Source organism: Labilibaculum euxinicum (assembly GCF_963678175.1).
Classification (GTDB): domain Bacteria; phylum Bacteroidota; class Bacteroidia; order Bacteroidales; family Marinifilaceae; genus Labilibaculum; species Labilibaculum euxinus.
Window position 1 is genome coordinate 519,042 of the sequence record NZ_OY782756.1, and the last position, 57,671, is coordinate 576,712.

A 57,671-nucleotide genomic window follows, 5' to 3' on the forward strand; every position below is an offset into this window, starting at 1 on the left:
ATCAGATTAAAGATAAAGCTGGCAGTAAGTGAGGCTGCGGCTGCACCAACAATTCCCCAAACTGGTATCATAATCAAATTAGTAACAACTACCAAAGCACCAAAAATAAGCATAAACAGTGTTTGTATCCGATATTTAGGCGAAGCTTGAATTACCACACCACTAATACCCGACAGCATCTGTATAACATGCGAAATCCCAATGAAAAACATTACATATTTTCCTGCAATGTATTTATCCGGAACTATCTCAAATACATTTTCAACGTTCACCCAGACTCCAATAAACAGCAAACAACCTGTCATAAATTGATGCAAACCGCTTTGCGAATAAACTTTCCCAATGGTTGCAAGATCATCGCGTTTCCAAGCCTCAGCAATTACGGTACTTGCTATCTTCTTTAATGTGCGTGAAGGCATTGAAATTAGCATCCCAAAATTTGCCATTGTTGCATAAATACCATTTGCACCTAAACCAATAAAACTTACAATCATTATTCTGTCGATATTAGCCGTTAACTTATCGCTTAAACCATTCAGAATTCCAAATAAGGAAACATTAACCATAGATTTTCGAAGTTTGGGTGTTACGAACTTCAGATTAGATGCAAAAGAAATCTGACCTCGCTTTAGAAGAAGCAGAAATAGTAAAACAGTTGGTAAACAAAAAGCCACTACATATAAAAATACGAACTGCGAAAACTCCAATATATCTTTCCAGAAAAGGAGAATGATACAAAAGTTGATAAGTTTAAATACAATATCCCGATAAATTGTTCCCGAAACTGCATCGTACATCACTCTATTGTATCCTTCGAATAAATTAAAAAAGAGTGTGAAAAATACCAAAGGAATCAAATAAATCAGGTAATTTAAATAAAGTGGTGATTCGTTTGAATATAAACTGACAGCAACAGGATGCAAAAGAAAATAAGCAATCAAAGAAAGAATGAAGCCAATCATCCCAACCCAAAACAGAATGAACAAATATCCATTATGATTTCGATTTTCATTTCGAAAATAAGGGAACAATCTTGCTGTAACATTATTGAACCCGAAAGAAGAAAACTGCGTTGCAATTGTTGCAATTGCTACCAACCAATTCAACAAACCTATTTGGTCTGCTCCCAAAATCCTCGGAAACAAAATCCCAGTATTTATAAATCCTAAAATGGCTCCAAAATAGGAAACCACAGTTCCTTTAATGGTTTGTTGACGAATGATTCCCACCTTGCTTTTTTGTGTTAGGTTCTGATTTAATCACAAATTTAACAAAATTGATTTCTTGTGAAAGCATTTCAAATTCATATAAGTATGATACATTTTGATTGAAAAATTGTATTTTCGCATGTCATCCGGTCAAATCCGGATTAACATCTGATTAAATATATCGGGTAGAATTCTTTAATATTCATTTCAAATGGCATACAAAGAAAAAGGTACAAAACGAAGACTTCGCTCCTCTTACATTACTTCAGTAATTAGCATTTCATTGGTTCTATTCATGTTAGGATTAATGGGCTTACTAATTTTAAATGCCAATCAGATTTCCAATTACGTAAAAGAAAATATTGGAGTCACAGTGGTTTTAAAAGACAATATCAAAGAAGTTGAAATTCGTCGTTTGCAAAAAATATTGGATGCCAGTGATTATGTGAAAGCCACAAAATATGTAGATAAAGAAACTGCTGCCAAAGAATTCGAGAAAGAGTTAGGCGAAGATTTTATCTCATTTTTAGGCTACAACCCACTTCGTGCCTCGATAGATGTAAAATTATATGCTGGATATGCAAATACAGATAGTATTGCGGTAATTGAAAAGCATTTATTAAAGCAATCGCAGGTTCAGGAGGTTGATTATCAAAAGTCATTGGTGCATTTGGTAAACGAAAATGTGAAAAGAATCAGCTTAATTATATTAGCGTTTAGTGCTCTGCTTTTCACAATATCATTTACTCTAATCAACAACACCATACGCTTATCCATTTACTCTCAACGCTTTATAATTAACACAATGCAATTGGTTGGTGCTACAAGAGGATTTATACGCCGGCCATTTATGGCTAAAACCCTACTGCATGGCGTAATAGGAGCACTAATCGCCAACGCAATGCTTTCGGGTGTCATTTACTTGTCACAAAAAGAATTAAGTCAGGTAATCAATTTTAGTCATGTTGAAATGATTGGTGTCTTGTTCTTACTGATTCTATTAATCGGACTTTTCATTACCTGGATATCAACCTTATTTGCTGTAAACAAATACTTAAGGCTTGAGTCGCGTTCGTTGTATTAAGAAAAACGTTAACGTGTTAAAAAATCATAACACGAGACACTTCAGGAACTTTAGGCACGTTTACCTCTAGGCACTTTAATTAGTTTATTGTAAATTTGGCATCTAATTGTCAAAACCGACAAAATTTGAGAACATGAACAAACAAGATAAAAAACTGGATTTTGCTCTTTCAAAAGAAAACTACAAACTTATCGTTATTGGGTTTGTTATTATTATAGTAGGATTCTTACTCATGATGGGCGGTGGATCGGATGATCCAAACGTATTCGATGAAAGTATCTTTAGTTTTCGAAGAATTACCTTAGCTCCAATGGTGGTGTTATTTGGTTTCGCTTTCGAAATCTACGCCATCATGAAAAAGCCGAAAGAACAATAAATATCTCCTTTTATGTATTTTTTCGGTTAACTAACCGAAAATTTTTCTTTTTAATAATATGAACTGGATTGAAGCCTTACTTTTAGGCTTACTGCAAGGATTAACTGAATTTTTGCCGGTAAGCAGCAGTGGTCATTTAGAAATCGGCAAAGCCTTGTTAGGCATTCATGCCGAAAATAATTTAGTATTTACAGTGGTTGTGCACGGTGCAACAGTTTTAAGTACCATAATTGTATTTCGAAAAGATATTCTTGAACTTTTAAAAGGTCTTTTTAGTTTTCAGTGGAATGAATCGACACAGTATATTGCTAAAATTGCAGTCTCTATGATTCCAATCGGAATTGTAGGCGTGTTTTTTAAAGATCAGGTGGAAGAAATTTTCAATACTGATAAAATCTTGCTGATGGTAGGCTTTATGCTTTTAGTAACGGCTGCGTTTCTTGCATTTACATACTATGCAAAACAAAAAGAAAAAGAAATTTCATTCAAAGATGCCTTTATTATAGGTATTGCTCAAACAGTTGCTGTACTTCCCGGAATTTCGAGATCGGGAGCAACCATTGCAACCGGACTGCTTTTAAAAAACAAAAAAGCTGAAGTAGCCAAATTCTCGTTTTTAATGGTTTTAGTTCCCATAATTGGGGAAAACATTCTAAGTGTTTTTAAAGGAACATATACTTCACAAGGATCGGTTGAATTAATGCCGTTACTAGTCGGTTTTATTGCCGCTTTCCTTTCGGGATTACTGGCTTGCAGCTGGATGATTAAATTGGTGAAAAGAGGGAAATTAATCTATTTTGCAATTTATTGCCTGATTATCGGACTAATTGCTATTTTTGCAGCCTAATTACAAAATAAGGCATTCCCGTTAAATCCGATTCTAAATGATTCAATTTGAAACCGATAATGATTTTCAAGAAGGCGCTTTACTTCTTTTTAATAAGCCTTACGAATGGACTTCGTTTGATTTAGTAAACAAGATAAAGCATAAAATCAAGCACAAGTTTCATTACAAAAAAGTAAAAGTCGGACATGCAGGAACACTTGATCCTTTAGCCACAGGATTGTTGATTGTTTGCGTTGGGAAATACACAAAAAAAATAGACAGCTATCAATCGCAGGTTAAAGAGTACATTGCCACACTAAAATTAGGAGAAACCACTCCTTCTTTTGATTTGGAGACAGAAATTGATCAGATTTACCCTACCGAACACATCACTAAAGATCTGATTGATGACATCTTAAAAAGTTTTATTGGCGAAATACAACAAAGACCACCTGACTATTCTGCAGTAAAAGTAAACGGGAAAAGAGCTTACGAATATGCCCGAAAAGGACAGGAAATTGAGATAAAAAAGAAAACGCTGGCAATTGATGAAATAGAAGTTCTTGAGTTTGAAAAGGACATCTTAAAAATAAGAGTTGTTTGCAGTAAAGGAACCTACATTAGAGCTCTTGCCCGCGATATTGGCCAAAAACTAAATAGCGGCGCACATTTAACTGCTCTTGAAAGAACTAGAATCGGCGATTTTCATATCAACGATGCCCTTGAAATTGAAGATTTTATAAAATTCTTAGAAAATTTATAACTATCTTGCGGTCTTTTCGTAAAAGGGAAAGCTTTGCTATCGCCTATCAACAAAAATCCAATATAAAAGTCATTCAGCATTATGAAGTTATCGAAGTTTAAGTACAAATTACCAACCGAACTTATTGCTTTACATCCAGCCTACAATAGAGATGAATCTCGCTTATTGGTGCTTCACAAAGATACAGGTAAAATCGAGCATAAAATCTTCAAAGATCTTATTGATTATTTTGATAATGAAGACGTTATGGTTTTCAACAACACAAAAGTTTTTCCTGCTCGTTTGTATGGCAACAAAGAAAAAACAGGCGCTGAAATCGAAGTATTTTTGCTAAGAGAATTAAATCGCGAGCAAAGATTATGGGATGTTTTAGTTGATCCTGCCCGTAAAATCAGAATCGGTAACAAATTGTATTTTGGCGATGATGATTTATTGGTTGCTGAGGTAATCGACAATACAACTTCAAGGGGAAGAACTCTTCGTTTCTTATACGATGGCCCTTACGAAGATTTTAAAAAGGCACTTTACGGATTAGGAGAAACTCCTCTTCCTAAATTTATAGACCGTGCAGTAGAACCTGAAGATGCAGAACGTTACCAAACAATTTTTGCAAAACATGAAGGAGCTGTTGCCGCACCTACTGCAGGTATGCACTTTAGCCGTGAGCTAATGAAGCGTTTAGAAATTAAAGGAGTTGATTTTGCAGAGGTTACTTTACATGTTGGTTTGGGTAACTTCAGAACTGTGGATGTTGAAGATTTAACCAAACACAAAATGGATTCGGAACAAATCGAAATTAACGATTTGGCCGTGAAAAAGGTAAACAGTGGAAAGAAAAAGAAGAAAAATATTTGTGCTGTTGGTACAACTGTTGTTCGTACTTTAGAAACCTCAGTATCAACTCAGGGAACATTAAAGCCATTCGAAGGGTGGACCAATAAATTTATTTTTCCTCCTTACGATTTCAGTGTTCCTGACAGCATGGTTACCAATTTCCATTTGCCGCTTTCAACTTTACTGATGATGGTTTGTGCATTTGGAGGATACGATAAAGTAATGGCTGCTTATCAGGAAGCAATCAAAGAAAAATATCGTTTTGGAACTTATGGTGACGCAATGTTGATTATCTAAGATCAAAATATATATCCAGAAGAAAAGCTGTTGAATTCAATTTCAACAGCTTTTTTTATCTCTAAACGACACATTAAAACTTTTTCCCTTGGTTCCTGATCCTTATTCCTCCGAATTCACCATCCAGCTCGAAAATACATCCAGATAATTCCAGTAAGAAAGGATTAATTCTTCAGGTACATCCAGCTCGGGCAAAAGCTTTTGGTAGCACTGCATCCAAACCTGACGTGCTTCTCTTGTTATTTTAAAATTTGCATGCCTTTTAACCAACATGGGAGCTCCTCTGTTCTGATTAAAATACTCTGGTCCGCCTAAAACCTGAATAAAAAAATCGGATGAACGAAGTTTTGCCGCTTCAAACTCATCTTTATCCTGAGGAAACAAAGGACTAAACTTACTTTCTCTCAACATTTCATAATGATCGTCGACTAAGTTTCGAATTCCACTTTCCCCCAAATACTTTAAAAGATCCTTATTAGGCTTAGTTACTTCTGGTCTTGCCCCAAAAGGATAATCATTAATTTTTAATTCCATCTCTTTACTCTTTATCAGATAAAATGATTCGTTTTTATAAATTTAAATAAGCTAAACGATTATATAAGAATACTTTACCTCCTATTTAACCGTAAAATTAACCTCTCCTATTAATTTCTTCCAGTACTTTTTTATTGGTGATTACAATTTTTTTCCCATCTAAGGAAATTATGCCTTCTTTCTCAAACTCTTTAATAAATTTAACTGCACTTTCCACACTTATGGATGCAAAATCAGCAATATTTTGGCGAGTTAAATACTCATAAACATTTTCATTAATAAATATCTCCGAAGATAAATATAACAAAGCAGAAGCTAATTTCCCTCTCATCTGTTTGTAGGAGATGTTTTGAATAATATCAATATACCTATTTTCATTATGGCAATTCTTAGAATTTATTTCCATTGCAAATTCAGGATTTCTCAATAATAACTCTTTTAAAGCCTGCTTATCTATGATACAAATATTCGAATCTTTTAAAGCAATTGCAGAATAAAGATATGTGTCTTTCCCAAAAATGGAAGAAAAAGCAATTAAATCACCCTTTTTAGCCAAACGAATATTTATTTGCTTGTTCTTATTCGTCTGAAGGTAAACTCGCACTAATCCTTGATTTACAAACAACACATGTGGGGCAAATGCTCCTTGCTTAAATACAGTTTCATCCTTAAAAAACTTAACTTGTTTTTTCTTTTCATTAATGATTTTTAAATCTGTAAGTCCCAGATTTTGAAAACAATCGATATTTATCTCGTTATTTTCTTTGTTATTATCAATCGAATTAAAAGTCATTCTGTTTTAGTGTTTATTCGCTATAAATGTACCTAATCGTTAAAAAAAGAATATCACGAATGAAAAGAGAATTATTATCTCGTTGCAAAAAAGTTATCAAATTTCAATTCTAAATCCAGAATACTCCATTTCCTGTTACTTGTTTTCGCTTGAGACTCCTACTATTTTTGACTTGGTAAATTTATCAAGAATAAATAAGGATAACAATCTCTATACACTATGAATAATTACAAAATAATATTTGCCTTTGCGGTTAGCCAAACCAATAAATTTGAAGCAAAACATTTTGGTGATGTAGATAAATATCTAATCTATGAATATTCTAACGAATCCTTTAGTTTGGTTTCTCATCAAATAAATAAGCATAAAGACATGGATGAGAAACAAATTCATGGCTCCATAAAAAAAGGAGATGCAATTATTAAACTCCTAGAAAAGAATCATGTTCAAATATTGGTATCCCTACAATTTGGACGAAATATTACCCTAATTAATAAACATTTTATTCCTGTAGCTATTCATAATTGTAATTCGGAAAATGTTTTTGAAATTCTATCGAAACATATTAAATGGATAGCCGACGAACTAGAGATTAATCCTCCAGAATACAGACTTTTTTCCATCAATCCGGGAGCCTTAAAAACTACTATAAAATAACGCAATAATAATTACCAATGAAAAACAAAACCTTAATAATTGGAGCCAGCTTAAATCCAGAGCGTTACTCCTATAAAGCCGCAGATAAATTATTAGAGAACGGACACGATATTTATATGATTGGAAATAAAGCAGGAACGCTATTCCATCATAAAATTGTAAAGGAGCAAACTCCTTATACTGATGTTGATACAGTTACTATGTATGTAGCGGCAAAAAATCAAGTTTCCTATTACGAATATATCATCTCGTTACATCCACGTAGAGTAATTTTTAATCCAGGTACTGAAAATACTGCCTTCGCAACACAGCTAAATTCTCGAGGAATAAAAACAGAAGAGTCCTGCACACTAGTGTTGCTAGCAACAAATATTTACTGATACCGCATGAAAGAGAAATTAAAATATTTCCCAATAACAGCCTATGCTATTGTTATGGGACTTGCTGGACTAAGTATTGTATTTGGCAAATTTCACCACATGCAATGGTTGCCCAAAATATTCTATGAAATTCTACTGTTTTGTACGCTGTTTATTTTTTTAGGAATATCCATACTGTATGCATTAAAAGCGGTTAGGCATTTCGAAGAAGTACGAATAGATTTTAATCATCGTATTCGGATTAATTTTTTTTCAGCCTTCTCTATTTCTATTCTTTTGTTATCCATTGCATTTATGAGTTTTTGGCCCTTTTTATCCATGAGTTTTTGGTGGATTGGAACCATTGTGCATACGATATTAATGCTTCACACTGTAGCCTATTGGATACAAAATAATTTTGAAATACAATTTATGAATCCAGCTTGGTTTATCCCAATAGTTGGTAATATGCTGATTCCAATTGCTGGTGTTGAGTACCTGCCAAAACTATTCTCCTTCTTCTACTTTGGAGTTGGATTTTTCTTTTGGATCATCTTATTTACGATTTTCTTAAACCGTGCCATTTTTCACCATCAGCTTCCACAAAAATTTGTTCCTACCTTGTTCATTCTTATTGCACCACCAGCAATTGGTTTTATTGCATACATCCGAATAGCACAAAGTTGGGACGCATTTGCAATTTTTTTGTTGCTGATTTCTTATTTCTTTGCCGTATTGCTCCTCGTGTTACACAAAAGCTTTAAGAAACTTGAATTTTTTATATCGTGGTGGGCTTTCACTTTTCCACTAATGGCCATTACCATAGCTTCGGTGGTTGCTTTTCAAATTTCACATCAAGCTGTTTTTAAGTACTTGTCCTTCTTTTTTATCACAATAGCGATTCTCACAATTAGTTTTGTTGCCTATAAAACAGGTGAAAAAATCAGACAAGGTGAAATATGCATCAACGAAGAATAATATTTTATTTTAATAATTACACGAATGAAAAATATAACGATAATCGCATCCATTCTACTAGGCTTCACGCTTGGAATCCTATTTACAGGAATCACTCTAAGTATCTCTTCTGGAGAAATGATGATCAAAGAATTTAAAAGTCCATACAACTTTGAAAAATCAGTAGAAATAATAACAAACAGAATAAACGCAAAGGAAGGCTGGCATGTAACCAATACTATTGATCAGAACAAAGAAATAATCGACAATGGCGGAAAAGGAATTGGCAAGTATGCTATTATAAAGTATTGCCATGCAAAATTTTCGGAGAGAATGCTAAAGGAAGACAATCGGAAAAAAATTGGAAATATGATGCCAAAATCATTTGCTGTTTACGAAAAAGCCGACGGCCAAGTATTTATATCGACCATGAATGGTGCAATAATGGGAAAAATATTTGGAGGAGAAATTGAAAATATCATTGAAGAAGTATCATTAGAAGTGGAAGACATGATGCGTTTTATCCATTTAAAATATAGCTTATTTTAATGGTAAAGCTCCCAGCATAAATAAACCAAGACTTCTTAAAAGCAATGTGCAATTCCTTAAATAACAGCTAAAAATGGATGATAAAGATTTATATTCCCGCAAAGATATTTCGATCATGAAAAGTGCGGCAGATGCCTTAAATCGGAATAACGATCGGATTCAGGAAATTATAGAATATGCCAAAATATCCAATATTAAAACAATTGGAATTGCACATTGTACCACATTTAACAAAGAAGCCAAGCAACTAAGAACTCTTCTTGAGATAGAAGGCTTTACCGTTGAACAAGTGAATTGCAAACTAGGAAAAATACCTTTCTCAGATTTAGTGCCTAATTACAAAGGAATAACTTGCAATCCGGCAGGACAAGCTCACTATTTAGAAGAAAAAAACACTGAACTAAATATTATGATGGGCTTATGCCTTGGGCATGATATGATTTTTAATGCCAAATCGAAAGCTCTGGTTACTCCCCTACTTGTTAAGGATAGAAAGTTGAATCATCACAGCATCAAAAAATTAAATTCATCTGATTTCTAATTCGATTCCATCCCCCAACACTTCAACAATAAATTATATTTTTTCGTTCCTAGTAGAATTACTAAATTGAATCTACTTTATTCATTATTTTTACAAGCGTATGATATGTATTCGAAACCTTACTCTCTTTTTTAATTGTCTGACAGACAATTCTTGCCTAAGCACTTTAAAACCATGACTATTCAAACCACATGAATAGTCGAGACAATTATTCCATGAAAAAATTAATTAGCTTGATATTCCTTATCGGTCTTACAAGTATGCTTGCTTTCTCGCAAGAATGCACCTTGTACATTCCCAACCAAGTAGGCACCGAACTTCATTACCAGATCACCAATGCAAAAGGCAAAGTAGATGGCATTTACACGCAAAAAATGCTATCAGTAAAGGAACACGGTGGAGAAACAACATTCGAATTACTGCAAACCTATATGGATCCTAAAGATTCAAACAAAATAATTACACAAGACACAATTAGTTTCCGATGTAAAGACAATGTTTTTTACATCGATATGGAAAAATACCTGAATCAGAAACAAATGGAAGGCTTTAAAGATATGGAGGTTAAAATTACTACGGATGATTTGATTTATCCTCCTAAGCTTTATCCTGGTTTGGCATTAAACAATGGCTCGATATCGCTTGAAATTGGAGCAGGGATGATGAATATGAACATGACCACCAATATTGTGAATCGAAAAGTTGAGGCTCTTGAAGACGTAACAACTCCTGCCGGTACATTTACATGCTACAAAGTATCGGAAGATGTGAAAAGTAAAGTTGGCATTGTAAATGTTCAATTGCACAACATTGCCTGGATCGTAAAAGACATTGGAACCATCCGCAGTGAATCCTACAACAAAAAAGGAAAACTGAACAGCACTACAGAATTGATAAAAATTATTCAATAAACAGGTAGAAATTAAAAAGGAGAAAGCCCCAAAAAACCGGACACTTTCTCCTTTCACCTTTATGCTTTTAGCTTATCTAATTCATAATATTTCTTGGATTTCCAGATAACCACAAACGAATATTCTCCATCACAATATCAACCCGCTTACTGAACGATTCGTTGGTGGCGAATGCCAAATGAGGCAACATGATTAAGTTGGGAGCTGTAAACAGAATATGTTCTTTCTCCAAAGGCGGCTCTTTTTCGTAAACATCCACAGCAGCTCCTGCAATTTTACCATTTTCCAATGCTTCACAAAGAGCATCACTGTCGACAACCGGCCCGCGGGCTGTATTAATTAAAATGGCTGTAGGCTTCATTTGCTTGAATTCTTCTTTGCCAATAAGTCCTTTGGTTGCATTTGTTAGCGGAACATGAAGTGAAACAACATCCGATTCTTTTAATAAAGTAGGCATATCAACAAATTCAACGCCTTCTACGGTCTTTTCACTTCGATTGTATGCAATTAGTCTGCAGTTAAAAACTTTTGCAATCTCGGCCACCCTAAGGCCAATTGCGCCGGCTCCTACAATACCAATAGTCTTGCCATTCAGTTCCGTTCCTAAAAAGCCGGCCCGGTCTCCACCAAAGCGGGTAATCGAATCGCCGGAAACAACCTTTCTGTACACCGATAAAATCATACCAATGACTAATTCTGCAACCGATTCGGTAGAAAATCCTGCAGCATTGCACACCAGAATATTTCTCTCCCGGCATATTTCCATATCGATATGATCGACACCGGTAAAAGCAACCGAAATCATTGAAAGATTAGGACAGGCATCCAAAAAAGCTTTTGTAATTGGAATATTGCTGACAACAACAGCATCGGCACCTTCGGCACGCTTTATTAACTCCTGCTCATTTTCATTCCGATCGGTAAAAAAGATCAATTCGTGCCCAAGCACTGCAAACTCCTGCTTTAACTGTTCGTATTTACAAGCCGTTATTCCAATTGGTTCCAGTATAGAAAATTTCATCCGTTTATAATTTGTTTTTAAGTTGCTTCAAACCGAATATGATTTGAGTTAAGCAAAGTAAAAAAAACATACATCACTATCAATGCAATAACATCTATTCTACAACATCAATACAAAAAGTCTGTTTTGACGGGTAATAAGTCCGATTAAACGATTTTAATTTACAATCTCAGGTATTTTTTTCAACTTGTATTCACAATAGATCGTTAGATTTTAGGTGTAAAGTATTAGATTGATTTACAATATGCTTAATTTTTAAACTTTTACATTGAGATATCTACCAGCTAAATTACTCTGGTTATCAGCCATTAAAAAAAATAACGAACTACTATTCACAACAACTGATTATTCTCTTTCATCATGATCAATCAATCAGAACTTTATAACAAGATCCAAGACCAATTCATTAGCATCTGGGAGAATTGTCCGGAGCATTTTCCTGCAACAGGAAAACGATTTTCCTATTTAGAAAAACGAATATGGGAATCAAAATTCGATCGCTTTATAAAGTTTGTGCAAAATGAAGCTAGTTTTGAACAGCCCAACAAATTGGAAATACTGCGAAAAACACAAATATTTTTCAAAGAAGCTTTATCGTACTCCTCTGATCAACTTGAACTTATATTTTCCGATGAAATGCTCGATGCCACGAAAGATTTTATTCAAAAAGCATGGCTTTTCGATCCGAATTTGGGCAATACTGAAATTTTTCAGGCATTACGAAATGTGTGGATCATGCTTGGCCTGCAATCATTTTTTGGAAAAGAAATCAAAATTACACCTTCGCTTTTGGCCTACAGCCTTTTGTATCCATACACCGACAATCTAATTGATGATGCAAGCATTAATAAGGAAGAAAAAATCAATTTTTGCCAACGATTTGCTTTGCGGTTGGAAGGAGAATCTGTAAAATCGGAATCCGGCACAGAACAGCAAATTTACGATTTAGTAGAAATGATCGAATCTGAGTTCGACCGGGAAAATTACCCTGAAGTCTATCATAGTCTGCTTGCCATTCACGATGCTCAAACCCAAAGTCTTGCATTGGTGAGCGATAAACCTATGCTTTCTGAAGAAGAAACCTTTAAGATCTGTATCAACAAAGGTGCCAGCTCGGTAATTGCTGATGGTTATTTGGTGCTAGGCAATTTAGACGAAAAGCAATTGCATTTTTTATATGAATACGGCGCTTTTCTTCAGATTTTAGACGATTTACAGGATGCCCGACAAGATTATCTGGATGGAGTTATGACTTGTTTTTCAAGAAAGCTACCTTACGGAAATTTGGACAAGTTAATTTGTAAAACTTATTTTCTAGGCAAAACATTTCAGCAAAGCGTAAGCAATTTATATCCTGATGAAATATCTTTTCAAGGTTTGATTAAAAAGAGTTTTGCTTTGTTGTTTTTAGTCTCAATTTTCGAAAATCAGGAAGATTTCAGCGACGATTTTATTCTAAAAATAGAAAAACATGCTCCTTTCCGTTTTTCCTTTCTTCACAAACGAAAAACAGATTTGGAACCTTTTCGGGATTTAATGCTCCAAAAAATTGATGAATATCGACTAAGCAGGTGCAACGCTTAATAAAAAAAGACTTTCCATTTCGAAAAGTCCTTTTTATTCTTTAGCAGATACTAATTTTATAATATTTCATCATCTAAATTCTCCAATTTAACCTCTTCCTGAATGACATCCTCTGCAGTTAGCAAGGGAGAAGCTTCCAAGTCTTCTATTTCGAGCATATTAACCAATATATCCAACGATTTACCAATTAGCTCCAGCTCCTCATCCGATATTTTTTTTAGTTTTAAAGCCAGTCGTTGCTGCAGTAAATCCGGAGTTGCCTTTAAAAGATTATCACCCGTAGAGGTTAGTGCAATCAAAGTAGTTCTTCGATCTCCAGCTTTCGGAAGGCGGGCCAGCATTCCCTTCTTTTCCAATCGACTTATTATACCTGTAATGGTGCTGGAATTAAGATTCAGCTGATCTCTTATCGATTTTTGAGTTGCCTGATAGTTAGGAGAATTCTTAAGACATTCCAAACATAGTATCTGCGGAATACTTACTCCGTGATCCTTTTGGGTTTTCTTTGATTCTAAATTAATAGATCGAATAATCCTTCTAATCTTAACAATAATATTTTTATAATCCATTCATTGTAAATCTAATCGACAAAACTCATTTTCAGGACAAAAATAACTAATTTGCATTTAATGCAAGCTTATTGAAGCCAGTATCTCCAATTAATAATCAACGAACTGTAAACTCACGAAATAATGGCCCAAGACTTGAGAAAACCTTATAGTACACAGGCTTTTTTGTTCGCGACAGTCTTCACTCTTTTTTCGATATATCTTGAGTTTAGAATCCTAAGTATTCCCATGTAATCCATGTCAAACTCAATCAAATCACCCACTTTGTATTTATTTTTGTTATCGTCCAGATCAATTACAATCATATCGGAACTTGCTCCTGAAATTTTTAAGCTTTTATCAACCAATTCGAGATGACTCACCTCAACATCAAGCAATCCTAAATCAACTATTGCCCTGTACGAGGTTTCTCCAATATTCGTTTTATCAATTTCATAACTGTCCCCTTCTAAATTTGTCCCAAATTCACCCATTGGGACAGTCGGCTTTTCAATCAATTCTATTATTTCTGAGTACAGACGAAATACATCAGAATGCATTTTTTCGAATTTTGTATTGTTGTAAACATCTGTTCCTAAAAATAAAGTTTCTCCAACCCTAAAATGATTAATTCCTTTCGGCAGTAAATTTTGAAAGATAAGTGGAATAGTTACCGAGGAACCTCCTGATACATAAGGAATTTGCTTATTGAATTTTGCTTCAATCAACTGTTCGTACAGGCTCAACTGAATTAATTTGTCGTGATTTGGTAAAACACCGTACAAACAAGACAGGTTTGCACCAATTCCAATCACCTGAATATTATCCAGCCTAAAAACACTTTCGTAAAAAGCAATGAAATCTTCGCCCAAAACTCCTTCCCGAAGTTCTCCCAACTCAATCATTATGATGATTTTGTGAGTTTTTTTCTGCTTTTTAGCTTCTTCTGACAAAAGCTTAATGGTCTCAAACTCTGTATTTACACTAATATCGGCATACTTCACCACACTCGAAATTGAGCGTTTTGCCGGAGGCTTAATGTAAATGGTTTCAATGTTGGGATTGATCGATTTGATCACTTTTAAGTTGGAAACCCGGGAATCACATATCTGAGTAAAATCGAACTTTAACAATTCGGTTAAAAATTCTTTATTACCACACAACATTTTCGACACAATTGACCATTCAATTCCATTTTTTTTAAAAAGAGAATCAAGATAATCAAAGTTTGATTTTAATTTCTTAATATCTAAAGTTACAAAAGCCATTACTTCTATGTTTTAATTGATTACTCTACGAGTTATACTTTCTGATAGATGCGCTAATATTTCATAATTGAGCTCATCACTGATTTCACTAAAAGCACTCACCTTTATTTCTAATTTGTCCTGCTTTCCAATCAAAACAACTTCATCTCCTACTTTCACATTTTCCACATGAGTCACATCAATTATCATCATATTCATGTTTACAACACCAATCACACTGCATTGGTGACCATGAATGAGAACACGACCTTTGTTACTCAATGAACGACTATAACCAAAAGAATATCCGACAGGAACCAATGCTGTTTTAATGTTGGATTGAGCGAGATATGAAATTCCATATCCTACAAATTCGCCGCTTTTAATTTCTTTAACAGCCATTATCTGACTTTTCCATCCAAGTATTCTTTTTAACGGATCAATCCTATCCTCCTGATGATTAATATACTGAATGAAGACTTCGGTACTCGACCAAAAACCATAAAGCATGATCCCAATTCTTACCAAATCCATTCTTGTATCGGGATAAACAAAACTTGCAGCAGAATTAGCAACATGTTTATACTTTGGTTTCAAATTGTTTGCATCCAATTCTGTCGCCATTTCCTGATACTTTTGCAACTGATTCTGTATTCTGAAATGATTTGAAACACTTTCTGCTCCAGCCAGATGCGTACAGAATCCCGTTAGCTCAATATGGTCAGTATTCTCTTTTATAACAGCAATGGCAGTATTTAATTCATTCATATTTAATCCTGAACGATTCATGCCTGTTTCTGTTTCGAGATGAATTTTGGCTTTTACACCAAGTTCTGTGGCATATTTTACAGCCAACTGCAGGCGCTCCATATTAAATACAAAGAATTCTATTTCTTTTTCGATTGCATCTTTAATATCCTTTTCGCTCAACCATCCCATAACCATTATTGAAGATGATTTGTGAAGACAATTGTAAACACGGATAGCTTCGCTGTAATAGAACACTGAATAATGATCAATGCCATACTTCTCGAATACGGGAACAATTTGTTCGATCCCATGTCCATAAGCATTGGCTTTTACTACTGCTGAAATTTTTACTGTATCACCAAGTTTCGATCGCAGAAATGAAATGTTATTTTCGATTGATTTTTCACTTAGTGATATTATGGAATTATCAATCATGACTGACAGTGCTTTTGTAAATAGTATAAAATAGATTTATTCCAGTTTCCATAATATCATCAGGAAAATCGAAATCGGGGTTGTGCAGTTGAGGCTGTTCATTTCCTGAACCCAATCCAAAATAACAGGCATTGAACTTTTCGGTATAGTAGCCAAAGTCTTCAGACCACTTATAAGGAGTCTTGATATGCTCTACATCCAAACCATTCTGTTTTGCCGCTTGTTCTACAATATCAACACAACCATTACTATTCATGGTTGCAGGAAATACTTCGGTATAGTTTATTTCACAAGCCAATCCTTCCAGTTCTGCTATTTCCTTTACTATCTTCTCACACAAGGAAGTAAGCAATCTTAAGTCTTCGTTTTCAAAAGCACGCAATGTAATTCTCATTTCGGCATAACCCGGAGAAGTACCAAAAGATATTTCACCCAATTGAATGTGGATGATGGTTAGTAAAATAAAATCGCTAAAAAGGCTTTTATCTGCTCTCAACCTATGCAGTTTGCTTATTATTTGAGAAATTGCACCAGCAGGACTAACTCCATCCTGAGGTTCTGCCGCATGAGATGTTTTACCGGTAAGTTTAACAATCATACCTTTTGATCCGGAAGCAAAACTTCCCTTTTTAAGAACTATTTTATGCTTCTTAATTCCAGGTATATTGTGCAGTGCAAACAGGTAATCGGGCTCATTGTTTTTGAAATTCACATTTTCCAATACATCACATGCACCCTGCTCCACCTCTTCGGCTGGTTGAAAAAGTAAAATAACTTTCCCTTTGACCGGCCTGTCATTCGATATTTTCTGAGCCAAACCAACTACTATGGCCATATGTCCATCGTGTCCACATACATGAGAGATTCCCTTGTTTACAGAAGCATATTCAAGTCCTGAAATTTCCTGAATTGGAAGAGCATCCAACTCACATCTAAACATCACGGTTTTCCCCTGTTCTGCTCCCTGAAAAACAAATAATACGCCTTTATCTCCTAGTCTGATCACCTCATCGGGCTTGTACTCATTTATGAAGTTTACAATCCGGTTAGTGGTCTGATATTCTCCATTTGAAACTTCGGGATATTTATGTAATTCTCGTCGAAGTGCAATAATTTTCTTGTTCATGTACCAGATATTATAGAATGCTGTTCAATTAAAAATATCAATTGCACGAATAGGCATGCCTTTATTTTTTCAATCGCATTTCTACATACTTACTGCTAAAACCTACTTTTTCGTATAAAAATCTGGCTGGGTTTTCGGGCTCAACATGCAAAGCAATATCACCATTACTAATTTTAATCACCTCTTTCATTAAGCCTTTACCTAAACCTTTTCCTCTTTGAGATTCATGTACAGCTATGTACACTAAAATATTCTCAGGAATATAACCTTCCATTCCAGTTCGGTTAATCACAACAGCACCAACTATTTCATCATTTTCCTTAGCAACTAAAACAAAACCGCCACCTGCCGGTTCATCCTTAACTGCATAAATAATTGCCTTTTCGATATCTTCCTTAGCATCTCCGTATTCATCTAAATGAGTATACAAAAAGCTCACAATAGCTTCTCTTTCTATACTATCAGGTTTTGAAATTGAAGTGTACGTTTTATAATTTACCATAAAAACTGTGTTTATATTAATTGTTAGGATTGAATCCCGTTTACAACAATTTAAGTATGCTGTCTTCAAACCGTAAAGCTTAAAAACACTCTTAAGTCTTAAATTGTTTCTACACCACAAAAGTAGTTTAATAAATACAAAAAGCCAATAAAAGCACCCACTATCACTATTCACACAGCAACAACACCCTCACTGATTGATTTTTAGAAGACTATAGCAAAAGGTGTTTTTCTTCAATTTTGTAAATTAGTTGAATGTCATACATATTTGTTGTGTAGAACTTATTTAGGCACTTTAAACAGTTTTACCAATATGCAATTCTATGAGAATTCACCTTTAAAGCCAATTAAATACTTCCACAAACAAATATCAAATTGATCAAAAACAATCTTTATGAAGACCAATAATTCCAATAAAAAATATATTTGATTGGAATAAATAATTCCAGTGGTTAGCTTTGTATGAAATTGATCCAATGGATCAAGAATTCAGAGAAAAAAGCAGTAGAGATATGTCAGAAAATTACAAGTTTTTCCAGAATAAAAAGTGTGAGTATTTCCCTTGTCACAAAGTAGAAAACGAAGAAGAATTTAATTGTTTGTTTTGCTATTGCCCATTATACATGCTAAAAGATAAGTGTGGAGGTAATTTTAAATATACAAACGGGTTTAAAAATTGCTCTGATTGTACCATACCACATACCAAAAACTCACATGAATATATGATGAGCAAAATGAGCGTCGTCTCTAAAATAGGAAGTGAACGGGAGTAATCGCATTCTATTTCTTTGTACTGCAGAAATTTGTTTTCCGTATTTGTCACCTGATTAAACTGTTAATTACAGCTTGAAATACAGGTTTAAAGTTGCTTGGCGTGGTTTTGTGTAACTTAAGATTACTGCAATTATTAAATTGCATAAAAGATTCAAGTTCTTTACAAAGCGCAAGGGTGAAAGCTTCGGTTTTCACCAATCCAGACTCCAATACAAGGTGCTGAATATGAAAGAGTGATTCTTTTCGGTCCGCTTTACAATCCATTCGAGCAATTAAACTTCCATCCCACAAAATGGGAAGTGAAAAATAACCATACCGGCGTTTTGGCTCGGGCACATAACACTCAATCTGATAATTAAAATCAAAAATTGTTTGCATACGCTTACGTTGAATCAACAGGTTATCAAATGGTGACAATATTTTTAGTTTGCTGCGGGACAAAGGCTTTTTCAACAATTCAAGCGAATCCTGCAAAGCGTAGTAGTTATTTTCACCAACAGCAACTTGCACCAATTCACCATTCGAATGCATTTCCTGCAAAGCAGAAGAAATAAGTGCCTTGGTGTTTTTCAGTAAATAGACCATTTCAGAGGCTTGTCCCAATCCGTTGGCCTGCAGGTAGCGTGTGATTAGAAAACGTGCGTACTCATCCTGCAAAGGCGCTGAGGTATCAATATCCTCAGGCAGTACTCTTTCTGTAAGATCATAAACTTTGTGGAAATTTTGCCGGTAAGGAATCATCAGATCGCCCTGCATAAACAGATATTCCAAAGCACGTTTGGCAGGTTTACTTGCCCAATCCATTTTCTTTTTACCGGTATGCTCAAAATCCTTCGCCATTAAGGGACCTTCGTTGGTAATGCGATCCAACACCAATTTCATCATCTTCTCATCCCGATCGTACCAATGCTTCTGCTTGCCACTTGCAATTTCCTGTTTACGAACCAAACTGAAACGGTAATCACACATAGGTAAATAAGCGGCTGCATGAGACCAATATTCAAAAACTTTTTTGTCAGCAATCAGTTTCTCCAGGTGGGAAGTTTCATAACCGGGATTCCGATTCCATAATGTATGATGATGAGCCCGCTGAATCACCGAAATGGTGTCAATTTGAATATAACCAAGATGCTCAATGGCCGACAGGGTAGCTTCAAGTGTTGTACCTTTCTGCTTTACCGGAGGCAGCTTTTGTGATAATAATACCAGTTTTCTGGCTTCTTGAATGGAAAGTGTTTCTGTTATTTTGGTCATGTATATCTTCCTTATTACTGATGCGGTTCAAAACCCAATCCGAACTATTTTATCATTTGACACAAGCAATATAGCAAACAGAATGCTAAGCAAAAATTATAGAAACCATTTTTTTAAGATATTGAACAGTGAGACTAATTTAGATCATTAGCCCGCAACAAACAGTTTCAATACAAAAAAAAACATGTTTAACATAGCATAAATCCCCTTATTACAAATCCTTTTACGCCCTCTAAACACCTTAAAATTCATGATATTTCACTATCTTTAGTAGTATCCTCTCTTACTCTTAAAACTCCTGTAAAAACAGGACAACCTCTTGAAATAGTAAAGCTGTTTTAATATTCTTAAAAATTACGAATTATGAAATTTGCCTGCATAGGAACATATCCCCCACGGGAATGTGGAATTGGTAGCTTCACAAGCGACCTGTATCATTCCATGCTGGGCGATATTAATCAGAATGAGAACGAAGGATTTATTATTGCCATGAAAAATTCGGATGAAGAATACTCGTATCCGAAAGAAGTAAAATTAACTATTCAGCAGGAAAACAGAAATGAGTATATCGCCGCTGCAAAACACATTAACAACAGCGGAGCTGATGTTTGTATTCTTCAGCATGAATATGGAATTTTTGGCGGACAAAGTGGTATATACATCCTTTCATTGCTGCACCACCTCAAAATACATTTGGTGGTTACGCTTCACACCATTAGTAATACGCCTTCGAATACCGAAAAAGCCATTCTAAAAGAAATATGCAAAATGGCTAATCTGGTTGTTGTAATGAATCTAAAAGCAATTGATTTTCTGATTGATATATATGATGTTCCCAGAGAAAAAATTGCATTTATTGAACATGGAGTGCCGGACTTTCATTTTGATCAGAAAAAAGTAAAGAAAGAGTTCAAACTCGAAGAGAAGAAAATCCTGTTAACATTTGGTTTTTTGAGCCGAAACAAGGGCATTGAGGTAGCCATAAAAGCATTGCCAAAGCTCGTTAAAAAGCATCCAAATGTTATCTATCTGGTATTAGGAAAAATTCATCCAAGTGTTATGCGCTACTCGGGCGATGAGTATTTGATATATCTAAAGCAACTTGTTAAAAAACTTAAGCTTGAAGATCATGTAGTAATACCCAACTCGTATATTCCGCAAGATGATTTATTTAAATATTTATATGCTTCGGATATTTACATAACGCCGTACAATAACGAAGCTCAAATTACAAGTGGCACACTATCCTATGCAATTGGTGCTGGGGCAGCCGTTATTTCAACCCCCTATTGGCATGCTACTGAATTATTAGCCAACGGAAGAGGTCGCTTATTTGATTTTCACAACTCGAACCAACTAGCGGATATTCTGATTGAGTTACTGGATAATCCGAATACTTTAAATGCACTAAGAAAAAATGCATACGAGTATGGAAGAAATCTAACATGGCCAAAAATAGGAGCCAAATACAACCTCCACGTATTCAATATACTACAAGACGAGATAGAAACAAAAGGGCAGTCTTTTGATATTTTGATTATGCCCCAATTTTCGCTTAAACACATACACCGATTAACTGATGATACCGGCATTAGGCAACACGCTAAATTTAGCATCCCAAGTTTACAAGACGGTTACTGTTTAGATGATAACGCCAGAGCATTGTTAATGGCTTTACTAGCCTATACCGAAAAAAATAATTATAAGGCTCTCGAATTGTGCCCGATCTATTTGAGTTATATCCAATATATGCAAAACGATGATGGAACATTTAGGAATTTCCTTGGCTTTGATCGTAGTTTTCTTGATGAAGTTGGATCGGAAGACTCTTTTGGAAGAACCATTTGGGCTCTTGGTTACTTACTTGGCAATCCCCCAAATTATTCATATTATCAGTCGGGTCAATCTATCTTTTTAAAAGCAGTTCCTGTTTTCGAAAAACTAAAATCAATAAGAAGCATTGCCAATACAATAGTAGGAATCAGCTACTATCTGCAAAGAAATCCGACCGACGATTCGATGACAGAACTACTAAGCCGTTTATCAAAAAAGCTGGTTACAAGTTATGAAGAAAACAGCTCGGATACCTGGAGATGGTTTGAACCATTCTTAACCTATGACAATGCCATGTTGCCTCTTGCGCTGTTGCATTCTACAGAAATACATAACGACGATAAAATTCGTGCGACAGCCTTCAGGTCAATGGAATTTCTAATCAGTAAAACCTTTACCAATGGGTATTTATCGATAATTGGAAATGATCGCTGGTACGAAAAAGATGAGAAACGCGCCACTTTTGCTCAACAACCCCTTGATGTTATGGCAATGATTTTATTATTTAAGCAAGCTTTTAAATTGACCAAAAACATAGAATATCTGAAAAAATTATTCACATCATACATGTGGTTTCATGGTGAAAATGATTTACGGATAGGTTTGTATGATTCTGAAACGAACGGTTGCTGCGATGGACTGGAAAGTTATGGTGTTAACCGCAATCAAGGTGCCGAAAGCACACTGGCATATGTGATTTCGCACCTCACAGTTCTAAAAGCACATAAAGATTTTAACAGAGAAATATTTGCAAAAAAAAGATTAGCCAAAAAAATTTCACAAAATGTAATTAATTAAAGCGGTGCTGATAAACTTATATGTGCAGGTACCTGTTTTAAACAAACTTGTGAATCATTGTTTATACGATCCACCCAAACCTTTACAAACTCATGAAAATAGCTGTTTTATCGCCTATTGCATGGAGAACGCCACCCATAAAATATGGTCCGTGGGAACAAGTAGCTTCAAATATCGCCGAAGGGCTTGTTGAAAAAGGAATTGATGTGACACTGTTTGCAACAGGAAACTCGGGTACAAAAGGGAAATTGGAATACATATCGGAGACTGCTTATGCCGAAAACAGCAGTATTGAACCAAAAGTGTGGGAATGTCTGCACATTAGTAATTTGATGGAACAAGCGGACCGCTTTGATCTGATACACAACAACTTTGATTTTTTACCCCTTAGTTATTCCAAGCTAATTAAAACACCCATGTTAACTACTATTCATGGTTTTTCGTCACCGAAAATTATTCCTGTCTATAAAAAATACAACAAGAATAATTTTTACGTCTCTATCAGCAATTCCGACCGCAGTTCTGAGCTCAATTACATCGCAACTGTTTACAACGGAATAAAATCTTCTGACTTTACTTTTAATCCAAATCCGAAGGAATATTTACTGTTTTTTGGCCGAATACATCCTGAAAAAGGCACATCTGAATCCATTCAGATAGCTAAGAAAGCAGGAAGAAAACTGATTATTTCGGGATTAATACAAGATCAGGAATATTTTAACAAGAAGGTAAAACCTTTCATTGATAATGATGCCGTTGTGTATGTTGGCAATTCAAATCCAAATGAAAGAAATAAACTCTTGGGTGAAGCTTTTGCACTGCTGCATCCAATTAGTTTTAACGAGCCATTCGGATTAAGTGTTGCCGAATCGATGTTGTGCGGAACACCGGTAATCGCATTTAACAGAGGATCGATGCCGGAATTAATAAAGGACAAAAAATCAGGCTTTTTAGTGAATTCAATTGAAGAAGCAGTACTTGCTGTTGATTCGATTAATTTGGTAAGCAGAGCGTATTGCAAAGAATGGGCAGAATCGAAATTTACTCAGGAAAAAATGATAGAAGCTTATTTAAATGTTTATCGAAAAATTTTAAAAAAGTAGTCGCATTTTAGTAAGAACACTAACCAATAAGGAATACACAGATGGAAAAGGAAATCAGCAGACTTATTAGTCGAAAAACAATAAAATTAATGCGCGATTCATCGCGGGTAATTACCCGTGCACATATACCAGGTGGCTTATCGCGTATCGATCATATAATTGATCGGGTTTTGAAGCTTAGCGAAGAGGAAACTGAGAAATTAATGCATACTATTTGCGATAAATTTAATGACAGACATAAAGATATTGAGCGGCAAATAACTGAACACTTTGATAATGTTTCGGAATTTTTACCGCACGACATCACAATCAGTAAAATGAAAAAAGAGCTCATTGGAGCTTATTTTACAATGGAATACTCTATTGAGTCGGCTGCGCTTTTCAATCCTTCGATGATTCCTCATCCTGATCAAAGTAATTTACCCGAAGGCTGTCTGCGTTTTATAATGAGCCTGCGTGCAACTGGCGAAGGACATATTTCATCCATCGTTTTTCGCAGTGGTATCATCAACAAAGACGATTCAATTCTTTTCGATCCAATAAGCGAGTTTGTTGAGACATCAAAAATGCGTCACAACCCGTTTTATGACAGTCACTTGTTTCGGCTGAAATTAGAAGATTTAAATGCCTGGGACGAAACAAGTATCCGCGTAATGGAACAAATACCTGACCGGTTTACTTTTCAGGAGCTAAAAGTAAGTATAGGTGTAGTTCACATGGATCCGGACTTTAGCTGTAACGATGACGTAATTAACACTTTATTTTGGTTGGCTAACTCGAACTACAACATACAGTTCGATAAAAGCTGCGGGGTTTCGGAACGTGTGATATTTCCCTATTCGGAAAATGAAAACCGGGGTATTGAGGATGCCCGGTTTGTTCAATTTCTTAATGACACCGACGAAAGCATATACTATGCAACCTACACGGCTTACAATGGGGTTAGTATTCTTCCGCAGCTAATAGAGACAAAAGATTTTCTCAATTTTAATGTTATCACTTTAAATGGTAAGGCTGTTCAGAACAAAGGCATGGCACTATTTCCCCGTAAAATAAAAGGTCGGTATGTTATGCTATCCCGCCAGGACGGAGAAAACAATCACATCATGTTCTCGGATCATCTGCATTTTTGGCAGGAGTCTAAAATTATACAAGAACCTACAAAACCATGGGAATTTATACAAATAGGAAATTGTGGATCGCCCATTGAAACTAAAGAAGGCTGGCTGGTACTTACTCATGGCGTGGGACCTATGCGTCAATATTCCATAGGCGCTATCCTGCTTGATCTGGATGATCCTACAAAAGTAATTGCACAACTTGAAGAACCATTACTCACACCCAACGAAGAGGAACGTGAAGGCTATGTACCGAATGTTATCTACTCGTGCGGAGGTTTATTACGAAATCATAAATTAATTATTCCTTATGCCATGTCTGATATATCATCGGGCATTGCAACTATCGATTTAAATGACCTGCTCTCCTGTATGAAATTTCATAAGCAAGAGGATAAAACCTAAATCCCTGAAGGGACTTGAAGCAATTAACAATTAGCATTCAGCGCTTTGATTCTCTTCTACCCCTAAATCCCTTAAAGGGAACTTCAAAAAAACAGCTGCCTCTAACCTCTTCCTAAAATTCCTGCCGGTAAGCCCCTTTAGGAGTTTGGAGCAATTGAGCTTCAGTTTGAAGTGTTTACCACGTGGTTTTACTCAAGTTTGGTCGTCGAGAGCAGTTTGCCAACGGAAAACATTACCTATTGGTGATCGAGAGGACATTGCCGCTTGGTTTTACCCAAGTCTGCTCGTCGAGAGCATTTTGCCTCATGGTTTCAGCCAGTTTTAATCACTGAGAGTATTTTTGCCAACAGAAATTCCAGTTTCCAATTTGCATGATGACAGTTTGCCAGCAAATTTTATGAAACCGATACAATCGCGCACAAGCGGGAGTATCTTTATCATCGATCCTCAAATTCCAATTTGACAAACCTATAATAATCAACTAAACAGACATTTTAATCTTAGAAATAATAAACACAAAAGCGCTTTGAGACCCAAAAATAAAAATCCTCCTAAGCATGTACTTAGGAGGATTTTATTGGCAGCCCCAACAGAACCCAAATAAAAATACACAAACGATTGATTGTTAATGCCTTACTGGTGTGAAAGTGTTTAAATGTACCCTTATTTGTCCCCCTTATAAATATTCATTGATAGCGGTGAGTGTAAGAATAATAGCCGATTGCAGGGTAAGATACCTATCAACCTGTTGCAATGTTGAATCGGACTAAAATCGCTCGAAAACGCACTTTTCCGGCTATTATTTTTACACATTAATGTATGCTGGTGTTAATTGTTCAAAGTCAATCTGTTTCAAGTTTTACAAACCTAATCTTTTATCTTATTAATCCTCACTGACCTTGATATGAAGCACGAAATTTAGTATATCATTTGTACTTGGGGAATCCCAAACCGCCTTTAAGGCGGTACTTAGGTCTGGTATTTGTTAGCTTTTTTGCAAGTTTTAAAAAAGGTTATTGTTTTTCAAGACTGCTTAATACATGTTCTTTATAATTTCTGCCGATATTAAATTGCCGGTCATCCAGCATAATATATGACGATGTGTAGTGGTCAATTTGGTTGATGTTAATAATAAAAGAACGATGGATACGTAAAAACATCTCTGCTGGTAATTCCTTTTCAATGCAAGCTAATGATTCGTAGCAGATAAGACTGTTCGTTGTAGTTTTAACTTTAATGTAATTATCCAGACTTTCAATATAAAGTATGGTTTCAGTGGAAATTTTATAATTCTTTTTATCCGCCTTAATATGAATAAATTCTTTAGGTTTTTGAAGTTGTGTTTGTTCCATTGAAAGAAATTTATTCATCGCTTTTAAAAACCTTCCGGTAGAAATTGGTTTTACAAGGTAATCAAGGGCGTTGAGATCAAAAGCATCAACAGCAAATTCCCTGTAAGCTGTTGTAAAAATTACATAGGGTTGATTGGGGATGGCTTTTAAAAATTCAATGCCGGAAATGGATGGCATATTAATATCTAAAAATAATATATCAATAGCTCCTTTATTTAAAAGAGGCATTGCTTCAATAGGCTTCGTATAGGTTCCAACACACTCAATATGATCACTTAAATTTTCAAGATGTTCCTGTATAACTTTTATTGCCAATGGTTCATCGTCAATAATCAAACAGGTATATTTTTTTTTACCGGGCATTATCGTAGAATTTTTAGGTTAGCTTCAAAAATGTCATTGTTTGTTGATATTTCTAATTCATATTTATTTTGATAAATAAGGTCAAGCCTTTCACGAACATTTTTCAGACCTATGCCCTTACTCTTTTGAGCACCAGTCATTGTCGAAGTAGTATGATGTATGTTGTTTTTTATATTGAATTGTACTTGGAGCGAAGCCATTGTTAATTTCATATCAATAAAATCGTTGCTTGTTTGTTTTAGTCCGTGCTTGAACGCATTTTCAACAAAGGGGAATAGAATTAAAGGGGCAACTTTTACTCCGGATACATTTTTAGGAAAATCGGTTTTAACGTTAAAATTTTCGTCGTGTCTTATTTTTTCAAGTTCAATATAATTGTTGATGAATTTAATTTCATTGCTTAATTCTACCTTCTCTGTATTGCATTCGTAAAGCATATAATCAAGTAAATCGGCTAAACGAATAATAACTTCCCTTGAAAGCTCCGTATCCACATTTACGAGAGCATAAAGGTTATTCATCATGTTAAAGATAAAATGAGGATGGATTTGCTCTTTAAGCAATTGCAGTTGTACTTCTTTAAATTTCAATTCCAGCGTATTTTTTTGCTTCTCAATAGTTAACTTTTCTTCTTTCGATTGATACGATTCTTTCGTAAAATAAAATACAGAAGACAGCAGTGAAATTAAATAGGTACCTGTGAGAAGAATAATAACATCTTCGAGGGAAGGCAAAATCATATTGGGAAGGGCTATGCTGCTATACAAAGTAATAAGAGAGAGCGCAATGCTGATGAGCCATAGCGATAGAATAAGTAAGAAAAAGAGTAGGTATAAAAACAGCCCTCTTTTACCTATAAATAAAAACTTCGGAATTAAAATATTATTGGTTATCCTAGTATTTATATAGCTTATAATCATAAGCAAGATAGATAGGTTTAATCGCATATCTATATCGTAATGCCTGTTGCTGAAAACAAAAAACATGAATAAAGAGGCTATTAACCAATACATGATTTCCCAAATTGGAAAACTATTATTTTTAAATTTAATGTTTTTATTGATATCCATGACAAACAAATATAAAACGAAAATAGCTTTGTTATTATATAACAAGCTTATTTTATGCCAACCGCAAGAAACGCACCCTGAATAACAAAAATGCTATATATTGTTTTAATTTTGTTGTTGAGGATGCTATTTATGTTGTTCCTATAATAAATTTTTAAAGGTTATCATGAATCTTTACTATTGTCCCATTATTAATTTAAAAATTTAAAGTCATGATAATTAGATTTTTTTATGAAGGAGGAGCCTTTTTCATGTCTCTTGTTTACCTGATGTGGATAGCTGTATTTACCCTTGCTGTTCGTTTTGTCATTTTGTACCGTTCTAATAAAAATCCTCAAAAACTTAAAAGGACAAATGATAGTATTTTGTTTTTCGGCAGTTTTGCATTTCTGATTGGGATTACTGGGCAAATGGTGGGTCTTGTAGCTGCTTTTGATATTGTCCGAAAGGTAGGTAATGCAGGTGTTACACCACAATATCTCGCTGGTGGTTTAAAAGTTACTTTTATCGCCCCGCTTATCGGCTTATTGCTTTTTATGATATCAGCAATTATTTGGTTTGTATTCCGAAACCTTAAACAGACTAGTCACTTGCAAGATTCTTAATAATCTTTTGATCTTATCATTTTTTATTGTCGTGCCTTGGCAAAAACAGAACATTTGGAAACTTTGGTTTTCTGGGTTGACATGTAGCGGTTTGCAAACCCGCTATTTTGTGTGGTGGAATTTCATTTGTCTTTGCGCGAGGGAAAAAAATGAATTCCCATCAAACTACATCGCCCTATCAAAAGATAAAACTTAAACAGTTTCTAAATACATAAAAATACATTCCTACTATAGGGCCAAACACCTTATATCCATAAAAAAAAACACAACTATCCTTATGAAATATTTACTTATTACGATTTTAACAATATGTTCTTTTATTTCATCTGAGACTAAAATATATTCTCAAAATATAGATACACAAACATCTGAATTAAATGCCTGGATCGATTCTACATTTAAAGAAGCATTGAATTCTGTTCATATTGCAGGGGCTTCCATTGTTTTAATGCAGGGAGATTCTATTCTTCATATGAACGGTTATGGAGTACAAAATATTGAATCCAATATTCCTGTGGGTAGTAGCTCTTCTATATTTGGAATAGCCTCTATTTCAAAAACTTTTGTGGGTACAGCAATTATGCAATTAGTTGAGGATGGACAGTTAGAACTTGATCGTGATGTTAATAATTATCTCAAAACATTTCAACTTAGGTATAAATTCAACGATTCAATTACTGTAAAACATCTTTTAACGCATACGGCTGGTTTTGATGAACGCAATATTGGCACTGCAGTTCGGACTGAGAAAGATGTAATTTCCTTATCTCGATATTTAAAAAAAAGAATGCCACCACAAATAAGACCAGCTGGTGAAGTCATAACCTACTCCAATCATGGTTATGCCTTACTGGGGCTTATTGTTGAAGAAGTATCTGGCTTACCCTTTCATGAGTACGTCAGAAAAAAGATTTTGCAACCATTAGAAATGAATTATAGTGGTTATAGAAGACAAGCCGAACTCAAAGAAAACTACGTTACCAGTTACTTGCAAAAGGACGAGCAATTAATCCCATACAAACCTAATTTTCAACTCTATTATCCCGCAGGTTCAATGAGCTCAACAGCATCAGACATGGGACACTATATATCTATGTTCCTGAATAATGGTCATTTTAAAGGAATTCAAATTTTAGATTCCTCAACGGTAGTTAAAATGCATCAAACAGCATTTAGACAATATGAAAAATCTGAGAATGGATGGCTTTTAGGGTTTTATGAATCGCAATGGAATGGAATAAGACTTGTAAGACACGCTGGTGCTATTCAGGGTTTTGTTAGTGAATTAATATTGATTCCTGAAAAAAACATAGGTTTCTTTATTTGTGCTAATTCTTCGAGTATGCCAAATAGTAATAGTCGAGTATTTATTGACAAATTTATTTATGATCTACTACCACGCCTTATGCCAGGTAGTATTGTCGAAAAAGAAAGGACAAAAGTATCAACTAAGATAGGTTCTGTAGATGAACCGTTGGAGATGTTCACCGGTAAGTATAGGTCTACTAGATATGCACATACAACTTTAGGTAAATTGGCTACTTTGATAGGATTTTCTCTCGAGATAGAGATTGTATCAAATGATAGTACACTTGAGGTAGTAGAATGGAACGATAAACTTGTTCCTATCTCCGATTTAACATTTCATTCAAAATATGACAGATACTTAGCTTTTGGCAGAAATACGAAAGGAGAAATTTCTTATTTCTTTGTTGACACCTTTTCATTTAATAAATTAAAGTGGTATGAGCCTGTTAAATTTCAGATTTATTGGATGGGTGGTATTATCCTAATTTTGTTAATTTTTATAATTACCAGTGTAGTGCGTAAACTATTTGTGCGCAAAAGAAATAGTCATTTGCTTAAAAAAATTAATTTTTCGCTTGCCTCTTTAATCGTTCTTTTCCTTGCAATGCTTGCTTTTGTTTTAATAAAGACAGATCCCCAAGAATTTTTCTATGGTATACCTTTGCTCATTAAAATGGCATTAGTATTGCCTTTTTTAATTATTCCATTGGAATTTGTTTCAGTATACTTATTGATAAAAGCCTTTAGATATAAGGGGCTGAAAACTTTAGGTTTAATTTATCAATCTGTAATTCTTGTTGCAGCTTTGCTTTTTATTCCTTGGTTAACGTACTATAACTTAATCGGATTTAATTACTAAGAAGGGGGGCTGTCTAAAAAGTTTTTCCCTTGTGCTCACCTCTCTAACTCCTGTAAAGGGAGAATGCCAACACACAGTATAGGGATCTTCTCCATTAGAGAACAGAAGGGTGAGTCCAGAAAATACGAGAAATTTACTTTAAGGATAGCCTCATAATTTTGCCTACTATGTGAGCTTTTGCGAAACACTGCTTACACAAGGTTTAATTACTACCAGCGACAATGCAGTCTTTACAAGCATACAACTTGTTATCATGTATGCTTGTAAAGTGGTGAATATTCCAACAAAAGAAAACGGAATGAAAATTAAGCGGGTTTTATTCAACTCTAAAGGGCTTTCAGGATGAATCTATAAATTGTAAGGATTTGGCATATTTAAGCCGTTAACTAGTTATAACATGGCTAAATTGTTCTCTAAAGAAGTAATATTTTTCCGAGGAATTTGCTTGTTAAGAATGGAACTGAAACAGCATTAAAACAAAAACACTTATAACCGTGTGATTATAAGTGTTTTAGTAGCCCCAACAGAACCCAACTTGCAGTTTATAATAGTTTTACGGTCAGCACTTTACGTGGATTCACTTAGGTGGATATACCCTTATTTGTCCCCCTTGTAAATATTCATTGAATATTGGGTTTTACGGCAATCTCTCTAATTAATCTAAATAAATTGCTATCAAGTTTTACCTTTTTAGACAGTCTGACGGATGGCAATAAGAAACGTAGGGCGTTTCGAAGCACCTACCTATCAAGCTACCAAGCCGTTTATTAAATGTCATTTAGTTCAAATATAGCACTTTCCGCCCTATGTTTTTTATTGCGTGTTGTGTGTTGCCGTTTATTCCTTAGTGTCAAGATACCCATAATCCAATTTCGTGTTTTATAATCCATATTCCGTTTACTTTTTCCACAATTAGGATTACTCCATAAGCATTTAATCCATTTTTAAAGAAAGTATAATAGAAAAATCCTTTTGTGAAATCCTTGTTGAAAATCACACGGCTACAAGTAATCAATCCAATTTCTTTTATATCTTTTGTTTGCCTTCTTGTTTCTTGGTCAGGGTATTTCTCATTTGTAATCTCAAATCTACCTTGATTTGTAATTTTATTGAAATCAATGTACCGAGTTGCATATTTTTCAAGTCTAAAAGAATCTAACAAGGTTGAGTCTATCCGTTTAACTTCTTTCAAGTCTTTTGATTGTCTTGTACTTATTTGGTATAAAGAGTCAGTAACAAACACTAAAAGTCTACTTGAATCATATTGACTTGAGATGCTATCAGAGAATTTCTGAAAATCTGATTTAAATTTTTCTAATTTTTCTAAATTCCCTTCAGTTTCAATCAATTTCTTCGAATATTCAAAAGGATAATACTCTCTATCACCCCATTCAAGGTCATTCTTGTTTACTTCTGGTTCTTGTGCATATTCAATCAAATACTCGTCTGGCATAAGAGGAATCAACCAATCATTATTATAGTATCCAGTGTCAATGAGTTGAATGAATAAATCATTAATAACATTATATTCCTCTTTGTGATATTTCTTAGTGTCCTGTGCTGAAACTTTCACACAAAAGAGTCCAAATATTATTATTAATCTAATTGTTTTTATCATGCAGAATGTCTCTTTTTCGGTTGCACACAACGAATTAGTGTAAGTGTAGCGCGGGTTTCAGGGCAATTACCTATCCACCGTTACCAAGGTACGAAAAAGTACCAAACAGCCGAATGAATCAACATCCCCCGCGTTACATTTACACTGTGTTGTGTGGCGTAATTTATTCATTCTCAATTAATAATCTAATCTGTTTTTCGAAGTCAACATTTTCTGAAATCCATTTTTCAAAATCAATCAATCCGATTTTAATAATATAAGGTTGACCTCCTCCATGATATTCGCTAAAAGGGTAAAACGAAATCCAATTTGAATCAGAATTTTTAAAATATTCTCTCCAATTTAAAGAATCGTTAGAAACTTTTTCCAATCGTAATGAACCAATAAGCTCTTTATCAAGGCTGAAAACAGATAGGTTTCTATATTTTAATTTTTCCATGAGTCGATTTGGTCAATTTCCCAATTTTTATCTACTAATTTAAGAGTCAAGCCGTTCTTACCCCAATAATATTTTTTATTCTCATCTGAATTAAACTCGAAGTAATCAATTGTAACATATGCCTTATCAGTCGAAATAAATTTAATGTCAATTATTCTAATCCCGTCAATTGGCTCTTGTCCACCAGTCCACCGATAATAGTTTCCAAAATCACAGTATGCCTGCTCATATTCATCTAAGTCCGTAAAAGTTGTTTTTTGAAAATCCGAGTATTTCACTTTTCCTAAATTTTCAATACAATCAGAATAGCTTTGCCTTTCTTTATTAATCAATGAGTCTGAAAATCTATGTACTTTTAAGTTGTCGAGATATTTTGTGTAATCAAGTGTAGTCATTCCGTTTTTAGATTCTACAAATTTTGGCTTAAAATCAGAATATTTCTTTTCCTTAATCGTAGTCAAATACCAATCATAAAATCCGTTTACAATCTGACCGACTTTAATCGAATCAGCTGAGGAATTATCAGATGCTCTCAGATTACTTGAGAATCCAATAAAAAGAATCAGAATCCATATTGGTTTAACTGTCTGTTTCATCGTTCGTTTTTATGCCACACAACGGAAAATTGTAAGTTGTCGTTGCGGATTGCGGGTGATTGTCCGTCCGCAGGACGAAGACAATCATGCGGGAATCCGAGGCGACAACCTGCACCAACACCGCAATGCAATTTACAAAATGTTATGGGCTGGGTTTTAATTCTTTAAATTTTAATCTGTATGTTTCGCTTTCAAATTTATCAAAGTCGATTTTCTTGAAATAATCCATATTTGAATTAAAGTAAATCGTGTCGTTTAATTCATTCTCGGGATTGATGTCAACATAGATTTTTTTGTTTCTATAGGTTTTACCAATCAATTTTAAAGAGAATGTTACGTCGTTAAAAATGAAGTACGAATTTGCCTTTACATTTTTATTAATCAAAATCCCCTTTACGTTGTAAAATCTGTCATCTGGAGCTGAATTGTCAAAATAATGCACAAGATGATTGTAGATATTAAATTCAATCTCGTTCCCTAGTTTTAAAATCAATTTTTCTCCAGACTCGGCTGTCGAAATTTTGCATCCAGTCAAACTATAGTTATACTCTGGCGGGTTATAGTCAATTTCAAATGAATGCAAAATAGTTTTAATCTGCTCTAAATCTGTCGAGTTAATTAGAATGTATTTGTCAAAGTCTGAGAATGAAATCTTTGTTGGATTTGACGCATCCTCAAATTTTTTAATGAAGATTTTAAGTCTGAATATTTTGTCAATTAGCCAGAAAGGCAACCAAATAGGTGAAAAAATGATTTTTACTATCCAGTTAGGATGAGATTTTAGTCCTCTCAAAAATGTCTTGAACAAATAAATCGGGTCGCGCAAAACCAAATAAAGGATTAGTCCAAATCCTGCTATTAAAATTATCGATATTATTAAGCTAAATGTGTCCATTCATTTTGCGCTTTTTACCTTGCCCATAACGGTTGGTACATGTTGTCGGGGCGGATTTCGAAGAGCGTTCCTGTCCGAAGGACACGGAACTGCGAAACGAGAATCCGCAGTTGGCGTACCACCGAACCCCGCCCTGCAATATGTACTGTGTTAGCACTCGTATTTTATGTTTCAGTCAAACTTTTTTTATGTTTCTTAATTTTTTTCATTGCCCAATCATAATGACTCGAAGTAGCAGAAACGCAATAACTTCCTAAACTCGTTGTTCCAGTCCAAGAAAAATGTTTTTTTGTGAACAATTCATTGTCCGAAAATGTGTCAATTAGTTTCATTACGTCTGAGTGACTTTTTTCTAAAATTTTCACGGATTTTTCAAATGGAGTTTTTTGATGCTTTTCCCAAAATTCAATATTCATTTGCGGATAGGTTTTCCAGTTATAAGGTTCTGGTAAGAAATTCATCTCTTTCCCAGATTGGTTTGAGTCAACCCAGTTTAATAGAAGTTGATGCCATTCATACAGATGCACTAAAACATCTCGAATGTTTTTATCTCTGTCCTCGAATTTGAACGTTTTGTCTTGTTCTTCTTTTGTCATTGAACTAATAAGAGTGAATAATTTTTCAAAATTTGTTTTGCTCGCCTCTTTTAATTGTTCTTTTGTCGTTGGTCTCGCCATTATTTTTATTTTTGAAGTATTCTATTTTCGTAAATCCATTTCAGTTTGCAACGTTCTTTAATATGAGTGCTAACGGTGAACTGTATGATGCGTAGGGCATTGGAAATCACTGACTTTTCAAGCCGCTAAGTAGCCGAAGCGCAGGTTTGACACCTGCTGTTTGGACTCGCCGTCGAAGCTGCGCTTCGGCGGAGCTGTAGAAAGCACCCAAGCCTCGAATACCCACTTTCTGCCCTATGCACTATACAGATTGTTAGGGCACGTATTTCTTTATAATTTCTAATCCACTATCTATGTCATTCTTTAATATTTCAGCACCATTTTTTGCTTTTGGCACATATCTTTTTGCTTTCTCTAAATATTGTTTTGCTTTAATTAACTTCGTTTTATCGTTATTCCAATCATTAATTAAGTCAACAGCCGTATTATAATAATTAATTACAATTGCATTTGAATTGTTACTGTTATAGTTATATGAATCATCTGAAAATTTTAATAATTGCTCTGTTTTCGAAAGACTAAGATAATTTTCAATTTCCTTTTTATAATCAAAACATCTCTGAGTTGAATCATTTTTTGAATTATATCCATTAATAATCAAAGTATCTAATGGTATTGGATAATCAGATAATTGCCACATTGGGTCTGCGGGAATATGTTTTGAGATAAAATAAATATTTTGAGTAAGAAAATTATAGGTGTCGACTTGTTTAATAAATTGAAATTCTCCAAGTTTATTTTGTTTTAAATATCCAGAAAAGCCCAATAAATCACAATGATACCAAGTTTCGCCTATTTTTATAACATTCCAAGCGTGATTTGTTTCATAGTAAATTTTATTATCAGAATTATATTCAGGAACATATCCTTCGATGATTTCATTTGTAATATGCAATTCATCACAAAATTTAGAAAATAATGTTGCATAATCACCACATATTCCTTTTCGTTGATTAAATACAACTTTGTAATCATTCATCATTTCGCTAGTTCCAGTATAAAACTTATCTAAATCAAAATCTATATTTTTAAAAATCCATCCAGCAACAAGACATAATTTTTGAGTATCAGTTGAACAATAAGTATTTACTTTCTCAATTATTTGCATAAATGATAAATCATTACTTATAGAATCTCTTAATGAAAATGCGTCATAATCAAATTTAATTGTCTTGCATTCTTGCCCCCAAGTTGTAATGCAAATTATCGAAAAAAGTATTAAAATTTGTAATCGTCTCATATTTTGTATCGCACTGTTAATATTCTGACTAACGTCAAATTTTGTTGTTTTTATCTTGTATCTCTTTATTCATAACACTTTTAGCTTTATTTGTCTCTGAAAATTTTCAAAAAAGTGCTAAAATTTTGTCGTTAGCAACAGTATTTAATAAGCACTGGAGAAATAGATAATTTGCGTTTAAATCTATTTCGGAAGTGCTTATGTGGCGAATGTGCCCTAACGTCAGTCTGTCTAAAAACTCATCAAACTGCTCAATTAAGTGTTAAATATAGCGGTTTTAGGGATACATAAAAATTGAAAATGCTTTTATTTGGAAATAGAATTGAGCTTCTTATTTGGGCGACACTTAACTTTAACAGCAGTATTAATTCAAGAAAATAAGATAATTGCTGTATTGCCCATTCCATAAGGGTTTTCAGGCCAATAATATTGATTAAGCGGCGCAGGTTGTAGGCGGTCATTTGTAAGCCCACATCGGCACTTGCCCTTGCGATGCCTTTTTTTGTCATAATGTGATCGAAGCCCCATTGTCGTTTTATGGTTCCGTAAGGATGTTCGACTATTGCCTGCCGTCGTTTGTAATAAGTTTGATTCTGATCTGCGCGTTGTTTGTTTACCTCAATGAGATCCTGGTATTCGCTGCGTTGTATTGCCTTTCCACAGACTGCCTTGCTGCATTGGTCTTTTACACTGCAGTTTGCACAGGCTTTGGTCGTATAGCGTTTAAACTGGTAGGTTCTGGCCTGGTGCCATCTTCCGTTAGTTCTTAGTTGTTGGTTTTGCGGACAGGTATAATAATCCTCCTGCTTGTTGTATCCGAAATTGTCTACATTATATTCTGGATTCGGTGCTTGTGCTGCCACTCTGGGTATGGCTACTATGGTTTCAATACCCAATCGATCCGCGACAGCGAATTCTGAACCGGTATGGTAACCTTTATCGTAAAGAGCCGTGAATTGGTTGCTTCGTAAAATCGTTTTTGCACGCTGCAGCATATTACCCATGGCTTTGCTGTCGTTGGCATTTGTTACTTTGTAATCGATGGGGATGTTGTTTTCTGCATCAACCGTGGTTTGTATGTTATAAGCGACTTCGGTAATGTTATTACGGGTAATCATCTGACGGCTGTCAGGATCGGAAGTAGAGATTTGAGGCTGACCTGTTTGCTTGATTTGACTCTCTATATTTTGATACTCCTTTTTCCGATCAGTTTGTTTGCTGATTTCTTCTTCGATGATCTTTTTTTTATCGCCGTCACTTTCTGCCAATGCCTTTTCATACTCCGAAAGCTTGTTCTCAATATAAGCTAAATGACAGTCAATCTTTTTTTGATTGAAGTTGTTTTTCTTGCTGTTTTGTGCCCTGAGTTTGGTGCTGTCACCGGCCAGCAATTTTCCTCCAATCAAATTAAAGTGTTTGGCCAGTTGAACGGTTTGCCGGAATACTTTTTTTATTGCTTTGGGATTGTCCCGTCTAAAGTTGGAGATGGTATTGTGGTCAGGGCTTAAGCACCTGAGCAACCACATAACTTCTATGTTTCTCGCACACTCTTTCTCTAAACCCCGGGAGGAGCGGGTTCTGTTCAGATACCCATAAATGTAGAGTTTGAGTAAATCCGATGGACGGTAAGCCGGTCGTCCGTTTTCATCAAAATCAACTTTAAAACCAAAGTCATTCAAATCAAGGCTGTCAACAAACAGGTCGATCAAGCGAACTTCATTGTCTTTAGCAATTGACTGATCCAGTGAGATGGGAAAAAGATGAGTTTGTGTTCTGTCTTGTCCTTGTATAAATCTCATACCATAAGATAACAAAGTGTTGAAAACCTGCCAAATACAGCAATTATAACTTATCAACAACTTATCAAGGTTTTTAGACAGTCTGACGTTGAGTATATGCAAAGTAGGCAATTGCGGGCTTCAAACTATCAAACCGTTGAGAAGTTGAAGCGGGCTACAACCCTTGAATTTACTACTATTTCGCCTATTTTGTATATACATTGTTGTGTGGCGTAATTATCTGTTTTTCAATCCTTTTTACGTTAACTTTATAATCTCTTTAATTCGATTTTTATCATCTTTATCAAGACTTTCCGCTGAATTTAAAATCTCATTTAATCCATTCATGAAGTCGTGCCAACCATCAGTCAGTCCGTTTACATATCTTTTAACTTGACTTAATTTTTCAGCCAACTCAAGCTTATTGGAATTTTTTGCGTCATCAATTAAGTTATCATATTTATCCCAAAAGCTATTCATCAGTTCCAATCTTTGGTACAACTTCATTTAGTGCGTATTGAACAAACTGTTTTCCAAGTTCGGTCAATTCATAAGGTTCTTGGTCATCGAATGCCGATTTATGGGTTGATGAAGAACTTCTTCTTTTGGTAGGTTGCTTTACAAACTGTCCATACATATTTACAGGTTTATATTGCCTTATTACTCCACTAGTGCTTAAGTCTCTAATCAACATTTTATATAAATCTGCTTGTGCCGAATTTTCAGCAGGTCGAGTGTCATTCATTTTATCCCAAATCAGACCTCGTGTAATTCCTGGATTTTGATAAACCTCTTTAATTACAACGAAATGTGCCTCATGAAATAAATCAATCCAGTCGATAAATAATCGAACCAAATCATCCGTACATAATTCCGTAGCACCTGCATTTGTGAGCAATTTTCGTATAATCTCTTTTTTCTCGTTTGTATCAGATTTATCCCAAACTCTGAATCCTTTTTTAACTAATGTTAAATATCCCTCAGATTCTAATCTTTCCTCACTTGCAGAAAACTTTTCAAGTCTTGATACAATCTCGAAAAGAGTTTCAGCTAGATATTCAATCTTCTCTTGATGTTCTTCAAGCCACAGTTTTTGTAAAGCATTAACCTTACCCTGCTCAATTTCCGAATGAAGTGCTGAAGATGCACTTAGAAATCCACCTACCCATGGTATACTGCTCAACGCAGACAAAACAAATCTTGACCCTTTCTTTTTTTTGTCATGCTTACTAAGCTTTTCAAGTTTCTCTTGAATTTCTTTTATATCATATTTTCGTATCGACTTGTCCATTTGCAGGGATTGTTTTTATGCCACACAACGGTTGGTACATGTTGTCGGGGCGGATTTCGGAGAGCGTTCCTGTCCGAAGGACACGGAACTGCGAAACGAAAATCCGCAGTTGGCGTACCACCGAACCCCGCCCTGCAATATGTACCGTGTTATAGGGTGTTTTTTATTCATTTTTTGTTTTGTTCCAAAATTCAATATCGTATTCGTCCCAGGACAAAATAACTTGGAGGTCATTGTTTGTTTTTGAATCGCTGTCCAAGTAATGATGTCCACCACTGCCAAGTCTGTACATTGATGTTAGTTTTTCTCGAAATTCTCCCCATTTTTCTTTTGTTATTCTCCACTCATAATTCTCAAGACTTGTTTTTAATAATCCAAGATTTTCGTTGTCGGAGAAAGCTTTCAAGTTGATTCTATATTTATTGTCTAATAGCTTTAACCTGTCAAAATTGAAGTCAGTCAGGTTTTTGGAGAGTTTTAAAAATACCTTCTCAAGTTCTAAAAGTCCATGAATGTCCACCGAAATTAAAATGCTATTTTCTCCTTTGAAATTTTCAAAAAATCCGATTCTGATATGTTTTTGTTTTTTTGTCATGGCAAGTTTAACTTCTATTGAAATTGCGAACTCTTTGTAGTTCATTCTTTGAAATTATTCCATAAATCAAACTCGGGACAATCAATGGTGTTACCAGCCCTAATATTGTATAAACGTTGTTTGTTTTGAAAAAATAGTCCCATAGAAAAATGAAAAGCAGAGGAGTCCCAACAAGAAAAATAATTAATCCAACAATCAGCGCAACTTTACTTTCACTTGCAGAAATTGTGTCGATATGATATTTTTCCTTGTGATTGCATTTTTTACAAGTCAATGGAATCCATTCGTTTTTTGACTTTTTAAAATCTGTCCGATTTACATTCCAAGTCCAAAAGGAAATCTCGGATTTACATTTATTACAAACTGCGTAAAGTTTCATTTCATGCTGTTTTGTCTTTTTTTAAAATACCCTATAACGGTTAGTGTATGATTTCGTAAGGGATTGCGGTCTTCAAACCTATCAGTTTACCCACCAAAATTAATGCGGGTGATAACGCTCGAAAACCTCTGAAACCCTTATGAATTATACACATTGTTGGGCGTTCGTTCTTTTTCTTTATTTCGTTCATATGCATCAAAGTCAAAATTTTCAGGTCTTGAATATCCATCCCAAACAAATTTATATCCTGTTTTTAGAATCTCAATATCGAATTGTCTTTTAACCTTAAATATATTATTCGAATCGCTAGCTATCAGAATCAATCCAGATGTAAATAAACCTGAGATGGTTAACAAAAATATTGTGATAATCTTATTCAATCTGATTTTTATTAAGAATCTATTTATCAGCATGACCACTATAAACCAAAATGTAAAGTGAATTAATAAATTTCCTAGAAATTCAGTCATAAAGATCTGATACGATAATGAAGTATGCCAACCATTACAAGCATATGGAATAGGAAATCCATACATCATTGAATCAGGAGCATCAACTGGTAATACATACCACCATTTTGTAAAAATAGTCAATGACACAATAGTCAAGGGTAAAACTAATGTCCAAGATAATCGCTTCATTGTATTTTTAGTATACAAAGTCATGGTCTTTATAAATCATCCAATTTTTATTTATACCCCATCTTTCGATTAATCCTACTTCTTCATAAAAATCTGGTTTTGGAAATTCAGGTCTTGGACATGGTTCATATCTTAAGTGCAGTTTGCCTAATACTAATTCAATATTAATTAGCTCGCAATCAGACGTTTTACTTGTTATCAAATATTCAACTTTATGACTTAATACGGTACTATTTATAGCTTTATTCAATGCTTCTGGAAAATATTCTCTGCTAATATACTGGTTGTATGAAAATCTTGATAAATCACAATTATTAATCGTCTTTATTAGTATATCGTAACTGGTTGAATCAGTTTTAATATCTTCAATAATTTTTTGCTCAAAGCCTGAACAGGCTGAGAATGAAAGAATCAATAATAATCCAAGAATCTTAATAATCCAATTATCCATTTCGTTTAAATTTTGCACTGCCTTGTATTGAATGACGCCCAACGATTGTGAATGTGTAGGTACATTTATATTTCTTTTATCGATCTTAAAACATACACTTACACAGCTAATTTACATGTGTAAGTGTATAAATGAGATTTGTGTCATCAATGTAATGAGAACTAAACTTGTACTAAAGTATTAAATCTTAACTAAGAATCATACTGTCAAACCTGTCATCTTTTCAATACAAATAAATCATACCTTAAATATGTCGTTATCTCGATCACTTATCCAGCTTCTATCCCGCTCGTTTATCCTACTTAAACGATCTTTCTGATAGCAAAACAAATTAATTTGGTGTAAAATTCTATTTCTCTAGTACAATAAGCCCTTACAGAGAATGAAACCTACAAATAGAGCTATTCTAAAGGGTTCTTAAGGGTTATTTATCCCGATCTTATAGTTCCTATCCCGATCACTTATCCCGCTTCTATCCCGATCGTTTATCCTGCTTAAACGATCTTTCTGATAGCAAAACAAATTAATTAGGTGGAAATTTCTATTTTCCCTGTAAAATAGGTCATTACAGAGAATTAAACCTACAAATAGAGCTGTAATAAAGCGGTTTTAAGGGGTGTTTATCTAGGTCTTATCCGGTTTTCATCCCGATCTTATCTAGATCGCTTAACCGTTTCGCAGGATATAAAAAAAGCCAAGTAATATTTTAATGGTTCAGGTCTCAATTTCCAGAAGTTTAAAATATCAGTTGGCTCAATTACAAATATAAATAACCAGGCAATTACACATCTTCGTTTTCCTCTGGTTGCATCATGTAGGCTTGTAGGGTGGTGAATATTTCTATTTGCTCTTCATGTGTTTTTGCAAACAATACATAGAGCATTTGTACCAGATAGCCCTGTGCATCGGGTTGCATTCTTCGAATGGCATCAATAATCTGTTTTTCCTGAACATTGTATTGATCTGCCACACCGCCCAGAGCATTTGTTTTACTTGGAATTAGATTGCTGGCAAAAGCTCCTAATACGGATTGAATTGCCGGCATCTGAGAAATTGCATGAACTGTATCTTTGGTTGTGCTGGTACTGGCATCAGCAATATCTCTGGTGTATTTTTCCTTTTGGTCATTTAATTTATCGTTTAGCTTTTCAATCGTGAATTCATGCTTTAGATTCGTGTCTTCCAAAGCTCTGATTTTTTCCCCGTATTCGGTTCTTAAACTAAGGATGGTATTAAAATGTTCCCGTTCTATGCTTCTTAATTCTGCCGAAGCGTTTTGGTTCATTTGGTGATTTCCCCTGCTGTCTACGTCCATAATCGGATAATCACCAAATTCATCCAGCTCTCTTTCTTTTGCCCGCATCCGTTTTGCTTTGTTGATACAAGAAGTAGAACAATATCTACTATCGGGTCTTTTATTTTCAATCGGTTTTCCACAAATTTCACATTCCATTTTCTGGTTCTTTTTTAGTTGTTGGTTTATTTTACTGATTCTATTTTCTGTCAAGTATGCCAATTTCCCATTTGGCTCTCCATTCCACATTTTCATGAATGAATTTGACTTCGTTTTCAAGTAAGAGATTATGTCCTTTGATGTGTTCCAAAAAGACAGGATCAAGTTTTTTCATTTTTTTGCAAAGAGTTGAAGAGGAAATGTCTAATTCCATGGCAAGCTCTTTTCGGTTCATTGTTCTGTATTCCATTTTTTAACTTTTGCAGTTTGCTTATTCCTGAATTCTGTTTTTTTCGTGTTTGTATTCTTTTTAGAGTGTACCCTGTCAGGCTCATACTGGAAGCATCTTTTTTGCCTTGATTTGCTGTATTCATTGCGACACCCTTAAATGAATACTATATTTCAAGCTCTACGAACTTTTTTACCCGCTGAACTGTGGAAACCGATTTCTTGACCAATTTTGAGATATTTCGAATTGACTTCCCATCGTTTAAAAGTTCAATGATGTCGGAATGTTGCTCTCTGTATTTTTCATCACTCATTTTTCCTTTTCCGGCATGTTGCAGATAAATGCCTTTTGCTTTTGCAACTGCTATTCCTTGTCTCTGGGCTTCTCTGTTACTCATGTAATCCATTTCAGCCAGCGAAGCCATAATACCTGTCATTAAAGTGAAAAAGAAATTGTCTTTTCCGTCAGTTTTACTGATCAGATTGTGCCTGACAATCTCAATGGTGCAATCTTGTTTTAAAAGAGTGTTGATCGTTTCAAGAATATCAAAGGTGTTTCTGCCAAGCCTGTTTACATCTTCAACAACAACGTAATTGATCACCTTGTTTTTGGCATCCGCAAGAAGCTTAGAGCCTTGTTTTCTTTCGGCAAAGGGGATTCGTCCGCTTATCTTCTCAATGTAGGCTTTGCCCTGTATGATTTCTTCCTGTCTGCCTGTGTTCTGTCCTTCGGTTGAAACACGTACGTAGGTTGCTTTTTTTTCAGTGCTCATAGTGTAGGCCATTTTTGCATTCCTGAAATTTGCTCATGAATGTATTTTACTTCGTTTTCAAGCAATACGTAACGTCCTTTGATCTGCTCTTTAAATTGTGGGTCTAAATCTTTCATTCTTCGCCAAAGAGTTGATCCGGAAATTTCCAATTCCATTGCAAGCTCTTTTCTGTTCATTGTTTTATATTCCATCTATACTTATCTATTTATTAATTTACTGCTCTTAAACAAACTATTACTTTAAATATTAAACCTATGAAACTCTTAAGGATGGAAACTGTTTTAAGTGTTCTTTGACCATATCATCAAACTTTTTATAGACTAAAACCGCAGTATCCCTGTTGGAATTTTCTTTCTTGATGTACATCTCAAATGTTTCAAGATATTCATCTTGCAGGTGGTGATTTTTAGTAATAATCTTGTCAAGATCAATACCCATTAAATACACGATGGGATACCAGCTGTTTATAATAAGACCGTTACAATCCAGAATCTTTTCAATGTTGTCAAAAATTCGGGAAGCGATTACAGAATCTTCTATCAGATCAATAATGATGTTTTCTTTTTTCGTACTCATTTTATCATTGTGCATGTTCAAGCCTTGTATCATCAGGGCATTGGGTTAATAATTCGGTTTTGGTTCTCTTATCAAATTCATTGAGGAAGAAACGGGCATCAGCACCGTGGTAATATCTTTTCTTTCCTCCGATGGTTGCGATGACCGATGTTTTTCGAGTCGGAACACCTTTTCTCTTTTTCCGGTTTGGGTTGGTGGTTCTAATCAGGTTGAATTCATTTCCTAAATCTTTAATCAGGTTGATAATCTCTTTTTCCTTTTGGCTTCGTTTGGCTTGTCTTTTTTCGGATACTTTCAGGTTGTAGGCTTTATCCCTGCATTTTCTTTGATCGTTGCAGTACTTGGAATCGCTTTTCTGATGGGTTATCTCTTTACCGCAGGTCAAACAGTATTTCTTTTTCTCTTTTCCCTCCCTCTGGTCGTGATTATCGCACCGTACAATACGTGGTGTATCCGTAACATCTTTTTGTGCGTTTTTTTCTAAGCAGTTCCACTTTTTTAAGGGTTCAAATTCGGTGTATTCGTAACAGTTTTTTGTGCGTGTAAAGGCTGATAATTCCAATGAAACCAAGCCTTTCAGGATGCTTTTAATGTCCCGTTTTGCGTAGGTTTTTATCAGCTTTTCAAGTTGTTCCTTATTTCGTTGGCGGTTTGTGTTACTTCTTTGGTCTTTAATCCACCAATTGGGATTCCGTAAGTCCTTAAACTTGCTTTTGTATTTGGCTGGAAGTCTTCGGGATGTTTTGATTTGATCCCACTCAAAATAGATGGTCTCATCAATGAATTTCAAATACTTATCGGCAATCAGCTTGGCAAGCTTTGTTCTGTCCAGAAGGTCTGCTAAACTGATCATTCCGTAGTTTTCAACCGCCCGCATTCGGGTAAACTTGGTTTCAATGCGAAGTAGCTGTACTTGGGTAGTCGATTGTTCGGATTTGTTGTAGAACTTGTATTTTGCATTCGTGCTTTTGTAAGCATAGCCGTAACCCGCTTTCCCGTTGATTTCCATATCGGAACGCTCAACACCACGACAATACAGAATACTATCTAAAAAGGTGTTGTTATCAATTTTAGTGGCAGTTGTATCCAGATTCAAACCGATTTCAAACCCTCTTAACAGTGCCATTTGTGGATTAACCCCGAATTCAGATAAACGCTTAACGGCTTCCTGAAAATTATCATAGGTAAAGCGGTTTGCATTATGAGCTCCATCATTAAAGAACTTGTGGATAGAACCTTTGATCTTTGCTTTCCCTCTGGGTTCGATGATAAAGTCCAAACCTTTGTAACTGGCTTTCCGACTGCCTAGTTTTGTGCCTGAGTCTTCATCAACAAGTACGGCAAATTTTAACTCTGGGTGTTTTTCCCAAAGGTTAAAATCCAAATCCGTAAGTTCTATGTTGATACCGTCAATCAAGGGAGTAAAGGGCTAAAAAAAATAGTGAGTTAATTGTCTTAAAATAGTGGTGTATGCGTAACACAAATACGTGCGTTTCCATTACTCATTTGAGCAATTTTCGAAAAAAAACAGGCTTGAAAAAACCTGTGTATTCGTAACACTTTTATTTGCGTTATTAGTTCCTTATATCCCATTTTTATTGACATGCAGGGATTTTTACACAATTGGTTTTACTGGACGTAAAGCGTCATCTAGCTCTGAACGTTTAAAACGGTTTGCATTACCAATTTTATAAACTGTTACAATACCTTGTCCAATCCAATTGTAAAGAGTTTTTCGACATATTCTTAAATAATCCAATGTTTCAGCAGTATTCATATACGGACTTTCAATTTTTGCTTTCATCTGTGTGTGTTTTTGTGTATGTTTGTACATGTTTATAGTTTCAAATAGCAACTATATTAATATTATTTCATTTTAAATGTGTAACACACCGTAAATATACGTATTTTAAAGTGTTTTTCAACGTGCGATACACGCTTTTACTTTCTAAAAACATCTATTTATTATGGAATCATCTATTATTGAAAGGGTTAAAGAGATAAGAAATAAGAATAAAGTTTCTCAAATTGAATTTGCCAACTCGTTAGGCGTATCAGCTTCATATATTGCTGGACTTGAAATGGGGAGAAATAGTTTAAATCAGAAATTTATATTTGCTGTTAAAGAGAAATATAACATTTCGGCTGATTGGCTACTATTTGGAATAAAGTCATCCAAACCTGAAGATTTTATTTTTTTATATGAAGCTGTTTATCCAATGGCGCAATCCGCATTTTTTCAAAGCAGGAAGATTGTTGAGGCTATAAACCAGAAGGTTGTATCGTATGTTACTTCGGATGAATTTGATAATGTTGAATGTTTTATGTATCCTTCTTTTCTAGAAGACTATAAAGAGATAAAAAGGATATCAGAGAAAGCCAACGATTTTTTCCGCCATTTAATGATCCATACAGCAGAAGCTTTTATCAACACAACAAAAACTACTGAGGAAAAAGGGACATTACTAAAAAAAGCATTAAAAGATGTGACAATTGCCACCGTAGAACTTAATGTCCTTTTATCAAAGCTTATTGATGTTGAATTAGAAAACGCAATCCCCTCCATAGTTTCGGAGTCTCTTAACAAAAAGCACCCTATTGTTAAGGGGCACTACATCCCAATGAAAGACATTTAAATATCAAACAGTTCGTATTATATAGACATTGCAAAGAATAATCTTACTTTGCAATATCTAAAATACTTTCAGACTGCCATGCTTTAAGCAAAATATCTGCATGCTCTTTATTATCCAGCTTGATATATTTGTAAAAACTCTTTTCTGTCCGGTGTCCTGTTATCTTCATTATAGTAGCAGTCGGGATTCCTTTTTGATAGCTATTTGTTGCAAAAGAGCGTCGAGCCGCATGTGAACTGACTAATTCATATTTTTTAAAGGATTGGTCAACCAAAACCCCTTTAACATAGGATTTTTGCCTTACAACTTGATCTATTTTAGCAATCTTGCAAACCTCTTTTAATTGTTTATTGATCTTAGCATTGGACTTAAACTGATAATCGTATTTTTCGAGAATTCTTAGCACCTGAGGCAAAATTGGTATTGTAACCCGATCACCTGTTTTTGCCTGAACCGTATTTATATAATTCCCCGACACACTACCACGGTTTAAGCTTATTATATCCTGATATCTCAAACCAGTATAACAACCAACGATAAAAATGTCTCTTGAACGCTCTAAATGCGGTTTATCAGATAAATTTACAGCTAGAATAGCCCTAACTTCCAAATCTGTTAAATAAATATTTTCCGCATCAACCGAAATTCTTTTAAAATGGTTGCTTTTAAAACCTTTACTATCAGTTAAACCTTGTTCTGTTGCTTCATTCATCAAGGTTTTTAAAGCCTGTATATATTTACCTAATGTATTGGGACTATACTGATATTTTTCTTTCAGATATGCGAGAAAATTATAATAAAAATCAAGGTCTATATTATCAAAATCCAGAGGTTTACCACAGTAATTTTTGAACTCGCTTAAGTGTTCATGCAACAACCTAAATTTACTGAGGGTCGATTTGGCAAGAGGTTTGCCTGTTTTAGGATTAATCTTTTTACTTTGCTGATCAGAAAACGACTTAGCAAAACTCAATAAATCGATTCTGGTTGCTTTTTCATTGGATAAAGCTCTTTTAATAAGCTCTCTAACTTCATCCTTTGTTCGGGGCTGATTTTCCAAATAAAACCTTTGAAAACGCTCTTTACTTTCCAATAAATAACGATTTATATCAACTCTATTGACAATACTGGTAATATTTTTGATTTGTTGTGCATTAATATTCCAACACTCCTTTTTCACCTTAATACCTGTACTAGTCTGAATTTCAACATTAAAATGCTTAATTCTTGCTACGATAGTATTGTTACGTACTTGAAAATTTAAATTCATATCTTGTATTTATGTTTCATAAAAGCATACCCTAATTTGTACCACTCTGTAAAAAGACACCCATTTTGAACTCTTAATACTTTACGAAGATACAATATTTTGCTTTCATTTACACATTGCTCACTTTCATACAAACAGTGATAAGACACAAAAAAAGCCTTAGATAGTCTTTCAACTATTTAAGGCTTAGTGCTTTAACTTATTATTAAGAATTATTCTCAATATATTCGGAGTAGCCCCAACAGGACTCGAACCTGTATCTAGTGTTTAGGAAACACTTGTTCTATCCCTTGAACTATGGGGCCAAAAGACATGCAAAAATATTCAAATCTTGCTAATCAACAAAACAATTGCAGAAAGCTTTTAAATAAATAAAAAATAGGTACAGATTATTCCTCTTCCTGAAACAGCTCATGAAGCACCGATAAGGATTTTAGATTGCTAAAACCATCGATTTGAAGGGCGTAAAAGTTCAAAATCGCTCGCAAAAGAACATTCACATCTTCTTTACTCATTTTTAAATATTTAACAAGATCAATTGAAGTAGAAAATAAAGAATAAAGCTTTCGACTTAAGTATTTTTCAAGACAATGTGCATGTATCCTGTCTTCCTCCACAAAAAAGCCATTATCCATATCAAAAAAAGCTTTTCGATCCGACCAATTGAGTTGAGGGTAAAAACCAAGGAAACGGGTCAGCTTACTTAAAAAATACAAATGAAATCGTCCAATAGATTCTTCAGTAAGATCAAGGTAACGTATACTATTGTACAGAAATACAAATAGTTCATGATTCTGTTCTTCCTCCCGAAGCACTTTGGAACACACTTCGGTAAGAAACAGAACCATTGTGCTTTTGTAAACATCAAAAACCAAATTGTTTAGATTCTCACAAAGCCGAACCTCTTTTAACGACTGAATATTCTTTCCTTCACGATGATAAACTTCCATTTCCAAAAGAAAAAACGGACGAAACAAATTACTTTTCATACTTGATTTTTTGGATCTTCCACCTTTCACGATGTATGACTGACGACCAAACTTTTCGGTATACACCTGAACAATCAAGCTGGTTTCACCATACTTAATCTTATTCAGAACAATTCCTTTGGTCTTATGAATCATCAGAATTTAATTTAATGAATGAATAGTAATTTAATCACCTTCGATTTAGATCCATCGGAATTGGAACAGAAAATAAGATATACGCCTGTATGAACGCGCGATCCATTGAAGTTTTTCCCATCCCAAATGAACTGTCCTCCGCCCGATTTTCCTTCCATCACCAAATTACCGCTAATATCGGTAATTTTTACCGTCGATTCTGCAATTAAACCGCTTACCACAACATCTCCGTGATAGGTTTCCCGAACAGGATTCGGATAAACATAGAGATTGTTGTACGATTCTGTTCCTGCAGTCACTGCACCTTTATAAGAAACCATTCCCTTATCAGTCACAAAAAAGACTTCTCCTGTTCCTGGGTTTACCGATATTCTCTGAATTGTATTCGAAGGCAAAGGGCTGTTTTCATTTGTAAAATGTACCAATTGTTCATCTCCGTTCTCTGAAATCAGGAAAACGCCGGAATTCGCTGTTCCCAACCATTTTTGATCGGCTCCGTTCAAAGCAATTGCATTCACACTTTCCGTTCCCAACAAAAACTGAGTGGAACCATCAATGGTAATTATAGGCTGATAAGCAAAAAAGTTCCCCGTCCTGAAAATATTCCCCGGATTCGAATAAACAGCCACTCCGCTTGAAGTTCCCAACCAAACATCCCCTTTCTCATCTTCAATTAAATCATAAACCTTCGAACCTATGCTTGAGTTGTTTTCATCCCTAACAAAGAAAGAAGCCAGCGCATCATCATCCGTATTGGAAAGTGTCCCATTCTCATTAAATGCGAAAAGAGCTTTTCCAAGCGAATTTAAAACCCATTTATCGCCATTCTTAAGACACACGACCTTTTGCATGTCTGCCCGATTGGCCAAGGTTGAATAACTTAATGAAGTCCATTCTCCGGCAGGTGAAAGAATTTTTACCGGCGCAGATGAATTGGCATCTAAAATCCAAAGATTGCCATCCGAATCTGAATCCATTCCACTAATTCCTTTCGTGCCAAGAGGCGAATTTTCAAAATTCCAATTGACTTGATATTCATTGTCTTTAAATACAAATATTCCGTCGCCCCAGCTGGCTGCGTAAATTAGCGATTGATCTCTTTTATTGTTTGTGAGTCTCAATAAATCAGACTTGTTGCTGAACGAAGGGGTATTTTCTTTTGAATAATTAGTCCATTCCTGATTTTTAAACAAAAACAGTTCAGCTTTCTCTGCGGAACCATCATAAGAAGCTGTTACACCTCCGGCCACTGCCCACGTTTGTTCTGCTGCCGAAAAAATATTGGATATATTGCGACTCAGCGGGCCATCCGGTTTAATTTGATTCGCACGACTCCCAATTATCTCCTGTAATGATTTCTGATAATCAGCAGCAAACGTTCGTCCATCAACAACCAAAGCATCGTGCATTTCAGTAATACCCGAGTATTCCAAAACTTCGTTTTCAATCCCGTTCGAATTAAAAATCCGAATTTTACCGGCTTGAATTACCCATAGGCTATTGTTAATATTTCGAATGGAATAAATACGATCAAGACTTCCGGAAAAGTTAGACCAACTGCCATTGCGGTACCGATACAACTCACTTGCTGTTTCGGACACAAAACGACTTACAATAACATCTCCACCAATAAATTGCAGATGTTCACATTTTCTTTGATATTCAGAAATCCCCTGCTCTTGCTGCCAATTATTAAAATCAGCCAAATTACCAGAAGACAAATCTGCTTTAAAAATGCCTTGATCGGTTGCCGCCCATATTGCAGATGAATTTATTTTGATGTCATTAACAACTAACTTTTCACCTCCTGCACCAATAAAATAGGTGTCTGCGACTTCCATTTTATCCAAATTAATGACCACTATTCCAAAATCAGTTCCCAAATAGACAAAATTACCGTTTGCAGTCATTGAGTTGATGGACTTGTTCTCCACCAGATTGAAATTTTTGATAGCCGAAATATTATGAATGTTTCCATCTAAAATTAGATCCAAATTTCCGCTTTCATATCCAATCAAAAGACTTTGCGAACTTTCTACCCACGCGATTGCTGAAATTTCCGATTCCGACAAGCCTTTTGTTTTACTGTAAGCTGCTATTTCATTATCGATTAAGGAATAAGAAAACAAACCGGACTCCGTTAAACAATACAAATTTTCACCACCAACAAGCAGTCTTTTTGCCTTTTGATACGGCAAATGTTCCCTCCATTCACCTATCTTTATCTGGCTTTGAGCACTCAAAGCAAATATGACTAGTAAAAAAGAGAAAACATATCGGATTCGCAACTTCATACAATACTTTTATTAGCAAGAAAGTATACTTTAAATTTTTAATTAAAAGAGCAGACTTTATCTCTTATGGCTCAACAGATAATCTACCAGTTTACGTACAGCCAAACCTCTGTGGCTGATTTTGTTTTTCTCTGTCATATCCATCTCGGCAAATGAAATATCATATCCTATTGGTTCAAAAATTGGATCGTAACCAAAACCATCAATTCCCCGTTCTTTTTCAAGGATATTTCCTTCAACTATACCTTCAAACTGAATCTCATTACCATCAATTAATAAAGAAATTACCGTTCTAAATCTTGATTTTCGATTTTCGACCCCTTTTAGGTTCTCAAGAACCTTCTTCATGTTGGATTTAGCATCCCGTTCTTCACCTGCATACCGGGCAGAATAAACACCAGGTTCATTATCTAATGATTCTATTTCCAATCCCGTATCATCGGCAAAGCAATTCACATTAAATTTATTGAAGATATAACGGGCTTTTTGACTTGCATTTTCTTCGAGAGTTTCATGATCTTCCGGAATCTCATCGTTACAATTAATATCTGCCAAACTTAACAGTTCTATTTCTTTTCCTAAAAGATTTTGCAGTTCTTTTAGTTTGTTTAGGTTATTGGTTGCAAAAACAAGCTTCATATTTACTTTTTTATCAATTTAAGGATATAAAAAAACAACGGTCATACAACCGTTGCTCAAATATATAAATTTCAAATTCATGCTTTAATAAAAACTGCCGTATTTAGCCAGATCAGTTCTCGGATTCACACACATTACAGGAATATGAGCCGAATTGGCGATCACAAACTGCTCATGTGCTCCCAACATATAGTCCTGAAACGATATGTTCTTGGTAGTCATGATTAAAATGATATCTGCATCAATTTTCTTCGCAAAATCCACAGTTTCCATCGCAAAATCATTGCCACCATCAGCTGTATCAATTTCATAATCAATACCTCTGTTTTCCAAATACTTTTTCGCAAAAACAAGATTTGCCTTTGTTCTCTGAAGCATTTGACCTTCAGGAATCTTAGGCGTAATAATCCGCATTTTCGCTTTAAAGAATTTGCCTAAAAATTCAGCCCAGCTTAATTTCTCCTTATTTTCCTTTTTAAAGTCGACAGGCAATACTACCGATGAATATTTCTTTTGAACGGGAGGAGCCTGCACCACAACAAAAGGTACGCGTGACCCGACAATAACCTTCAGCGCCCAACTACCGGTAAGCTTTTGCATTCCTTTAATACCATGAGTACCCATAAGCACCAACATGGAATTCATTTCTTTAGCAATATCATTAATCGATGTAAAAATACTACCCTCGCGAACAATCACCTCAGGGCGAACTCCCCTCTCTTTTTCGATTTGCATAGCTGCTTCGGCCATTTTTGCATTGGCTTCATCAATCTGAGAACCTTTTTTGACAATGTGAAGTAAAGTAACCGTTGCATCAACATTTTCAGCAAATATCAAAGCGTGTTCCAATGCGTACTCTGCGACAGTCGAAAAATCCCAGGCCACAAGTATTGATCTCTTAGTGTTTTCCATAGTTTAAAGTAAAAGAGGACAGTCGTAAATAGTTTTAACATAACCGTGTTACAATTTAGCTATTTTCTACTAAACTAGCAAATTTTAACGGAGTCTGATATTATTCGTATAAATTTAAGCTTAAGACGATTATTTAAAAATTCTTGGTTATTTTTATTACCATTGTTTACCATGTATTTTAATTTGTAGCTAATGATTCAAGCCTCTCTTAATATAATGTTTTCACATTCAGTTGATTACACATCAGGATTGCTGATAACTTTAAGAGGAAATGCGTTGAATTTTATTTCTGAGAACATGATTGTATTAGCTGTTTTGCAGCTGTTTCTTCTTGCTTTGATGTATTTATGGTACAGAAGGAAACTTAAAAAACAGAAAGAAGAGATTGAAAATGAATTTTACGATAAAAATCAAGAGATAATTCTGCAAAAAGACAAAGCGGAAAAACTTCTTTCCAACCTATTGCCTCAACAAACAGCAGAAGAATTACAATCAACCGGAAAAGTAAGCTCCAGAAGATTCCGGATGGTTACTGTTTTGTTCTCGGATATTCATGGATTCACAAAAATTGTTGAACAAATGAATCCGGAAGATCTGATTGATGAGTTAGACAAGTTTTTTATGCACTTCGATACAATCGTAGAGAAATTCAATATCGAAAAAATAAAAACAGTTGGTGATGCCTACATGTGTGCCGGCGGTATTCCCAATAAAAACAGAACAAACCCTATTGAGGTAATTTTGGCTGCTATGGAGATTCAGCAATACATGAAAAGTATGAAAATAAACTCTAAAGCAGGTAAAAAAGGCATCTGGGGATTGCGGATTGGAGTTCATACAGGTCCTGTAATTGCAGGGGTTGTTGGCACTAAAAAAGTAAGTTACGATATTTGGGGCGACACTGTAAATACGGCCAGCAGAATGGAGTCGTCAGGATCGGTTAGCGAAATAAATATTTCGGGTATGACCTATATGCTCATTAAAGATTTCTTTATCTGTGAATACAGAGGTAGGATGCCTGTGAAGTATAAAGGAAATATTGATATGTACTTTGTTAAAGGATTTAAGCCCAACATGTCAAGCGATTTAAAAGGATTGGTTCCTAACCAGCATTTCCAGACTCAGTTTCAGATGCTTCGCTATGATGATCTGGAAGAAGCTATTCTTACCAAACTGGAAAATGAGCTGCCCAAAAACCTTTACTATCACAATTTAAAACATACCATTGATGTTATTACCGAAGTTGAAATAATTGGCCGGAAAGAGGGCCTTTCCGATGCTGAAATGCTAATTATAAAGACTGCCGCATTGTTTCATGACACCGGTTTTATTCTTTCCTATAACGAACATGAAGAGTGCAGTGTAAAAATGGCACGGCACATACTTCCAAAATATTTCTATTCTGAGCAGCAAATCAATGAAATTTCCAATCTGATCATGCACACCAAATTTCCGCCACAGCCAAAAACAAATCTGGAAATGATTATTTGCGACGCTGATTTAGATTATCTGGGCCGCACTGACTTTATTCCTGTTTCGGGCAATCTGTACCGGGAACTAAAAGAGCATGGTAAAATTAAAAGCATTGATGACTGGAACCGTCTTCAGATAAAATTTATTGAAAATCATCAATATTTTACCGAAACAGCCCGCAACATGAGAGATGTAAATAAAATACGACAGCTCGATAAACTTCGGGAATTGATTTAATTAATTTTCTTCTTTTCAGACATATTGATTATAAATTACAATCAAAATAGCCTTTTTTGTTTTCGATTTAATTGCCTTTTCCCTTAAAAAACGTAAATTTAATAGTGCGATACTACTTGAGTATTTCATCAAATAAAACCATTTTAAAAAGGGGGAAATAATGATTACAAATCTTGAAGACATTCTTTCTGATAGTGCGAAAAGCATGAAACGATCTGTTATCAGAGAGTTGTTAAAGTTGACACAGAAACCGGAAATTATCTCTTTTGCCGGGGGACTTCCTGCTCCCAACACCTTTCCTATCGAAGAATTAAAACAAATAAGCAATGAAGTTTTAGAAGAAGATGGAGATGCGGCCCTGCAGTATGGAGCTACCGAAGGAGATACAAAACTTCGTGAAATTTTAACTGAAAGATATCAGAAGCAAGGATTAACTATCTCTTCAGATAATCTGGTGATTCTTACCTCTTCGCAGCAAGGACTCGACTTGGCTGGTAAAATTTTTCTAAATCGGGGAGATCAATTTATTTGCGGATTACCTAGCTATTTAGGCGGACTGGGTGCCTTTTCGAGCTATGGAGCCACTCCGGTCGGAATCAAATTCGATGAATTTGGAATGCGTTCCGATTTATTGGAGAAAACGCTGGCAAAAATGCTGGAAAAAGGCGAACTACCAAAGTTTATATATGTAATTCCTGATTTTCAAAACCCTGCAGGAATCACAATGCCTGAATTCAGAAGACTTGAAATCATTGCAATAGCTAAAAAATACAATGTTCTTATAATCGAAGATAGTCCCTACAGAGAACTACGATTCGAAGGCAAAGATCAGAAAATGATGTTCGAGCTTGATAATTCGGGACATGTAATTGCACTTGGAACCTTCTCTAAAATATTCGTTCCCGGATTTAGAATTGGCTGGGTAATCGCTCATGAGGCAATCATCGACAAATTTGTGAAAGCAAAACAATCTACGGATTTGTGCACGTCTCCTTTTGTTCAAAAAATTGCTGCTAAATATCTTGAAAAAGGACTGTTTGATAAGAATTTAAAAACAATAATTGAGATGTATCACCGCAAACGTGATGTTATGCTTGACGCTTTCGAAGAATTTATGCCGAAAGGTATTACCTGGACAAAACCTGAGGGTGGTTTGTTTCTTTTTCTTAACTTACCGGAAAATATGGATGCACAAGATCTGTTTGAAATTGCCATTCAGAAAAATGTTGCCTTTGTATTGGGATCTGCCTTTCACTGCGATGGCAGTGGGAAGAATACGATGAGAATTAACTTTTCGTATGTTGATGAAGAGCACAGCAGAATTGGTGTACAGCGTTTGGCTGAATCAATTAAAATGTTGATGAATAACAAAGTGAATGCGTAACCGTTTGATCTTTTCGAAAGATTGAACACTTTTTTATAATAATTATAAATCCTAAATTCTCACCTTACAATGAGAAAAGAGGGAGTTCTAAATTAGAACTCCCTCTTTGTATAAAATCCGGCTTAAAGCCATTTGCATTGCTTAGAATTCGATAATTGTATTCCAGTTGTGTTTGTCTTCAACAGTTCCGTACTGAATTCCACGAAGTGTATTATATAATTTTAAGCTGGTTTCTCCGGCCTCATCACCATAAAAATAATCAACCTTATTATCGGCATCAACAATTTTACGAATTGGAGAGATTACAGCGGCTGTACCACAAGCACCTGCCTCGGTAAAATCGGCTAATTCTTCAACCGTAACTTTTCTACGCTCAACAGTCATTCCCATATCTTCGGCAATCTGGCACAAACTTTTGTTTGTGATTGATGGCAAAATAGAATTTGATTTTGGAGTTACGTAAGTGTTGTCCTTTATTCCGAAGAAATTTGCCGGACCACATTCGTCGATGTATTTTTTTTCTTTTGCATCCAAAAACAATACGGCAGAAAATCCTTCTTTGTGCGCACGGGTTCCCCCTCTTAACGAAGAAGCATAGTTACCACCAACTTTAATCGTTCCTGTTCCTTGCGGAGCTGCACGATCGTATTCACGGTAGATTACGTAATCGGTTGGTTTGAATCCTTCTTTAAAGTAAGGACCAACCGGCATTACAAATATGGCAAACGTATATTCAGGAGCTGGATTTACACCTACCTGCGCTCCATTTCCGAAAAGTACAGGACGAATGTATAAAGAGGCTCCCGATTCGTATGGCGGAATCCATCTCTCGTTTAATTTGATGGTTTTAATTACTGCTTCTTCGAATAAATCGACAGGCATTTCAGCCATCATGATGCCATGAGAAGACGATTGCATACGTTTCGCATTTTCGTCAATACGAAATACTCTCACTTTCCCATCAGGACCTTTAAACGCCTTTAAACCTTCGAATGCCTGCTGTCCGTAATGCAAACCGGTAGCTGCAATGTGTACATTTACCTGATCTGAAGAAGAAATTTCCAATTCTCCCCATTTTCCATCACGAAAGTGACAACGAACATTGTAATCGGTTTTAGTATAACCGAAACCAAATTGTTTCCAGTCTATGTTTTCCATCTCAATTAAGAATTTTACGATTAGTAAAGAATATATATTGTGTTTATTGTTTTAATCTTCTACTGAAAGTTCAATCAGGTAACCGTTGTGTTTCCTGATATTAAGAACTTTTCCGTCTTCAAAGATAAGATATTGTCCTTTAATTCCTTTCAAAATTCCCGAGTATTCTTT

Annotated in this window: 59 protein-coding genes and 1 tRNA gene (2 of these 60 cut by a window edge); 21 read left to right on the plus strand and 39 right to left on the minus strand. The window is 35.0% G+C overall.

Annotated features, from left to right (window positions below):
- Positions 1-1,229, minus strand: the 5' portion of a protein-coding gene (locus tag ACY0M5_RS02290) for a lipopolysaccharide biosynthesis protein (protein ID WP_124993402.1). It extends 244 nt beyond the left edge of the window; the window shows 1,229 of its 1,473 coding nt (coding positions 1-1,229); the start codon lies at positions 1,227-1,229; its stop codon lies beyond the left edge, outside the window.
- Positions 1,230-1,419: 190 nt separating this feature from the next.
- On the opposite strand from ACY0M5_RS02290, the gene ACY0M5_RS02295 reads away from it, so the two are divergent.
- From ACY0M5_RS02295 to queA, 5 genes are all read left to right on the plus strand, one after another.
- Positions 1,420-2,292, plus strand: a complete 873-nt coding sequence (locus tag ACY0M5_RS02295) for a cell division protein FtsX (protein WP_101309749.1) — start codon at positions 1,420-1,422, stop codon at positions 2,290-2,292.
- 133 nt (positions 2,293-2,425) lie between these two features.
- Positions 2,426-2,668 (plus strand): DUF3098 domain-containing protein, encoded by a 243-nt coding sequence (locus ACY0M5_RS02300; RefSeq protein WP_101309750.1) that lies wholly within the window; start codon positions 2,426-2,428, stop codon positions 2,666-2,668.
- 58 nt (positions 2,669-2,726) lie between these two features.
- Entirely contained in the window at positions 2,727-3,515 is a 789-nt protein-coding gene (locus tag ACY0M5_RS02305) for an undecaprenyl-diphosphate phosphatase (protein ID WP_124993401.1), read from the plus strand.
- A gap of 37 nt (positions 3,516-3,552) precedes the next feature.
- Positions 3,553-4,257: a tRNA pseudouridine(55) synthase TruB gene (gene truB, locus ACY0M5_RS02310; protein WP_156194838.1), complete on the plus strand. Its 705-nt coding sequence runs from the start codon at positions 3,553-3,555 to the stop codon at positions 4,255-4,257.
- Between the two features lie 81 nt (positions 4,258-4,338).
- A complete protein-coding gene (gene queA / locus ACY0M5_RS02315) occupies positions 4,339-5,388 on the plus strand; it encodes a tRNA preQ1(34) S-adenosylmethionine ribosyltransferase-isomerase QueA (RefSeq protein WP_124993399.1) in 1,050 nt (349 codons plus the stop codon).
- A 102-nt stretch (positions 5,389-5,490) separates the two neighbouring features.
- On the opposite strand, the gene ACY0M5_RS02320 is transcribed toward queA, so the two are convergent.
- Positions 5,491-5,922 (minus strand): globin domain-containing protein, encoded by a 432-nt coding sequence (locus ACY0M5_RS02320; RefSeq protein ID WP_124993398.1) that lies wholly within the window; start codon positions 5,920-5,922, stop codon positions 5,491-5,493.
- 97 nt (positions 5,923-6,019) lie between these two features.
- Entirely contained in the window at positions 6,020-6,715 is a 696-nt protein-coding gene (locus tag ACY0M5_RS02325; protein ID WP_124993397.1) for a Crp/Fnr family transcriptional regulator, read from the minus strand.
- A gap of 219 nt (positions 6,716-6,934) precedes the next feature.
- Between ACY0M5_RS02325 and ACY0M5_RS02330 the strand changes: the two genes are divergently transcribed.
- From ACY0M5_RS02330 to ACY0M5_RS02355, 6 genes are all read left to right on the plus strand, one after another.
- The gene (locus tag ACY0M5_RS02330; protein ID WP_461630684.1) at positions 6,935-7,372 is read left to right on the plus strand and encodes a NifB/NifX family molybdenum-iron cluster-binding protein; all 438 of its coding nucleotides are present in this window, start codon (positions 6,935-6,937) and stop codon (positions 7,370-7,372) included.
- A 17-nt stretch (positions 7,373-7,389) separates the two neighbouring features.
- On the plus strand, positions 7,390-7,752 hold the full coding sequence (locus ACY0M5_RS02335) for a CoA-binding protein (RefSeq protein ID WP_461630685.1): 363 nt from the start codon (positions 7,390-7,392) through the stop codon (positions 7,750-7,752).
- Between the two features lie 6 nt (positions 7,753-7,758).
- Entirely contained in the window at positions 7,759-8,709 is a 951-nt protein-coding gene (locus tag ACY0M5_RS02340) for an SLAC1 anion channel family protein (protein ID WP_124993394.1), read from the plus strand.
- Between the two features lie 24 nt (positions 8,710-8,733).
- The gene (locus ACY0M5_RS02345) at positions 8,734-9,237 is read left to right on the plus strand and encodes a DUF302 domain-containing protein (RefSeq protein ID WP_461630686.1); all 504 of its coding nucleotides are present in this window, start codon (positions 8,734-8,736) and stop codon (positions 9,235-9,237) included.
- Between the two features lie 73 nt (positions 9,238-9,310).
- Positions 9,311-9,778, plus strand: coding sequence for a DUF1847 domain-containing protein (locus tag ACY0M5_RS02350; RefSeq protein ID WP_321319561.1), 468 nt, complete (start codon positions 9,311-9,313; stop codon positions 9,776-9,778).
- A gap of 215 nt (positions 9,779-9,993) precedes the next feature.
- Positions 9,994-10,689: a TapB family protein gene (locus ACY0M5_RS02355; RefSeq protein ID WP_461630687.1), complete on the plus strand. Its 696-nt coding sequence runs from the start codon at positions 9,994-9,996 to the stop codon at positions 10,687-10,689.
- A 76-nt stretch (positions 10,690-10,765) separates the two neighbouring features.
- On the opposite strand, the gene ACY0M5_RS02360 is transcribed toward ACY0M5_RS02355, so the two are convergent.
- Complete coding sequence (locus tag ACY0M5_RS02360; RefSeq protein ID WP_461630688.1) at positions 10,766-11,710, minus strand: NAD(P)-dependent oxidoreductase; 945 nt, start codon at positions 11,708-11,710, stop codon at positions 10,766-10,768.
- Positions 11,711-12,070: 360 nt separating this feature from the next.
- Here ACY0M5_RS02360 and ACY0M5_RS02365 point away from each other — a divergent pair, with 360 nt between their 5' ends.
- A complete protein-coding gene (locus tag ACY0M5_RS02365; RefSeq protein WP_461630689.1) occupies positions 12,071-13,294 on the plus strand; it encodes a class 1 isoprenoid biosynthesis enzyme in 1,224 nt (407 codons plus the stop codon).
- Positions 13,295-13,350: 56 nt separating this feature from the next.
- Here the strand turns inward: ACY0M5_RS02365 and ACY0M5_RS02370 are convergent, their stop codons facing one another.
- The 5 genes from ACY0M5_RS02370 to ACY0M5_RS02390 all read right to left on the minus strand — a co-directional run bounded on the left by ACY0M5_RS02370 (position 13,351) and on the right by ACY0M5_RS02390 (position 17,902).
- Entirely contained in the window at positions 13,351-13,863 is a 513-nt protein-coding gene (locus ACY0M5_RS02370; RefSeq protein ID WP_124993388.1) for a MarR family winged helix-turn-helix transcriptional regulator, read from the minus strand.
- A 146-nt stretch (positions 13,864-14,009) separates the two neighbouring features.
- Positions 14,010-15,110, minus strand: coding sequence for an alanine racemase (locus ACY0M5_RS02375; RefSeq protein ID WP_156194831.1), 1,101 nt, complete (start codon positions 15,108-15,110; stop codon positions 14,010-14,012).
- Positions 15,111-15,122: 12 nt separating this feature from the next.
- Positions 15,123-16,274, minus strand: a complete 1,152-nt coding sequence (gene alr, locus ACY0M5_RS02380) for an alanine racemase (RefSeq protein ID WP_461630690.1) — start codon at positions 16,272-16,274, stop codon at positions 15,123-15,125.
- The gene (locus tag ACY0M5_RS02385; RefSeq protein ID WP_461630691.1) at positions 16,267-17,400 is read right to left on the minus strand and encodes an amidohydrolase; all 1,134 of its coding nucleotides are present in this window, start codon (positions 17,398-17,400) and stop codon (positions 16,267-16,269) included. Before ACY0M5_RS02385 ends, alr begins: the two co-directional genes overlap by 8 nt.
- A 61-nt stretch (positions 17,401-17,461) precedes the next feature.
- Complete coding sequence (locus tag ACY0M5_RS02390; protein WP_101309762.1) at positions 17,462-17,902, minus strand: GNAT family N-acetyltransferase; 441 nt, start codon at positions 17,900-17,902, stop codon at positions 17,462-17,464.
- Between the two features lie 511 nt (positions 17,903-18,413).
- Between ACY0M5_RS02390 and ACY0M5_RS02395 the strand changes: the two genes are divergently transcribed.
- Complete coding sequence (locus ACY0M5_RS02395) at positions 18,414-18,674, plus strand: cysteine-rich small domain-containing protein (protein ID WP_124993449.1); 261 nt, start codon at positions 18,414-18,416, stop codon at positions 18,672-18,674.
- A gap of 46 nt (positions 18,675-18,720) precedes the next feature.
- On the opposite strand, the gene ACY0M5_RS02400 is transcribed toward ACY0M5_RS02395, so the two are convergent.
- Complete coding sequence (locus ACY0M5_RS02400) at positions 18,721-19,929, minus strand: winged helix-turn-helix domain-containing protein (RefSeq protein WP_461630692.1); 1,209 nt, start codon at positions 19,927-19,929, stop codon at positions 18,721-18,723.
- Positions 19,930-20,292: 363 nt separating this feature from the next.
- On the opposite strand from ACY0M5_RS02400, the gene ACY0M5_RS02405 reads away from it, so the two are divergent.
- From ACY0M5_RS02405 to ACY0M5_RS02415, 3 genes are all read left to right on the plus strand, one after another.
- Positions 20,293-22,560, plus strand: a complete 2,268-nt coding sequence (locus tag ACY0M5_RS02405; protein WP_461630693.1) for a glycosyltransferase family 4 protein — start codon at positions 20,293-20,295, stop codon at positions 22,558-22,560.
- A 92-nt stretch (positions 22,561-22,652) separates the two neighbouring features.
- Complete coding sequence (locus ACY0M5_RS02410) at positions 22,653-23,663, plus strand: glycosyltransferase family 4 protein (protein ID WP_461630694.1); 1,011 nt, start codon at positions 22,653-22,655, stop codon at positions 23,661-23,663.
- Between the two features lie 41 nt (positions 23,664-23,704).
- A complete protein-coding gene (locus ACY0M5_RS02415; RefSeq protein WP_461630695.1) occupies positions 23,705-25,186 on the plus strand; it encodes a glycoside hydrolase family 130 protein in 1,482 nt (493 codons plus the stop codon).
- Between the two features lie 1,013 nt (positions 25,187-26,199).
- On the opposite strand, the gene ACY0M5_RS02420 is transcribed toward ACY0M5_RS02415, so the two are convergent.
- Both ACY0M5_RS02420 and ACY0M5_RS02425 read right to left on the minus strand, forming a co-directional pair.
- Positions 26,200-26,901 (minus strand): LytR/AlgR family response regulator transcription factor, encoded by a 702-nt coding sequence (locus tag ACY0M5_RS02420; protein ID WP_461630696.1) that lies wholly within the window; start codon positions 26,899-26,901, stop codon positions 26,200-26,202.
- Positions 26,901-27,641: a sensor histidine kinase gene (locus ACY0M5_RS02425; RefSeq protein WP_461630697.1), complete on the minus strand. Its 741-nt coding sequence runs from the start codon at positions 27,639-27,641 to the stop codon at positions 26,901-26,903. Before ACY0M5_RS02425 ends, ACY0M5_RS02420 begins: the two co-directional genes overlap by 1 nt.
- A gap of 542 nt (positions 27,642-28,183) precedes the next feature.
- On the opposite strand from ACY0M5_RS02425, the gene ACY0M5_RS02430 reads away from it, so the two are divergent.
- The gene (locus ACY0M5_RS02430; RefSeq protein ID WP_461630698.1) at positions 28,184-28,576 is read left to right on the plus strand and encodes a MotA/TolQ/ExbB proton channel family protein; all 393 of its coding nucleotides are present in this window, start codon (positions 28,184-28,186) and stop codon (positions 28,574-28,576) included.
- Positions 28,577-28,853: 277 nt separating this feature from the next.
- Positions 28,854-30,743 carry a serine hydrolase domain-containing protein gene (locus ACY0M5_RS02435; RefSeq protein WP_461630699.1) on the plus strand — a complete coding sequence of 630 codons (1,890 nt, stop codon included), beginning with the start codon at positions 28,854-28,856 and terminating at the stop codon, positions 30,741-30,743.
- An 850-nt stretch (positions 30,744-31,593) separates the two neighbouring features.
- Here ACY0M5_RS02435 and ACY0M5_RS02440 read toward each other — a convergent pair.
- The 19 genes from ACY0M5_RS02440 to ACY0M5_RS02530 all read right to left on the minus strand — a co-directional run bounded on the left by ACY0M5_RS02440 (position 31,594) and on the right by ACY0M5_RS02530 (position 46,177).
- The gene (locus ACY0M5_RS02440; RefSeq protein ID WP_461630700.1) at positions 31,594-32,361 is read right to left on the minus strand and encodes a hypothetical protein; all 768 of its coding nucleotides are present in this window, start codon (positions 32,359-32,361) and stop codon (positions 31,594-31,596) included.
- A gap of 163 nt (positions 32,362-32,524) precedes the next feature.
- Positions 32,525-32,800, minus strand: a complete 276-nt coding sequence (locus ACY0M5_RS02445; RefSeq protein WP_156197450.1) for an Imm27 family immunity protein — start codon at positions 32,798-32,800, stop codon at positions 32,525-32,527.
- On the minus strand, positions 32,788-33,396 hold the full coding sequence (locus ACY0M5_RS02450; RefSeq protein WP_461630701.1) for a hypothetical protein: 609 nt from the start codon (positions 33,394-33,396) through the stop codon (positions 32,788-32,790). Before ACY0M5_RS02450 ends, ACY0M5_RS02445 begins: the two co-directional genes overlap by 13 nt.
- A 142-nt stretch (positions 33,397-33,538) precedes the next feature.
- Positions 33,539-34,291 carry a hypothetical protein gene (locus tag ACY0M5_RS02455; RefSeq protein WP_461630702.1) on the minus strand — a complete coding sequence of 251 codons (753 nt, stop codon included), beginning with the start codon at positions 34,289-34,291 and terminating at the stop codon, positions 33,539-33,541.
- 164 nt (positions 34,292-34,455) lie between these two features.
- On the minus strand, positions 34,456-34,968 hold the full coding sequence (locus tag ACY0M5_RS02460; RefSeq protein ID WP_461630703.1) for a ClbS/DfsB family four-helix bundle protein: 513 nt from the start codon (positions 34,966-34,968) through the stop codon (positions 34,456-34,458).
- Positions 34,969-35,221: 253 nt separating this feature from the next.
- On the minus strand, positions 35,222-36,208 hold the full coding sequence (locus ACY0M5_RS02465) for a transglutaminase domain-containing protein (protein WP_461630704.1): 987 nt from the start codon (positions 36,206-36,208) through the stop codon (positions 35,222-35,224).
- 251 nt (positions 36,209-36,459) lie between these two features.
- Positions 36,460-38,007 carry an IS1182 family transposase gene (locus tag ACY0M5_RS02470; RefSeq protein ID WP_461629368.1) on the minus strand — a complete coding sequence of 516 codons (1,548 nt, stop codon included), beginning with the start codon at positions 38,005-38,007 and terminating at the stop codon, positions 36,460-36,462.
- Between the two features lie 237 nt (positions 38,008-38,244).
- Entirely contained in the window at positions 38,245-38,466 is a 222-nt protein-coding gene (locus ACY0M5_RS02475; RefSeq protein ID WP_461630705.1) for a hypothetical protein, read from the minus strand.
- Positions 38,459-39,277, minus strand: a complete 819-nt coding sequence (locus ACY0M5_RS02480) for a hypothetical protein (protein ID WP_461630706.1) — start codon at positions 39,275-39,277, stop codon at positions 38,459-38,461. The genes ACY0M5_RS02475 and ACY0M5_RS02480 overlap by 8 nt, the downstream gene beginning before the upstream one ends.
- Before the next feature lie 163 nt (positions 39,278-39,440).
- The gene (locus ACY0M5_RS02485; RefSeq protein WP_461630707.1) at positions 39,441-39,917 is read right to left on the minus strand and encodes a hypothetical protein; all 477 of its coding nucleotides are present in this window, start codon (positions 39,915-39,917) and stop codon (positions 39,441-39,443) included.
- A 471-nt stretch (positions 39,918-40,388) separates the two neighbouring features.
- Positions 40,389-40,892, minus strand: a complete 504-nt coding sequence (locus ACY0M5_RS02490; protein WP_461630708.1) for a hypothetical protein — start codon at positions 40,890-40,892, stop codon at positions 40,389-40,391.
- A gap of 7 nt (positions 40,893-40,899) precedes the next feature.
- Positions 40,900-41,343 (minus strand): hypothetical protein, encoded by a 444-nt coding sequence (locus ACY0M5_RS02495; protein WP_461630709.1) that lies wholly within the window; start codon positions 41,341-41,343, stop codon positions 40,900-40,902.
- Positions 41,344-42,124: 781 nt separating this feature from the next.
- On the minus strand, positions 42,125-42,796 hold the full coding sequence (locus tag ACY0M5_RS02500; RefSeq protein ID WP_461630710.1) for a hypothetical protein: 672 nt from the start codon (positions 42,794-42,796) through the stop codon (positions 42,125-42,127).
- Positions 42,797-42,836: 40 nt separating this feature from the next.
- A complete protein-coding gene (locus ACY0M5_RS02505) occupies positions 42,837-43,046 on the minus strand; it encodes a hypothetical protein (RefSeq protein ID WP_461630711.1) in 210 nt (69 codons plus the stop codon).
- A gap of 145 nt (positions 43,047-43,191) precedes the next feature.
- Positions 43,192-43,797 (minus strand): recombinase family protein, encoded by a 606-nt coding sequence (locus ACY0M5_RS02510; RefSeq protein WP_197092866.1) that lies wholly within the window; start codon positions 43,795-43,797, stop codon positions 43,192-43,194.
- Positions 43,794-43,988 (minus strand): hypothetical protein, encoded by a 195-nt coding sequence (locus ACY0M5_RS02515; protein WP_156197238.1) that lies wholly within the window; start codon positions 43,986-43,988, stop codon positions 43,794-43,796. The genes ACY0M5_RS02510 and ACY0M5_RS02515 overlap by 4 nt, the downstream gene beginning before the upstream one ends.
- A 61-nt stretch (positions 43,989-44,049) precedes the next feature.
- Positions 44,050-44,373: a hypothetical protein gene (locus ACY0M5_RS02520; RefSeq protein ID WP_461630712.1), complete on the minus strand. Its 324-nt coding sequence runs from the start codon at positions 44,371-44,373 to the stop codon at positions 44,050-44,052.
- A 4-nt stretch (positions 44,374-44,377) separates the two neighbouring features.
- On the minus strand, positions 44,378-45,757 hold the full coding sequence (locus tag ACY0M5_RS02525; RefSeq protein WP_461630713.1) for a hypothetical protein: 1,380 nt from the start codon (positions 45,755-45,757) through the stop codon (positions 44,378-44,380).
- Positions 45,758-45,988: 231 nt separating this feature from the next.
- A complete protein-coding gene (locus ACY0M5_RS02530) occupies positions 45,989-46,177 on the minus strand; it encodes a helix-turn-helix domain-containing protein (protein ID WP_321319610.1) in 189 nt (62 codons plus the stop codon).
- 163 nt (positions 46,178-46,340) lie between these two features.
- On the opposite strand from ACY0M5_RS02530, the gene ACY0M5_RS02535 reads away from it, so the two are divergent.
- The gene (locus ACY0M5_RS02535) at positions 46,341-47,009 is read left to right on the plus strand and encodes a helix-turn-helix domain-containing protein (RefSeq protein ID WP_461630714.1); all 669 of its coding nucleotides are present in this window, start codon (positions 46,341-46,343) and stop codon (positions 47,007-47,009) included.
- A gap of 43 nt (positions 47,010-47,052) precedes the next feature.
- On the opposite strand, the gene ACY0M5_RS02540 is transcribed toward ACY0M5_RS02535, so the two are convergent.
- The 6 genes from ACY0M5_RS02540 to ACY0M5_RS02565 all read right to left on the minus strand — a co-directional run bounded on the left by ACY0M5_RS02540 (position 47,053) and on the right by ACY0M5_RS02565 (position 53,248).
- Positions 47,053-48,279 (minus strand): site-specific integrase, encoded by a 1,227-nt coding sequence (locus ACY0M5_RS02540; RefSeq protein ID WP_461630715.1) that lies wholly within the window; start codon positions 48,277-48,279, stop codon positions 47,053-47,055.
- A gap of 233 nt (positions 48,280-48,512) precedes the next feature.
- Positions 48,513-48,584 (minus strand) — tRNA-Arg (locus ACY0M5_RS02545).
- A gap of 84 nt (positions 48,585-48,668) precedes the next feature.
- Positions 48,669-49,403, minus strand: a complete 735-nt coding sequence (recO, locus tag ACY0M5_RS02550) for a DNA repair protein RecO (RefSeq protein ID WP_461630716.1) — start codon at positions 49,401-49,403, stop codon at positions 48,669-48,671.
- An 11-nt stretch (positions 49,404-49,414) separates the two neighbouring features.
- Entirely contained in the window at positions 49,415-51,697 is a 2,283-nt protein-coding gene (porZ, locus tag ACY0M5_RS02555; protein WP_461630717.1) for a type IX secretion system anionic LPS delivery protein PorZ, read from the minus strand.
- A gap of 57 nt (positions 51,698-51,754) precedes the next feature.
- Positions 51,755-52,336 (minus strand): non-canonical purine NTP diphosphatase, encoded by a 582-nt coding sequence (locus ACY0M5_RS02560; RefSeq protein ID WP_461630718.1) that lies wholly within the window; start codon positions 52,334-52,336, stop codon positions 51,755-51,757.
- 84 nt (positions 52,337-52,420) lie between these two features.
- Positions 52,421-53,248: a universal stress protein gene (locus tag ACY0M5_RS02565; RefSeq protein WP_101309782.1), complete on the minus strand. Its 828-nt coding sequence runs from the start codon at positions 53,246-53,248 to the stop codon at positions 52,421-52,423.
- 216 nt (positions 53,249-53,464) lie between these two features.
- Here ACY0M5_RS02565 and ACY0M5_RS02570 point away from each other — a divergent pair, with 216 nt between their 5' ends.
- Both ACY0M5_RS02570 and ACY0M5_RS02575 read left to right on the plus strand, forming a co-directional pair.
- Positions 53,465-54,958: an adenylate/guanylate cyclase domain-containing protein gene (locus tag ACY0M5_RS02570; RefSeq protein ID WP_461630719.1), complete on the plus strand. Its 1,494-nt coding sequence runs from the start codon at positions 53,465-53,467 to the stop codon at positions 54,956-54,958.
- Positions 54,959-55,118: 160 nt separating this feature from the next.
- Positions 55,119-56,342, plus strand: coding sequence for an aminotransferase-like domain-containing protein (locus ACY0M5_RS02575; RefSeq protein ID WP_461630720.1), 1,224 nt, complete (start codon positions 55,119-55,121; stop codon positions 56,340-56,342).
- A 141-nt stretch (positions 56,343-56,483) separates the two neighbouring features.
- On the opposite strand, the gene ACY0M5_RS02580 is transcribed toward ACY0M5_RS02575, so the two are convergent.
- Together ACY0M5_RS02580 and ACY0M5_RS02585 are read right to left on the minus strand one after the other, a co-directional pair.
- On the minus strand, positions 56,484-57,500 hold the full coding sequence (locus ACY0M5_RS02580) for a branched-chain amino acid aminotransferase (protein WP_124993374.1): 1,017 nt from the start codon (positions 57,498-57,500) through the stop codon (positions 56,484-56,486).
- Between the two features lie 51 nt (positions 57,501-57,551).
- A protein-coding gene (locus ACY0M5_RS02585; protein WP_461630721.1) for a DUF2797 domain-containing protein crosses the window boundary here: on the minus strand, positions 57,552-57,671 show its 3' end. Its footprint extends 684 nt past the window's final position; the window shows 120 of its 804 coding nt (coding positions 685-804); the start codon falls outside the window, past its right edge; its stop codon occupies positions 57,552-57,554.

Bases quoted from the DNA above. Each gene is read 5' to 3' on its own strand.
- ACY0M5_RS02295 (WP_101309749.1), top strand. From the start codon at position 1,420: ATGGCATACAAAGAAAAAGGTACAAAACGAAGACTTCGCTCCTCTTAC.
- ACY0M5_RS02300 (WP_101309750.1), top strand. From the start codon at position 2,426: ATGAACAAACAAGATAAAAAACTGGATTTTGCTCTTTCAAAAGAAAAC.
- ACY0M5_RS02305 (WP_124993401.1), top strand. From the start codon at position 2,727: ATGAACTGGATTGAAGCCTTACTTTTAGGCTTACTGCAAGGATTAACT.
- truB (WP_156194838.1), top strand. From the start codon at position 3,553: ATGATTCAATTTGAAACCGATAATGATTTTCAAGAAGGCGCTTTACTT.
- queA (WP_124993399.1), top strand. From the start codon at position 4,339: ATGAAGTTATCGAAGTTTAAGTACAAATTACCAACCGAACTTATTGCT.
- ACY0M5_RS02320 (WP_124993398.1), bottom strand. From the start codon at position 5,922: ATGGAATTAAAAATTAATGATTATCCTTTTGGGGCAAGACCAGAAGTA.
- ACY0M5_RS02325 (WP_124993397.1), bottom strand. From the start codon at position 6,715: ATGACTTTTAATTCGATTGATAATAACAAAGAAAATAACGAGATAAAT.
- ACY0M5_RS02330 (WP_461630684.1), top strand. From the start codon at position 6,935: ATGAATAATTACAAAATAATATTTGCCTTTGCGGTTAGCCAAACCAAT.
- ACY0M5_RS02335 (WP_461630685.1), top strand. From the start codon at position 7,390: ATGAAAAACAAAACCTTAATAATTGGAGCCAGCTTAAATCCAGAGCGT.
- ACY0M5_RS02340 (WP_124993394.1), top strand. From the start codon at position 7,759: ATGAAAGAGAAATTAAAATATTTCCCAATAACAGCCTATGCTATTGTT.
- ACY0M5_RS02345 (WP_461630686.1), top strand. From the start codon at position 8,734: ATGAAAAATATAACGATAATCGCATCCATTCTACTAGGCTTCACGCTT.
- ACY0M5_RS02350 (WP_321319561.1), top strand. From the start codon at position 9,311: ATGGATGATAAAGATTTATATTCCCGCAAAGATATTTCGATCATGAAA.
- ACY0M5_RS02355 (WP_461630687.1), top strand. From the start codon at position 9,994: ATGAAAAAATTAATTAGCTTGATATTCCTTATCGGTCTTACAAGTATG.
- ACY0M5_RS02360 (WP_461630688.1), bottom strand. From the start codon at position 11,710: ATGAAATTTTCTATACTGGAACCAATTGGAATAACGGCTTGTAAATAC.
- ACY0M5_RS02365 (WP_461630689.1), top strand. From the start codon at position 12,071: ATGATCAATCAATCAGAACTTTATAACAAGATCCAAGACCAATTCATT.
- ACY0M5_RS02370 (WP_124993388.1), bottom strand. From the start codon at position 13,863: ATGGATTATAAAAATATTATTGTTAAGATTAGAAGGATTATTCGATCT.
- ACY0M5_RS02375 (WP_156194831.1), bottom strand. From the start codon at position 15,110: ATGGCTTTTGTAACTTTAGATATTAAGAAATTAAAATCAAACTTTGAT.
- alr (WP_461630690.1), bottom strand. From the start codon at position 16,274: ATGATTGATAATTCCATAATATCACTAAGTGAAAAATCAATCGAAAAT.
- ACY0M5_RS02385 (WP_461630691.1), bottom strand. From the start codon at position 17,400: ATGAACAAGAAAATTATTGCACTTCGACGAGAATTACATAAATATCCC.
- ACY0M5_RS02390 (WP_101309762.1), bottom strand. From the start codon at position 17,902: ATGGTAAATTATAAAACGTACACTTCAATTTCAAAACCTGATAGTATA.
- ACY0M5_RS02395 (WP_124993449.1), top strand. From the start codon at position 18,414: ATGTCAGAAAATTACAAGTTTTTCCAGAATAAAAAGTGTGAGTATTTC.
- ACY0M5_RS02400 (WP_461630692.1), bottom strand. From the start codon at position 19,929: ATGACCAAAATAACAGAAACACTTTCCATTCAAGAAGCCAGAAAACTG.
- ACY0M5_RS02405 (WP_461630693.1), top strand. From the start codon at position 20,293: ATGAAATTTGCCTGCATAGGAACATATCCCCCACGGGAATGTGGAATT.
- ACY0M5_RS02410 (WP_461630694.1), top strand. From the start codon at position 22,653: ATGAAAATAGCTGTTTTATCGCCTATTGCATGGAGAACGCCACCCATA.
- ACY0M5_RS02415 (WP_461630695.1), top strand. From the start codon at position 23,705: ATGGAAAAGGAAATCAGCAGACTTATTAGTCGAAAAACAATAAAATTA.
- ACY0M5_RS02420 (WP_461630696.1), bottom strand. From the start codon at position 26,901: ATGCCCGGTAAAAAAAAATATACCTGTTTGATTATTGACGATGAACCA.
- ACY0M5_RS02425 (WP_461630697.1), bottom strand. From the start codon at position 27,641: ATGATTTTGCCTTCCCTCGAAGATGTTATTATTCTTCTCACAGGTACC.
- ACY0M5_RS02430 (WP_461630698.1), top strand. From the start codon at position 28,184: ATGATAATTAGATTTTTTTATGAAGGAGGAGCCTTTTTCATGTCTCTT.
- ACY0M5_RS02435 (WP_461630699.1), top strand. From the start codon at position 28,854: ATGAAATATTTACTTATTACGATTTTAACAATATGTTCTTTTATTTCA.
- ACY0M5_RS02440 (WP_461630700.1), bottom strand. From the start codon at position 32,361: ATGATAAAAACAATTAGATTAATAATAATATTTGGACTCTTTTGTGTG.
- ACY0M5_RS02445 (WP_156197450.1), bottom strand. From the start codon at position 32,800: ATGGAAAAATTAAAATATAGAAACCTATCTGTTTTCAGCCTTGATAAA.
- ACY0M5_RS02450 (WP_461630701.1), bottom strand. From the start codon at position 33,396: ATGAAACAGACAGTTAAACCAATATGGATTCTGATTCTTTTTATTGGA.
- ACY0M5_RS02455 (WP_461630702.1), bottom strand. From the start codon at position 34,291: ATGGACACATTTAGCTTAATAATATCGATAATTTTAATAGCAGGATTT.
- ACY0M5_RS02460 (WP_461630703.1), bottom strand. From the start codon at position 34,968: ATGGCGAGACCAACGACAAAAGAACAATTAAAAGAGGCGAGCAAAACA.
- ACY0M5_RS02465 (WP_461630704.1), bottom strand. From the start codon at position 36,208: ATGAGACGATTACAAATTTTAATACTTTTTTCGATAATTTGCATTACA.
- ACY0M5_RS02470 (WP_461629368.1), bottom strand. From the start codon at position 38,007: ATGAGATTTATACAAGGACAAGACAGAACACAAACTCATCTTTTTCCC.
- ACY0M5_RS02475 (WP_461630705.1), bottom strand. From the start codon at position 38,466: ATGAATAGCTTTTGGGATAAATATGATAACTTAATTGATGACGCAAAA.
- ACY0M5_RS02480 (WP_461630706.1), bottom strand. From the start codon at position 39,277: ATGGACAAGTCGATACGAAAATATGATATAAAAGAAATTCAAGAGAAA.
- ACY0M5_RS02485 (WP_461630707.1), bottom strand. From the start codon at position 39,917: ATGAACTACAAAGAGTTCGCAATTTCAATAGAAGTTAAACTTGCCATG.
- ACY0M5_RS02490 (WP_461630708.1), bottom strand. From the start codon at position 40,892: ATGAAGCGATTATCTTGGACATTAGTTTTACCCTTGACTATTGTGTCA.
- ACY0M5_RS02495 (WP_461630709.1), bottom strand. From the start codon at position 41,343: ATGGATAATTGGATTATTAAGATTCTTGGATTATTATTGATTCTTTCA.
- ACY0M5_RS02500 (WP_461630710.1), bottom strand. From the start codon at position 42,796: ATGGAATGTGAAATTTGTGGAAAACCGATTGAAAATAAAAGACCCGAT.
- ACY0M5_RS02505 (WP_461630711.1), bottom strand. From the start codon at position 43,046: ATGGAATACAGAACAATGAACCGAAAAGAGCTTGCCATGGAATTAGAC.
- ACY0M5_RS02510 (WP_197092866.1), bottom strand. From the start codon at position 43,797: ATGAGCACTGAAAAAAAAGCAACCTACGTACGTGTTTCAACCGAAGGA.
- ACY0M5_RS02515 (WP_156197238.1), bottom strand. From the start codon at position 43,988: ATGGAATATAAAACAATGAACAGAAAAGAGCTTGCAATGGAATTGGAA.
- ACY0M5_RS02520 (WP_461630712.1), bottom strand. From the start codon at position 44,373: ATGAGTACGAAAAAAGAAAACATCATTATTGATCTGATAGAAGATTCT.
- ACY0M5_RS02530 (WP_321319610.1), bottom strand. From the start codon at position 46,177: ATGAAAGCAAAAATTGAAAGTCCGTATATGAATACTGCTGAAACATTG.
- ACY0M5_RS02535 (WP_461630714.1), top strand. From the start codon at position 46,341: ATGGAATCATCTATTATTGAAAGGGTTAAAGAGATAAGAAATAAGAAT.
- ACY0M5_RS02540 (WP_461630715.1), bottom strand. From the start codon at position 48,279: ATGAATTTAAATTTTCAAGTACGTAACAATACTATCGTAGCAAGAATT.
- recO (WP_461630716.1), bottom strand. From the start codon at position 49,403: ATGATTCATAAGACCAAAGGAATTGTTCTGAATAAGATTAAGTATGGT.
- porZ (WP_461630717.1), bottom strand. From the start codon at position 51,697: ATGAAGTTGCGAATCCGATATGTTTTCTCTTTTTTACTAGTCATATTT.
- ACY0M5_RS02560 (WP_461630718.1), bottom strand. From the start codon at position 52,336: ATGAAGCTTGTTTTTGCAACCAATAACCTAAACAAACTAAAAGAACTG.
- ACY0M5_RS02565 (WP_101309782.1), bottom strand. From the start codon at position 53,248: ATGGAAAACACTAAGAGATCAATACTTGTGGCCTGGGATTTTTCGACT.
- ACY0M5_RS02570 (WP_461630719.1), top strand. From the start codon at position 53,465: ATGTTTTCACATTCAGTTGATTACACATCAGGATTGCTGATAACTTTA.
- ACY0M5_RS02575 (WP_461630720.1), top strand. From the start codon at position 55,119: ATGATTACAAATCTTGAAGACATTCTTTCTGATAGTGCGAAAAGCATG.
- ACY0M5_RS02580 (WP_124993374.1), bottom strand. From the start codon at position 57,500: ATGGAAAACATAGACTGGAAACAATTTGGTTTCGGTTATACTAAAACC.